The sequence below is a fragment of the Thalassobaculum sp. genome (assembly GCF_040219215.1).
Taxonomy (GTDB): Bacteria; Pseudomonadota; Alphaproteobacteria; order Thalassobaculales; family Thalassobaculaceae; genus Thalassobaculum_A.
Genome location: NZ_JAVJSX010000019.1, coordinates 1 through 56,382, shown reverse-complemented (window position 1 = coordinate 56,382; position 56,382 = coordinate 1). Strand labels below are relative to the sequence as shown.

55 protein-coding genes (1 of these 55 only partly in view) are annotated in these 56,382 nt (G+C 65.6%); 32 read left to right on the top strand and 23 right to left on the bottom strand.

Annotation, left to right across the window (positions count from 1 at the left end):
• Positions 1-177 carry the 3' portion of a HesB/IscA family protein gene (locus RIC54_RS14405; protein ID WP_350084881.1) on the top strand. It extends 186 nt beyond the left edge of the window, so the window shows 177 of its 363 coding nt (coding positions 187-363); its start codon lies beyond the left edge, outside the window; it ends in the stop codon at positions 175-177.
• 10 nt (positions 178-187) lie between these two features.
• On the opposite strand, the gene RIC54_RS14400 is transcribed toward RIC54_RS14405, so the two are convergent.
• The 3 genes from RIC54_RS14400 to RIC54_RS14390 all read right to left on the bottom strand — a co-directional run bounded on the left by RIC54_RS14400 (position 188) and on the right by RIC54_RS14390 (position 3,258).
• Positions 188-2,089 (bottom strand): tetratricopeptide repeat protein, encoded by a 1,902-nt coding sequence (locus RIC54_RS14400; protein WP_350084880.1) that lies wholly within the window; start codon positions 2,087-2,089, stop codon positions 188-190.
• 144 nt (positions 2,090-2,233) lie between these two features.
• Complete coding sequence (locus RIC54_RS14395; RefSeq protein ID WP_350084879.1) at positions 2,234-2,455, bottom strand: hypothetical protein; 222 nt, start codon at positions 2,453-2,455, stop codon at positions 2,234-2,236.
• 173 nt (positions 2,456-2,628) lie between these two features.
• Entirely contained in the window at positions 2,629-3,258 is a 630-nt protein-coding gene (locus RIC54_RS14390; protein ID WP_350084878.1) for a glutathione S-transferase family protein, read from the bottom strand.
• A gap of 121 nt (positions 3,259-3,379) precedes the next feature.
• Between RIC54_RS14390 and ltaE the strand changes: the two genes are divergently transcribed.
• Positions 3,380-4,441: a low-specificity L-threonine aldolase gene (gene ltaE / locus RIC54_RS14385; protein ID WP_350084877.1), complete on the top strand. Its 1,062-nt coding sequence runs from the start codon at positions 3,380-3,382 to the stop codon at positions 4,439-4,441.
• A gap of 1 nt (position 4,442) precedes the next feature.
• Here the strand turns inward: ltaE and RIC54_RS14380 are convergent, their stop codons facing one another.
• Positions 4,443-6,488 carry a hypothetical protein gene (locus tag RIC54_RS14380; RefSeq protein WP_350084876.1) on the bottom strand — a complete coding sequence of 682 codons (2,046 nt, stop codon included), beginning with the start codon at positions 6,486-6,488 and terminating at the stop codon, positions 4,443-4,445.
• A 75-nt stretch (positions 6,489-6,563) separates the two neighbouring features.
• Between RIC54_RS14380 and RIC54_RS14375 the strand changes: the two genes are divergently transcribed.
• The 4 genes from RIC54_RS14375 to RIC54_RS14360 all read left to right on the top strand — a co-directional run bounded on the left by RIC54_RS14375 (position 6,564) and on the right by RIC54_RS14360 (position 10,880).
• Positions 6,564-7,652 (top strand): PLP-dependent cysteine synthase family protein, encoded by a 1,089-nt coding sequence (locus RIC54_RS14375; protein WP_350084875.1) that lies wholly within the window; start codon positions 6,564-6,566, stop codon positions 7,650-7,652.
• Positions 7,653-7,672: 20 nt separating this feature from the next.
• Positions 7,673-9,154 (top strand): pyridoxal phosphate-dependent decarboxylase family protein, encoded by a 1,482-nt coding sequence (locus tag RIC54_RS14370; protein WP_350084874.1) that lies wholly within the window; start codon positions 7,673-7,675, stop codon positions 9,152-9,154.
• A 103-nt stretch (positions 9,155-9,257) separates the two neighbouring features.
• Positions 9,258-10,040, top strand: coding sequence for a hypothetical protein (locus RIC54_RS14365; RefSeq protein WP_350084873.1), 783 nt, complete (start codon positions 9,258-9,260; stop codon positions 10,038-10,040).
• 45 nt (positions 10,041-10,085) lie between these two features.
• A complete protein-coding gene (locus tag RIC54_RS14360) occupies positions 10,086-10,880 on the top strand; it encodes a class I SAM-dependent methyltransferase (RefSeq protein ID WP_350084872.1) in 795 nt (264 codons plus the stop codon).
• Here the strand turns inward: RIC54_RS14360 and RIC54_RS14355 are convergent.
• Entirely contained in the window at positions 10,813-12,372 is a 1,560-nt protein-coding gene (locus tag RIC54_RS14355; protein ID WP_350084871.1) for a glycosyltransferase family 61 protein, read from the bottom strand. The genes RIC54_RS14360 and RIC54_RS14355 overlap by 68 nt on opposite strands.
• Before the next feature lie 199 nt (positions 12,373-12,571).
• Between RIC54_RS14355 and RIC54_RS14350 the strand changes: the two genes are divergently transcribed.
• The 4 genes from RIC54_RS14350 to RIC54_RS14335 all read left to right on the top strand — a co-directional run bounded on the left by RIC54_RS14350 (position 12,572) and on the right by RIC54_RS14335 (position 19,450).
• A complete protein-coding gene (locus RIC54_RS14350) occupies positions 12,572-14,425 on the top strand; it encodes an ABCB family ABC transporter ATP-binding protein/permease (RefSeq protein WP_350084870.1) in 1,854 nt (617 codons plus the stop codon).
• Positions 14,426-14,573: 148 nt separating this feature from the next.
• Entirely contained in the window at positions 14,574-15,467 is an 894-nt protein-coding gene (gene glxR / locus RIC54_RS14345) for a 2-hydroxy-3-oxopropionate reductase (protein WP_350084869.1), read from the top strand.
• A 103-nt stretch (positions 15,468-15,570) separates the two neighbouring features.
• Positions 15,571-16,902, top strand: coding sequence for an OmpP1/FadL family transporter (locus RIC54_RS14340; protein WP_350084868.1), 1,332 nt, complete (start codon positions 15,571-15,573; stop codon positions 16,900-16,902).
• A gap of 166 nt (positions 16,903-17,068) precedes the next feature.
• Complete coding sequence (locus RIC54_RS14335; protein WP_350084867.1) at positions 17,069-19,450, top strand: thiamine pyrophosphate-binding protein; 2,382 nt, start codon at positions 17,069-17,071, stop codon at positions 19,448-19,450.
• An 18-nt stretch (positions 19,451-19,468) separates the two neighbouring features.
• Here RIC54_RS14335 and RIC54_RS14330 read toward each other — a convergent pair whose 3' ends face one another.
• Positions 19,469-19,645, bottom strand: coding sequence for a hypothetical protein (locus RIC54_RS14330; RefSeq protein WP_350084866.1), 177 nt, complete (start codon positions 19,643-19,645; stop codon positions 19,469-19,471).
• A 65-nt stretch (positions 19,646-19,710) separates the two neighbouring features.
• Complete coding sequence (locus RIC54_RS14325; RefSeq protein WP_350084865.1) at positions 19,711-20,628, bottom strand: DMT family transporter; 918 nt, start codon at positions 20,626-20,628, stop codon at positions 19,711-19,713.
• Between the two features lie 139 nt (positions 20,629-20,767).
• On the opposite strand from RIC54_RS14325, the gene ald reads away from it, so the two are divergent.
• Complete coding sequence (gene ald, locus RIC54_RS14320; RefSeq protein ID WP_350084864.1) at positions 20,768-21,886, top strand: alanine dehydrogenase; 1,119 nt, start codon at positions 20,768-20,770, stop codon at positions 21,884-21,886.
• Complete coding sequence (locus RIC54_RS14315; RefSeq protein ID WP_350084863.1) at positions 21,883-22,206, top strand: DUF983 domain-containing protein; 324 nt, start codon at positions 21,883-21,885, stop codon at positions 22,204-22,206. Before ald ends, RIC54_RS14315 begins: the two co-directional genes overlap by 4 nt.
• A gap of 110 nt (positions 22,207-22,316) precedes the next feature.
• On the opposite strand, the gene RIC54_RS14310 is transcribed toward RIC54_RS14315, so the two are convergent.
• Genes RIC54_RS14310 through RIC54_RS14300 form a run of 3 tightly spaced genes read right to left on the bottom strand, consistent with a single transcriptional unit; the run spans position 22,317 to position 25,360 of the window.
• A complete protein-coding gene (locus RIC54_RS14310) occupies positions 22,317-22,676 on the bottom strand; it encodes an MmcQ/YjbR family DNA-binding protein (RefSeq protein WP_350084862.1) in 360 nt (119 codons plus the stop codon).
• A 15-nt stretch (positions 22,677-22,691) separates the two neighbouring features.
• A complete protein-coding gene (locus RIC54_RS14305; protein WP_350084861.1) occupies positions 22,692-23,963 on the bottom strand; it encodes an NAD(P)/FAD-dependent oxidoreductase in 1,272 nt (423 codons plus the stop codon).
• On the bottom strand, positions 23,960-25,360 hold the full coding sequence (locus tag RIC54_RS14300; protein ID WP_350084860.1) for a glutamine synthetase family protein: 1,401 nt from the start codon (positions 25,358-25,360) through the stop codon (positions 23,960-23,962). Before RIC54_RS14300 ends, RIC54_RS14305 begins: the two co-directional genes overlap by 4 nt.
• A 122-nt stretch (positions 25,361-25,482) precedes the next feature.
• On the opposite strand from RIC54_RS14300, the gene RIC54_RS14295 reads away from it, so the two are divergent.
• Entirely contained in the window at positions 25,483-26,826 is a 1,344-nt protein-coding gene (locus tag RIC54_RS14295; protein ID WP_350084859.1) for a glutamine synthetase family protein, read from the top strand.
• A gap of 10 nt (positions 26,827-26,836) precedes the next feature.
• Here the strand turns inward: RIC54_RS14295 and RIC54_RS14290 are convergent, their stop codons facing one another.
• Positions 26,837-28,249 (bottom strand): methyl-accepting chemotaxis protein, encoded by a 1,413-nt coding sequence (locus tag RIC54_RS14290; RefSeq protein ID WP_350084858.1) that lies wholly within the window; start codon positions 28,247-28,249, stop codon positions 26,837-26,839.
• Between the two features lie 145 nt (positions 28,250-28,394).
• Here RIC54_RS14290 and RIC54_RS14285 point away from each other — a divergent pair, with 145 nt between their 5' ends.
• The 8 genes from RIC54_RS14285 to RIC54_RS14250 all read left to right on the top strand — a co-directional run bounded on the left by RIC54_RS14285 (position 28,395) and on the right by RIC54_RS14250 (position 35,587).
• Complete coding sequence (locus tag RIC54_RS14285) at positions 28,395-29,771, top strand: aspartate aminotransferase family protein (protein WP_502989645.1); 1,377 nt, start codon at positions 28,395-28,397, stop codon at positions 29,769-29,771.
• A gap of 60 nt (positions 29,772-29,831) precedes the next feature.
• Positions 29,832-30,251, top strand: coding sequence for a hypothetical protein (locus RIC54_RS14280; protein WP_350084857.1), 420 nt, complete (start codon positions 29,832-29,834; stop codon positions 30,249-30,251).
• A gap of 137 nt (positions 30,252-30,388) precedes the next feature.
• Positions 30,389-31,465, top strand: coding sequence for an ABC transporter substrate-binding protein (locus RIC54_RS14275; RefSeq protein WP_350084856.1), 1,077 nt, complete (start codon positions 30,389-30,391; stop codon positions 31,463-31,465).
• A gap of 30 nt (positions 31,466-31,495) precedes the next feature.
• On the top strand, positions 31,496-32,416 hold the full coding sequence (locus tag RIC54_RS14270) for an ABC transporter permease (protein WP_350084855.1): 921 nt from the start codon (positions 31,496-31,498) through the stop codon (positions 32,414-32,416).
• Positions 32,416-33,261, top strand: coding sequence for an ABC transporter permease (locus RIC54_RS14265; RefSeq protein WP_350084854.1), 846 nt, complete (start codon positions 32,416-32,418; stop codon positions 33,259-33,261). Before RIC54_RS14270 ends, RIC54_RS14265 begins: the two co-directional genes overlap by 1 nt.
• Positions 33,258-34,373, top strand: coding sequence for an ABC transporter ATP-binding protein (locus RIC54_RS14260; protein WP_350084853.1), 1,116 nt, complete (start codon positions 33,258-33,260; stop codon positions 34,371-34,373). The genes RIC54_RS14265 and RIC54_RS14260 overlap by 4 nt, the downstream gene beginning before the upstream one ends.
• 50 nt (positions 34,374-34,423) lie before the next feature.
• Positions 34,424-35,326: an alpha/beta fold hydrolase gene (locus RIC54_RS14255; protein ID WP_350084852.1), complete on the top strand. Its 903-nt coding sequence runs from the start codon at positions 34,424-34,426 to the stop codon at positions 35,324-35,326.
• A gap of 90 nt (positions 35,327-35,416) precedes the next feature.
• Positions 35,417-35,587: a hypothetical protein gene (locus RIC54_RS14250; protein ID WP_350084851.1), complete on the top strand. Its 171-nt coding sequence runs from the start codon at positions 35,417-35,419 to the stop codon at positions 35,585-35,587.
• Between the two features lie 11 nt (positions 35,588-35,598).
• Here RIC54_RS14250 and chrA read toward each other — a convergent pair whose 3' ends face one another.
• Entirely contained in the window at positions 35,599-36,819 is a 1,221-nt protein-coding gene (gene chrA / locus RIC54_RS14245; RefSeq protein ID WP_350084850.1) for a chromate efflux transporter, read from the bottom strand.
• A 195-nt stretch (positions 36,820-37,014) separates the two neighbouring features.
• On the opposite strand from chrA, the gene RIC54_RS14240 reads away from it, so the two are divergent.
• Together RIC54_RS14240 and RIC54_RS14235 are read left to right on the top strand one after the other, a co-directional pair.
• On the top strand, positions 37,015-37,815 hold the full coding sequence (locus tag RIC54_RS14240; RefSeq protein WP_350084849.1) for an SDR family NAD(P)-dependent oxidoreductase: 801 nt from the start codon (positions 37,015-37,017) through the stop codon (positions 37,813-37,815).
• A 3-nt stretch (positions 37,816-37,818) separates the two neighbouring features.
• The gene (locus RIC54_RS14235; RefSeq protein WP_350151128.1) at positions 37,819-38,925 is read left to right on the top strand and encodes a hypothetical protein; all 1,107 of its coding nucleotides are present in this window, start codon (positions 37,819-37,821) and stop codon (positions 38,923-38,925) included.
• A gap of 16 nt (positions 38,926-38,941) precedes the next feature.
• Here RIC54_RS14235 and RIC54_RS14230 read toward each other — a convergent pair whose 3' ends face one another.
• The 3 genes from RIC54_RS14230 to RIC54_RS14220 form a co-directional block, all read right to left on the bottom strand.
• Positions 38,942-40,045 (bottom strand): AbrB family transcriptional regulator, encoded by a 1,104-nt coding sequence (locus tag RIC54_RS14230; RefSeq protein ID WP_350084847.1) that lies wholly within the window; start codon positions 40,043-40,045, stop codon positions 38,942-38,944.
• Complete coding sequence (locus tag RIC54_RS14225; RefSeq protein WP_350084846.1) at positions 40,038-41,006, bottom strand: M14 family metallopeptidase; 969 nt, start codon at positions 41,004-41,006, stop codon at positions 40,038-40,040. Before RIC54_RS14225 ends, RIC54_RS14230 begins: the two co-directional genes overlap by 8 nt.
• 177 nt (positions 41,007-41,183) lie before the next feature.
• Complete coding sequence (locus RIC54_RS14220; protein ID WP_350085038.1) at positions 41,184-41,450, bottom strand: LysR substrate-binding domain-containing protein; 267 nt, start codon at positions 41,448-41,450, stop codon at positions 41,184-41,186.
• 102 nt (positions 41,451-41,552) lie between these two features.
• Between RIC54_RS14220 and RIC54_RS14215 the strand changes: the two genes are divergently transcribed.
• The 8 genes from RIC54_RS14215 to RIC54_RS14180 all read left to right on the top strand — a co-directional run bounded on the left by RIC54_RS14215 (position 41,553) and on the right by RIC54_RS14180 (position 50,371).
• Positions 41,553-43,166, top strand: a complete 1,614-nt coding sequence (locus RIC54_RS14215) for an ABC transporter substrate-binding protein (RefSeq protein WP_350084845.1) — start codon at positions 41,553-41,555, stop codon at positions 43,164-43,166.
• 102 nt (positions 43,167-43,268) lie between these two features.
• Positions 43,269-44,249: an ABC transporter permease gene (locus RIC54_RS14210; RefSeq protein WP_350084844.1), complete on the top strand. Its 981-nt coding sequence runs from the start codon at positions 43,269-43,271 to the stop codon at positions 44,247-44,249.
• A complete protein-coding gene (locus RIC54_RS14205; protein WP_350084843.1) occupies positions 44,246-45,190 on the top strand; it encodes an ABC transporter permease in 945 nt (314 codons plus the stop codon). Before RIC54_RS14210 ends, RIC54_RS14205 begins: the two co-directional genes overlap by 4 nt.
• Positions 45,191-45,197: 7 nt before the next feature.
• On the top strand, positions 45,198-46,199 hold the full coding sequence (locus tag RIC54_RS14200; protein WP_350084842.1) for an ABC transporter ATP-binding protein: 1,002 nt from the start codon (positions 45,198-45,200) through the stop codon (positions 46,197-46,199).
• Positions 46,196-47,236, top strand: a complete 1,041-nt coding sequence (locus RIC54_RS14195) for an ABC transporter ATP-binding protein (protein WP_350084841.1) — start codon at positions 46,196-46,198, stop codon at positions 47,234-47,236. The genes RIC54_RS14200 and RIC54_RS14195 overlap by 4 nt, the downstream gene beginning before the upstream one ends.
• 3 nt (positions 47,237-47,239) lie before the next feature.
• Positions 47,240-48,106, top strand: a complete 867-nt coding sequence (locus tag RIC54_RS14190) for an N-formylglutamate amidohydrolase (RefSeq protein ID WP_350084840.1) — start codon at positions 47,240-47,242, stop codon at positions 48,104-48,106.
• Positions 48,107-48,198: 92 nt separating this feature from the next.
• Positions 48,199-49,647, top strand: coding sequence for an N-acyl-D-amino-acid deacylase family protein (locus tag RIC54_RS14185; protein WP_350084839.1), 1,449 nt, complete (start codon positions 48,199-48,201; stop codon positions 49,645-49,647).
• 85 nt (positions 49,648-49,732) lie between these two features.
• The gene (locus RIC54_RS14180) at positions 49,733-50,371 is read left to right on the top strand and encodes a DUF2459 domain-containing protein (protein ID WP_350084838.1); all 639 of its coding nucleotides are present in this window, start codon (positions 49,733-49,735) and stop codon (positions 50,369-50,371) included.
• Here RIC54_RS14180 and RIC54_RS14175 read toward each other — a convergent pair.
• Positions 50,357-51,754: an amidase gene (locus tag RIC54_RS14175; RefSeq protein WP_350084837.1), complete on the bottom strand. Its 1,398-nt coding sequence runs from the start codon at positions 51,752-51,754 to the stop codon at positions 50,357-50,359. The two genes, RIC54_RS14180 and RIC54_RS14175, sit on opposite strands and share 15 nt — an antisense overlap.
• Positions 51,755-51,787: 33 nt before the next feature.
• The gene (locus RIC54_RS14170) at positions 51,788-52,186 is read right to left on the bottom strand and encodes a VOC family protein (protein ID WP_350084836.1); all 399 of its coding nucleotides are present in this window, start codon (positions 52,184-52,186) and stop codon (positions 51,788-51,790) included.
• Between the two features lie 95 nt (positions 52,187-52,281).
• On the opposite strand from RIC54_RS14170, the gene RIC54_RS14165 reads away from it, so the two are divergent.
• Positions 52,282-52,752 (top strand): hypothetical protein, encoded by a 471-nt coding sequence (locus RIC54_RS14165; RefSeq protein WP_350084835.1) that lies wholly within the window; start codon positions 52,282-52,284, stop codon positions 52,750-52,752.
• Here the strand turns inward: RIC54_RS14165 and RIC54_RS14160 are convergent, their stop codons facing one another.
• From RIC54_RS14160 to RIC54_RS14135, 6 genes are all read right to left on the bottom strand, one after another.
• Positions 52,753-52,998 carry a hypothetical protein gene (locus RIC54_RS14160; RefSeq protein ID WP_350084834.1) on the bottom strand — a complete coding sequence of 82 codons (246 nt, stop codon included), beginning with the start codon at positions 52,996-52,998 and terminating at the stop codon, positions 52,753-52,755.
• A gap of 72 nt (positions 52,999-53,070) precedes the next feature.
• Entirely contained in the window at positions 53,071-53,514 is a 444-nt protein-coding gene (locus RIC54_RS14155) for a YcgN family cysteine cluster protein (protein WP_350084833.1), read from the bottom strand.
• Positions 53,511-54,299 (bottom strand): class II aldolase/adducin family protein, encoded by a 789-nt coding sequence (locus RIC54_RS14150; protein WP_350084832.1) that lies wholly within the window; start codon positions 54,297-54,299, stop codon positions 53,511-53,513. The genes RIC54_RS14155 and RIC54_RS14150 overlap by 4 nt, the downstream gene beginning before the upstream one ends.
• Positions 54,300-54,318: 19 nt before the next feature.
• Positions 54,319-55,170 (bottom strand): alpha/beta fold hydrolase, encoded by an 852-nt coding sequence (locus tag RIC54_RS14145; RefSeq protein WP_350084831.1) that lies wholly within the window; start codon positions 55,168-55,170, stop codon positions 54,319-54,321.
• 2 nt (positions 55,171-55,172) lie between these two features.
• A complete protein-coding gene (locus tag RIC54_RS14140; RefSeq protein ID WP_350084830.1) occupies positions 55,173-55,565 on the bottom strand; it encodes a hypothetical protein in 393 nt (130 codons plus the stop codon).
• A 204-nt stretch (positions 55,566-55,769) separates the two neighbouring features.
• On the bottom strand, positions 55,770-56,382 hold a 613-nt coding region (locus RIC54_RS14135), incomplete at its 5' end, for a PhzF family phenazine biosynthesis protein (RefSeq protein WP_350151126.1).

The window sequence follows — 56,382 nt, the reverse complement described above, 5'->3', positions numbered from 1 at the left end:
GTCGAGGACAAGGGCGTCAGCATCCTGATCGATCCGACGGCGGTGATGTTCATCCTGGGCTCGGAGATGGATTACAAGGAGGACAAGCTGTTCTCCGGTTTCGTCTTCAACAACCCGAACGAGACCGGCCGTTGCGGTTGCGGCGAAAGCTTCAGCGTGGCTGCGGCCAAGTCCTGAAGCTGGAGAGCTAGGACGGTTGCGTGCGCCGCCGGCAGACCAGCATGTGGCGCTCTGGGGTGACATTCGTTCGCTTGATGTAATCATTCCATTCATCGACGTAGTGGACGTCGAAGCCCTGGCGTTCCAGGAATGAGATCAGCCAGGTCAGGGAAAGTTCCCGATGATCCCGAAACTGCGTGGCGGCATAGTCGTTGAACCCGGGAACATCGCTGCCCGTGGTTTCGATGATCAGCCGGTCGCTGGACTGGGTGAGGTCGCGCAGCCCGCGGATCAGACCGTTGAAATGGTAGATGACCCCCAGCGCCAGGATCAGGTCGTAGCGCTTTCGGCGTTGGGTATGCGGAGCAAAGCTGGCGTTTGAGGCGGTGACCCGGTCGGCGACGCCATAGTACGCCGCGAACAGCTGGGTTCGGGCGTGGAACATCTCCGACGGTTCGTAGGCGTCGACCTGACAGCCCAGCTGTGCGCATTGCACTGAAAAGTACCCGTCGGCGGCGCCGACATCGGCAATGTGCCGGGCGCCGGATTCGACCACATGGCGCTTGATGATGTCCCATTCCACAAAGTTGAAGGGGCGGTCGGCGCGCGGCGAGTTTGTCATCTTGCCGTAGCGGTCGAACAGCAGGGTGCCGTCGTGCAGTTGGAAGTTGTGGTAGAAGCCCTTGCTGCTGCACATGGCGGAGAATACGGCGTGCTCAGTATGCGTGACGAACGCCGTGCTGGCACTTCCGAGGGCGCGGCATCGCTTCAGGACATCGAGATTGCGACGGCCCACCTGGAAGACCGTTGCCAGCGCCTGGCGGCGGCGAAACCGGTTGCTGGCGGATTGCAGTTCGGCGTCGGCATCGTCCAGCCGATCGAGCGCAATCAGCGTAATGGCGCGCAACCGCGGGATGTCGGGATCCGCGGGGTAAAGGTCGCGGGCGACGTCCAGGACACCCAACGCCCCGGCTGGATCGCCGCGGTCAGACAGGATCTTGGCCAGCGTCAGATGGGTGAGGGCATTGGCACCCGGTAGCGCGAGGGTCGACCGAAGTTCCCGCTCGGCGTCGTCGAGCCGGGCCGACCCGACCAGCGCCTCGGCAAGGCGATGGCGTATGCCAATGTGTCCGGGGTGGTTGGCACCCGCCTCGATCAGGGTGTCGAGGGCGTCGTCGGAACGGCCAGCGGTTTCCAGGACGTCCGCAAGCTGCAGCGTCAGGTCCGGCCCCGCGTCGGGCAGGCCGACCGCTGCTCGCAACGCCTGCTCCGCTTCACTGAAGCGATCCCGGACCTGGAGGGCGGTCCCCAGGCGCTGCAGGACCGTGATGCTTGCGGGATATCGATTGGCTGCGTCGCGGAGAAGATTGATCGCCTCTTCGGGACGGGACTCGGCGACCAGCTCTGCCAGCTTGAGGAATGGTGCTTCGTTGCTTCCGGGCAAACGTATGGCGGTCCTCAGCGCGGCTTCTGCTTCTGCCGGGCGATGCATGGAGATCAGCCGGTCGGCCAAGGCATCGTGCAGGATCGGGTCGTCGGGATGCCGGTCGGTTGCCGCCGTCAGGGTCGCCAGCGCATCCTCGAGCCGGCCCAATTCGACCTCGCTGTTCGACAAGGCACGCAAGAGGTTGGTCGGCAAGGAGCGGTCACGATCTTCGCGGCGAAGCAGTTCGACGATCGCCTTGTGATCCGGCACCCGCGCGAGCATCGCGATCGCCTTGCGGAGCGCTAGTGGGTCCGACGGATCGATCAATTGGGCGCGTCGGAACGCCGCCGCGGCACCATTGAATCGCTTCTGGTTGGCGGCCCAGTTTCCGACCCATGTCCAGGACTGTGCGGCCGCCGGTGCGGATATGGCGGCCAACTGCACGCTTTGTTCCGGTGACAGTGGCGCGCCGTTCGGGACCGGTTGTTGAAATTCGGCGGACACGAACACATCCGATTGCTGCTTCCCGGCAGGTACACGAGGACCCGGCCGACTCGGAGCGCGGATCCTATCAGCGACTCCGCTGGAGGCAACGTTCGCGAGGCGAGCATCGGACCCGACGGGGTGGCCGGGTCCGATCAATCGCGATCACACGTTCGACGGGTTGAACCGGCCGGACGGTAGACGCAGGGCTGCGAGCAGCCGCCAGAGGGCCGATCCCGCCTGCTTCATCAGGCGAGCCGACTCCTGCGCACGCAACCGGCGGCCGCGACGCATGTGATGCTCGAGCAGCGTCGACGACAGCTCGACCCGCTGGCCGTAGGACTGGGCGTAGAGCTGTTCGATGTCGCTTTGGGTGACGAGTGGCATTTGAAGACCTCCGTGGTTGTGGATGTCTTCCTCCCCGACCCAGACTCTGAGATGGCCCAGGTTCAGATTAATCACTGCGGCGCCATTCATGTTGCGCTGCACAATTCTCATTTAATCCCGAATGATGGGATAATCAAGAGAAATCGTGCTGAAAATATGACAGATTTGGGTAACTACTTTGCATGGGCGGCGAGCGCCTTGGCCGCCGCCGGGCGCCCCCAGACTGCCTTGCGCAAAGCCGCGACATTCGGACAGGCTTCCTTGAACGCCGCGGGATCCGGGTGCCACAGCGCCAGCATGCCGGTGTACAGGTCGGCAGCACTGGCGGTGTCGCCGAGCAGGAACGGTCGACCGTCGGCAAGTCCCCGCTCGACGGCGGCCCAGGCGGTGTCGATGGCAGTACGTGCCAATGCCTTGACCGCCTCGTCGTCGCCCTCACGGACCCGGTGGTAGTCGGGGTGGTAGAGGCGGATGTAGGCGGGGTACAGCGTTGCCGCCCCATAGACCAGCCACTGCAGGTAGGTTGCCCGTTTCGCGTCGGTCGGCGCCGGCGCCAAACCCTTCTGCGGCGCCAGATCGGCGAGATAGATGACCATGGCGGCCGACTCGATCATTACCGTGCCGTCGGGCAGGCGCAGCGCCGGGATCAGCCCGAGCGGATGGACGTCGCGCTTGTACGCTTCGGACTTGTGCTCACCGGCATCGGCGTTCACTTTTACCGCTTCGTAGGGCAGGCCGGTTTCCTCAAGCAACGTCATGGGCGCCAGGGATCCGGACTGTGGCTTCCAGTACAGCGTATGCATGCGGGCCTCCCACGATCAGGGGGTGCGTTCCGCACCCGTTCGACGCAATATCCACCGAACCGATCGACGACACCAGCCGCACCGACACCAGTAGAGGACGACCAGAGCGATGTACGCCGGGATGACCGCCGATAGAGCCGCCAGCACTGCCAGCGGCGGCAATCGCCGTATCGATCTGCGCAGCGACACCGTTACCCAGCCGACCGAGGCGATGCGCGAGGCGATGGCCCGCGCCGAGGTCGGCGACGACGTCTACGGCGAGGACTATACGGTTCGGGCGCTGGAGGAGAAGGTGGCCGGGCTGATGGGCAAGGAGGCGGCGGTTTATGTCTCCTCTGGAACCCAGAGCAATCTGCTCGGCGTTCTGTCGCACTGCCAGCGCGGCGAGGAGTATCTGATCGGCGACGTCTACCATGTATTCAAGTCCGAGGCGCTCGGCACCTCGGTGCTCGGTGGGGTGGCCTGCTATCCGATGAAGACCGATGCGGGCGGCGGGCTCGATCCGGCCCAAGTGAAGGCCGGGATCAAGCCGGACGACCCGCACAGCCCGATCACCCGGCTGCTGTGCCTGGAGAACACGGTGTCCGGCCGGGTCCAGGATCAGGACCGTATCGAGGCGCTGGCCGAGACCGCCCACGCGGCCGGACTGGCGGTGCACCTGGACGGCGCCCGGCTGATGAACGCCGTGGTCAAGACCGGCAGGTCGGCAGCCGATCTGGTGCGTTCGATCGATACGGTGTCGCTGTGCCTGTCCAAGGGGCTTGGCGCCCCGGTCGGCTCGGTGCTGAGCGGACCGAAGGATTTCATCAAGCGGGCTCGGCGCATGCGCAAGATGCTCGGCGGCGGCATGCGTCAGGCCGGGGTAATTGCGGCCGCCGGCCTGCACGCGCTCGACCACCATGTCGAGCGGCTGGCCGAGGATCACGCCAACGCCCGGCGCCTCGCTGAGGGGCTGGCGGCGATCCCTGGGCTAACCGTCGATCTCGACGCGGTCGACACCAACATGCTGTTCATCCAGCCGAAGCCCGACGACATCGACCCGCTACGTGCGCATCTCGCCGAGCGCGGTATCGTCCTGTCCGGCCAGCGTCCTAAGATCCGGGTAGTCACGCACCTCGACGTGACCGAGCAGGACGTCGACCGGGTGCTTGAGGCGGTCGGGGAGTTCTATCGGGGACGGTAGGTCACCCCAGCCCGATCAGTTTCGCTCCTTGGCGAAACCGGGCGACGGCATCCGGTGTGAACTGGAACGTCTTCAAGAAGTTCTCGATGCCGTAGCCTGGAACCGCTCGACGGACCGAAGCTGCGAAGACTCGGCCATCCTCGACACGGCCGGCGAGCGCGAGGCAATGCGCCGCGATCGCCTGGATGCTGGGATGGGCGTTGGGGCGGGCAGCGGCCTTCAGTGCCCATTCCGCCGCCTCTTCGTACTGGCCGAGGCGGACGTGGGCCATCGCCCGGGTGCCGAGCATTCCGAACAGCATCGGGTCGAACGGGCTCAGTTGGCGCGAGTGGTCCGACGCCCGGATCGCGGCGAGCGGATCACCCGATTGCGACTGCACGAACGACAACGCGTAGTGGCCGAGCGCGAAGTTCGGACTCAACTCGACCGCCCGTTCAAGCTCGACCAGCGATCCGTCCTGGCGACCCCGCAGCCACAGCGCCCGGCCCATGGCCCAGTGGGCGGCTGGGTCGTGTTCGTCGGCCAGCAGCCCCTGTCCGGCGGCGGCAAACGCCCGGTCGCTCTCCTTGTCGCGGTCGTCCCACTGCTGGAAGGCGCTTTGCCAGTGGGTGAACGACAGGCCGGCGTGGGCCCGCGCGAAGGTAGGGTCCAGGCGTGTCGCCATATGGAAGAAATGCCGGGCTTGGGCGTTCTCGTCCTTGGTGAACCGGTACATGTGCCACAGGCCGCGGTGGTACGCTTCCCAGGCGTCGAGCGAGTTCGGTGCCTTGAGCAACGCGCGGTTCCGCTCCGCGGTCTCGACCTCGTTGGCGATCGACGCAACGATGCGATTGCCGATCTCGTCCAGCAGGACCAGCGTGTCCGTGAGTGATTGTGCGAGGGATTCGGCCCAGACGATGCGGGCGCTCTGCGCTTCGATCAGTTCGACATCGACGACGACCTGCTTCTGATCGAGCCGGATGCGGCCGCTGGCGACGTAGTCGACGTTCAGTCGGCGCGCCGCTTCCTCGGGCACGATTCCCTGTTCCGCCAGGGTAAAAACCGAGCCCCGGGCGATGACGAACAGGCTCCTCAGTTTGGCCAGCCGGGCGATGATGTCGTGGGTCAGGCCATCGGCCAGACCACCTCGGGCGACCGGCTGCTCCAGAAACGGCATGATGGCGATCGAGGCGCGCCGTCCGTGCGCTCCGCCCGCCCCGGCAGCGGTGTCGGGCGTCGGCGGGGCGGGATCGCCGGTCGTGGGCGACGATCTTGCCGTCGATGTGCCGGCCCTGCGGGCTCTGATTTGCGCCCAAGCGGTCCGAACCGGTTCGAAATCCAGATCCTCCGCCTCGAACAGACCAACCGCCGCCGCCAAATGCTCCTCGCCGGCCATCGTCTGTCCGCGTTCAACCAGGGCGCTGAGCAGATTCCGATGAGCGCGGAGATCGAATGGTGCAACCTCCAGCCAGGTATCGAGCAGCGGCAGCGCCTCGTCCGATCCGGCCGGCAGGCTGGCCAGGAGGCGGTCGAGCATGTCGGTCTGGCAATCGCGGAAGCGGCGGCGCTGGACGGCCAGCCAGGCATCGAACTGGGGGCTGCGGTCAATTTCCAGCCCTTCCAGGAATGTCCCTCGGAACAGCTTCAGGAACTCGCGCAGATCCTGCGCAACCAGGTCACCAGATCCGGCCGGCTGACGACCGGCGGCATTGTTGATCGCGGCGGCGTCGACCGTACAGTCGCCCAGGTCGAGCGACACGGTATCGCCGCCGGTCGTGACGCGGGCATGTGTCGGATCGTCGAGGATGCCGCGGAGCTTGCTGAGACACCACCGAAGTTCGCCCCGGGGATCGTTGGGTACGTCCCAGAGCAGTTCGCACAGCCGGCTTCGTCCGACCGCTCGCGGCGCCATCGTGAGATAGCCGAGCAGCGCACGGACCTTGCGCGACGTCGGAAGCGCCAGCTCGACGCCGTCTCGGATGACCGTCAACGGGCCGAGCAGGCGCAGTTGGAGTCGCGACGCTTCAACTTTCTGACCCGGAAGGGTGGTTTCCACGGGCGATTCCACGCCCTCTCCCACGATCTGTTCCCTGCTCGCCTCTTATTAACCGCAACTGCCAAACGGCATCCAGGGAGAACAATTGTGACGACAGCAGCAGAAATCCGTACCACCGGCGGGCGCGGCCGGCTTTTCGACAGCATCCTCGACACCGTGGGCGACACCCCGGTGATCCGGGTCAACAGCCTCGGCGTCGATCATGCGACAATCTACGTGAAGGCCGAGTTCTTCAACCCGGCTGGTTCGGTCAAGGACCGGCTGGCGCTCAACATTATCGAGGACGCCGAGCGTAGCGGCGCCCTGAAGCCCGGGCAGACGGTCGTTGAGGCGACCAGCGGGAACACCGGCATCGGCCTTGCCATGGTCTGCGCCCAGAAAGGCTACCCGCTGGTCGTCACGATGGCCGACAGCTTCTCGATCGAACGTCGCAAGCTGATGCGGATGCTGGGCGCCAAGGTGGTGCTTACGCCGCGTGCGCAGAAGGGGTTCGGCATGTACCGGAAGGCCGTCGAACTGGCCGAGGCCAATGGTTGGTTCCTCGCCGCGCAGTTCGAGACCGCGGCCAATGCCGCGATCCACGAAAGCACGACCGGGCGTGAGATCATCGCCGACTTCGCCGGTTCGCGGCTTGATTACTTCGTGACCGGCTACGGCACCGGCGGCACCGTCACCGGCGTGGCGAGAGTGCTGCGCCGCGAACGCCCGGAGACCCGCATCGTGCTCACGGAGCCCGCGAATGCCCAGCTGATCGCCAGCGGCCGGACCCAGGAACGGACGACGAGCAACGCCCCCGCGGTCAGCCACCCGGCCTTCGAGCCCCATCCGATCCAGGGCTGGACGCCGGACTTCATTCCGCACGTGCTGCAGGAGGCGCTCGATCGCCGCCTGTACGATGAACTCCTGCCGATTGCCGGGCCGGAGGGAATCAAGTGGACCAAGGAGTTGGCCCGACGCGAGGGCATCTTCACCGGCATCTCCGGCGGCGCCACGTTTGCGGTAGCTCGCCAGATCGCCGAACGCGCGGAACCCGGTGCCGTCATCCTCTGCATGTTGCCGGACACCGGTGAACGCTACATGACCACTCCGCTGTTCGACGGCATCGAGGCCGACATGGATGCCGAGGAGGCCGAGCTTTCGCGCTCCACTCCTGGCTTCCAGATGGCGGCGGCGTAGCGATCGGGGAGGGGCCGGCCATGGACGGATGGCGGAACGCTGGCGCCGAGGAAACCCTCGACCCCAGCGATTGGGAGCCTGTGCGGGCCCTGTCCCACCGCATCATGGACGATGCGATCGATCACTTGCGTGATGTCCGCGATCGTCCGGTGTGGCGTGAGATGCCGGCTGAGGTGCGTGCGGCGCTCGATGCGCCGCTGCCGCGCGCACCGCTTCCGCTGGCGGATGTTTACCGCGAGGTTGCGCAGACGGTGATGACCTATCCGATGGGCAACGTCCATCCGCGCTTCTGGTCCTGGTACATGGGCGCCGGCAATTTCACCGGGGCGCTTGGCGATTTCCTGGCGGCCGTGCAGGGATCCAACCTGGGCGGTGGCAATCACGCCGCCGCCTGCATGGACCGGCAGGTGGTGGACTGGTGCCGGCAGATGGTTGGTTTCCCGGCCGCCGCCGGCGGCAGTCTGGTCAGCGGCGGGTCGATGGCCAACCTGATCGCGCTGGCAGTGGCGCGCAACGTCAAGGCTGGGATTGATGTGCGCGAGCACGGTGTCGCTGCGATATCCGAGCCGTTGGTGTTCTACGCTTCGGATCAGGCACACAGCTGTCACCGCAAGGCGGTAGAGGCGCTTGGCCATGGCAACCGGGCGCTCCGCCGCGTGGCTACCGGCGCTGATCTTCGGATGGATCTGGAGGCATTGCGTCGGGCGGTGGCGGAGGACCGCGCCGGCGGCCGGCGACCGGCTGTGGTGATCGCGACCGCCGGAACCGTCAACACCGGCGCTGTCGACGATCTCGCGGCGATTGCGGATTTCGCCGCAGTCGAGGGCCTGTGGTTGCACGTCGACGGTTGCATCGGCGCGCTGATCGCGATCGCTCCGGACAACGCTTACCGGGTCGCCGGTCTGGATCGGGCGGACTCGATCGCCCTCGATCCGCACAAATGGCTCCACGCCCCGTTCGAGGCCGGTTGCGTACTGGTGCGCAACGGGACCGCCCATCGCGCAACCTTTGCGGTGACCCCGGAATATCTCGAGACCACGCCCCGCGGTCTGGCGGCGGCAGAGTGGCTCTACGACTACGGTCTGCAGACCACCCGCGGATTCAGGGCGCTGAAGATCTGGATGGCGCTCAAGCAACACGGGCTGGAAGCGTTCGGCCGGCTGATCGATCAGAACATCGCGCAAGCGCGATATCTGACCGACCTGATCGAGGCCGAACCGGAACTTGAGCTTGCCGCGCCAACGGAGATCAACATTGTCTGCTTCCGTTACCGTGCCGGCGGTATGACGGGACCGGCACTCAAGGCGGCCAACGTCGAGATCATGCTGCGCCTGCAGGAGAGGGGAATTGCGGCGCTGTCCGACACGACGGTGCACGGGCAGCACTGCCTGCGCGTGGCGATCGCCAACCATCGCACGCGGCGGGACGACCTGTCGCTGCTGGTCCAGGAGTGCGTCCGTATCGGTAGGGACGTGTCGGGCAACCCCGATTCTGCCTCTTAGGGAAGCATGTACCGAGCACTCGGCTCGGGACTCCGTGTGGAGTGTAGGTTCTTGCCACAGGTGCCGTCTGGACTTGAATCGGCAGGCCGCCTAGCGTGCCGCCATGCAGGAGAACGCACCGTCCGAATCGACCAGCACCGACAGCGATGCGGTGGAACGCACCGAAGAGGACGTCGGTCGCCTGCTCTACGCGATCGCCAATGCCGACCAGAAGAACTGGCCCTACCGGCATTTCGCGGCGCGCGATGTCATTGATGCGGCCTGGGCCAAGGAACTTGCATCGATCGATCTTGGCGACCGGATGGTCCGGATCGCCGAGCAGCGGCAGATCCGTGTCGATCCGAACCGCTTTACGTTAACCCTTATGCCGGGTGATCCGGGTGACTTGCCGGCCCCGATCGCCCGGTTGCGCGCGATGTTCTCCGCGCCGGTTGTCGCCCAGACCCTGATCGACGTCTTTAGGGATGTAGTGCGTCATCGCCTGAACAAGTTCGATGGCGGGTATCGGTTGCGGCGGTCCCTCGACCTGATGGAGGACTGCACCGGGTACAGGCTCACGCCGCATACCGACCACCGGGCGAAGCTGGTGACGATGATTTTGTATCTGGATGACGAGCCCGAGGGCGTGTCGCTGGGAACATCAGTCTATGTTCCGAAGCGCCCAATGGAGAGTGCGCAAGATCGTTTCATGGGACCGCCTCGGCACTACGACCGCGGAGACTTCACCCGAGTCGCGACAATCCCACACCGTGCCGGCTCGGCCTTCTGCTTTGCGCCGGTCCCGAACAGCTTTCACGGTGTCGAGCCGGTCGAGCACCCGGACACCCGGCGTTTTCTGGTGCAGTTTCAGGTGCTGGCGCTGGACGAAGCCGATCTGATCCGGTAACGGCGGCCGTTGGGTGCCGGAAACCGATCTGAACGGATGTGCTGAATGGCTGATATCGCCGCTGACCGCCGCGCCTTGCAGGTACTCCATCAGCAGGATCTGGCTGACGTCGAGCGGTTGTTTCCCGGTCCGGCCTATCGCGATGTCTTGGGTTGGATTCACGATTACCGGCGACCCCGGAACTATCTGGAGATCGGGGTTAATCTGGGCCTGTCCTTCGCGCTGACACGACCGGAGACGCGGGCGGTTGGCGTCGATCCGGCGCCGAACCTGTCGCTGCCAGTCACCGGCCGGATCTTCGAGGAGACCAGCGATGCGTTCTTCGCCCGACCGGACCTCCGGGACATCGTCGACGCGCCGGTCGAACTCGCGTTCGTCGATGGTTTGCACAGCTTCGATCAGACGCTGCGCGACTTCATCAATGTGGAGCGGATCGCAGCGCCGGACTCGCTGATCGTGCTGCATGACGTGCATCCGTTCCGTCCTGAGGTCGCCACCCGCGACCGGCGCCGGATCTTCTGGACCGGGGATGTCTGGAAGACCGCCGCGATCCTGAGGCAGGAGCGCCCGGACCTGTCGCTGACCTACGTGCCGGCGTCGCCGTCCGGCATGCTGCTGGTCACCGGTCTGGATCCAGCAAGCAAGCACCTTGATGGCAGATTCGACACGCTTGTCGACTCATGGATGCCGCGCTCGTTACCGGATAACACTGCCGAGGTCGTGGCGGGTTTCGCGAGTATCACCAACACAGAGGCAGCGGTGTGCGACTACCTCAGCCGTGTTGTGGATCGCCCAGCCAGCGCCGAAGCGCTGCGACCGGAACCTCGAGGTCCTCATTGAACTGGTGGAAGGCGCCACGTTCGTCGCGCGCCGGTGCGCATTCGATGGCCGTCGCATCCAGATCGACAGACTGGAACTGTCCGAACAGCATCTCCACATGTCCCGGCCGCCAATCGCGCCAGGTACTGGGAACCAGCACCCCGATCCGGGTTCCGGGGGTTGCCCAGATCAGATTGATCAATGCGCTACCGTGAACGCCGACGATCTCACTAGCCTCGGCAATCATCGCGATCTGATCGATGAGGTCCAGGGTCTCAAGTTGCACGGTGCGGTAGCCGCGTGCTTCCAGTGCGTCGCGCACTGCATCTTCATTGACGATCCTGCGACGCATCGACGATCCGCGCGCGAGATACAGTTTGGTGCCGGGCCTTCCGGTGCCATCGGTCACGCCGGCCGCGTGCCGGCCGCGGTCGTGAAGGAATTGGACTGTGTCAGGGTTAACCGCCGGCAGGCTGGTCCCGATACCTCCGATTACCAGATGCTCGATTGCCACCCGGGTGCTGCGGATGACGGCATAGCCGTCGTCGTCGGCTGGTAGGCCCAGCGCTGCCAACAGCCGCCGATAGCTGGGTCGCGGCGGATCCTGCACCAGGAACGGCGGATCCAGCGACCGCCCGGCCAACGCGTAGGCGTGCAGTCGCTCCAGACCCTCGATGATGAAATGCCCGTGTACGGAGGTCTTGCCGAAGAACGTTGCAGAGGGAATTCGGGTGATCTGATCGTCGCCCGCCAGCGGGGTGTGCAGCGCCTCGTTGCGGCTGGGACGCAGCAGGAACGAGCGCTGCGACAGACCATAGCGCCAGCGGTAGGAGACGCCCTCGGACAGGACGCCGGCCCCCGGGACGTGTAGCAGGAACTGCTCCTCCAGCACGACTTGATCGAGCGCGGCGACATAGGGTCGACCCGGCGAATGGCCCAGGGGACGGTCGACACCGTGATGGCCGTCGACGTCGATTGTCGGCACCGTAATCACGGAACGACGGTCGGGCGCGGGCGCAACGTACCGGCCGCCGGCCAAGCTATCAGGCCTCACGAAGACAGATGCCTGGATCAATTCTCGACTGAGACCGTGCTGCAACAGCCGGTCAACCTCGGTCGGCCGCTGCTGAGCCGTTCGGATATGCGCCAGATGAATGACGTAGGCGCCTGCCCCGGTCGCGGTTGCCAGGGTTTCGACCACGGTATCGACGCCCGGCATCCGGTTCAGGGCGATGTCGGCGATCACGCCCAGAATTGTCTGGCGCACCAACCGGTCGAGCACCGCCAGAGCGGTGCCAGCTTCCGGGTCTGCTTCGACTCTTTCGGCGATCCTCGACAATGGCGGCCAGATCCAGAAACGGGCCATCTTGGTTCCGACTTGGGCGGCACCAAGCGACGCGAACGGTTCGGGGAACCTTACCCACAGCGGTGCCAGCGCCTCGACCTGACCATAACGCTCGGCTACCCGGTGCAGCAGGCGGACGTCGTCGATGTTCGCAACTCGGGTGGCCATGCTCGATGCCTTCGGTGGAGAGGCTGGCTGCAGGGCAGGCGTCCTTCATGTTGGCATATCAAGAGCGCCACCTCACAGAAATCGACGCGGATGGATTGTCGCCATCGGGTGACCACGTTCGGTCAGCGAAGTGCCGGGCGGTAGCCGCATCCGCGACGACCTCCTATATCAGTGCCTTGCCTGATGTTCCGGAGCCGTCATGCCGCCGCGCACTGCCGATGCCACGCCGAGACCCCCGGTTCGCGGCGACCTGAAGACGCTCAAGACGCTCGCGCCATACCTCTGGCCCAAGGGCGAGACCGCGATGCGGGTGCGGGTGGTGATCGCCATGATCTGCCTGGCCCTGGCCAAGGTGGCCACTGTGTACGTGCCGATCCTGTTCAAGGAAGCGGTCGATCTGGTGTCGGGCGGGCCCGGCTTTGCGGCCAACGCATTGATCGCGCTGGTAGTGGCCTACGGGATTGTGCGGATTGCCCAGCAGGGCTTCGCCGAGCTGCGCGAGTTCTTCTTCGCCCGGGTCGCCCAGCGCGCGATCCGCAAGGTAGCGCTGCGCACGTTCCGGCACCTGCACGCGCTGTCGCTGCGCTTCCACCTGGACCGCCAGACCGGCGGACTGTCCCGGTCGATCGAGCGCGGCACCAAGGGCATCGAGTTCCTGCTCAACTTCATGCTGTTCAACATCCTGCCGACCCTGCTCGAGATCGTCATGGTCTGCGGCATCCTCTGGTACCTGTTCGACATCTGGTACGCGCTGGTCACGTTCGTGACGATCTTCGGCTACATCGCGTTCACCATGTCGGTCACCGAGTGGCGCCTGAAGTACCGCCGGGCAATGAACGAGCAGGATCAGCAGGCGAACACCAAGGCGATCGACAGCCTGCTGAACTACGAGACCGTCAAGTACTTCGGCAACGAGGAGCACGAGGCCGGCCGCTACGACCGCAGCCTGGAGCGCTACGAGGAAGCGGCCGTGCAGTCGCGCACCTCGCTGTCGCTGCTGAACATTGGCCAGGGCGCGATCATTGCAGTTGGCCTGACCGGCATCATGACGATGGCCGGGTTCGGGGTGCAGGCGGGCACCATGACCACCGGCGACTTCGTGCTGGTCAACACCTACCTGATGCAGCTCTACCTGCCGCTCAACTTCCTGGGATTCGTGTACCGGGAGATCAAGCAGTCGCTCGCCGACATGGAGGCGATGTTCCGCCTGCTCGGCGAGAGCCGCGAGATCGCCGACGCCGAGGATGCGGGGGAGTTGCCGGCCGGGACCGGGCGGGTCGAATTCGACGACGTGCGGTTCAACTACCGTCCGGACCGGACGATCCTGAAAGGCGTGTCGTTCACGGTCGAGCCGGGCAAGACCGTGGCCATCGTCGGGCCGAGCGGCGCCGGCAAGTCAACGATCTCGCGCCTGCTGTTCCGGTTCTACGACGCGACGGGCGGTGCGGTGCGGATCGACGGCGCCGACCTGCGCACAGTCAGTCAGTCCAGCGTGCGCGCCGCGCTGGGCATCGTTCCGCAGGACACCGTGCTGTTCAACGACACGATCTTCTACAACATCGCCTACGGCCAGCCCGGCGCCACCCCGTCGGAGGTCGAGCGGGCGGCGCGCCTGGCCCGTATCCATGACTTCGTGATGTCGCTGCCCGACGGCTACCAGACTTCGGTCGGCGAGCGCGGGCTGAAGCTTTCGGGCGGCGAGAAGCAGCGGGTCGCGATCGCCCGGACCATCCTGAAGAATCCGCGAATCTTCCTGTTCGACGAGGCCACGTCGGCACTGGACAGCCATACCGAGAAGGCAATCCAGGGCAGCCTGCGCGAGGTTTCGCGCGACCGCACCACCCTGGTCATCGCCCACCGCTTGTCGACCGTGGTCGATGCCGACCAGATACTGGTGCTTGAAGCCGGTGAGATCGTCGAGCGTGGCAGCCACGCAGAACTTCTGGCCCGCGACGGCGTGTACGCCGCCATGTGGCGACGTCAGCAAGAGACCGGCATCGAGGCTGAGGAACGTGGCCCGACAGCCGAGGCGCTGGCCCTGTCGGCGCCGTGACGTCACGGTCGCGAGCGGCCTGTGCGCGCGCAGGAGACCGGTTTGGCGATGCACTGTTTCCCCGCGAAGGGCTTGCCTGCGGGCTTCTCATCGTATCGAGTCCTTCGCCGAAGCGGGTGGCAGGCCCGGCAACTGGGAGGAGACGGCCATGAAGATCGGTTTTGTTGGACTTGGCATCATGGGACGGCCGATGGCCGCCAACCTGCTGGCCGCCGGGCATGAGTTGCACGGCTACGCCACCAGCGGCGTTCCCGACGACCTGATCAAGCTCGGTGCCAAAGCCGAGGCAAACGCCCAGGCCGTTGCTGCGGCCAGCGAGATCGTCATCCTGATGGTGCCGGACACGCCCCACGTAGAGGCGGCGCTGTTCGGCGAAGGTGGCGTGGCCGGGGGCCTTGCCAAGGGCACGCTGGTGATCGACATGAGCTCGATTTCGCCGACGGCGACCAAGGATTTCGCCGCGCGCATCAACGCGCTCGGCTGCGACTACCTGGACGCCCCGGTGTCCGGTGGCGAGGTGGGCGCCCAGCAGGCGACGCTGACCATCATGGTCGGCGGGCCGCAGGCGGCGTTCGACCGGGCCAAGCCGATCTTCGAGCTGATGGGCAAGAACATCACCCTAGTCGGCGGCAACGGCGATGGTCAAACCTGCAAGGTTGCCAACCAGATCATCGTCGGGCTTACGATCGAGGCCGTGGGTGAGGCGCTGCTGTTTGCGTCCAAGGCCGGCGCTGATCCCGAGAAGGTTCGCGGCGCGTTGATGGGCGGCTTCGCCTCGTCGCGGATTCTGGAATTGCACGGCAAGCGCATGATCGAGCGCAACTTCGAGCCGGGCTTCCGGATCAATCTGCACCAGAAGGACCTCAATCTGGCGCTGTCGGGTGCCCGGGAACTCGGCATCAGCCTGCCGAACACCGCCACGACCCAGGAACTGTTCAATGCCTGTGCCGCCCGTGGCGGATCGGCCAAGGACCATTCTGCCCTGGTGCAGGCCCTCGAGCTGTTGGCGGATCACCAGATCGGCCAACCAAAAGCGAAGTAGGCCGGGTCCGGCCGGCGAGTTGTCAGTTTGTTAACCAGCATTGCCGACAATCCGATCAATACGGAATGACGCTGAAGCGTCACGACGAGTCGGGGAGGGAGCTATGCACAGGCCAACCACGGCCGGATTTGTTGCGACGGTGTTGTTGGCTGCGACGGGCGGCGACGCCCTGGCCTCCGGGTTTCAGATCAAGGAACAGAGCGCGGCCAAGCTCGGCAACGCGTTCGCGGGTGCCGGCGCATCGGGCGACGATCTGTCGATCCTGTTCTATAACCCGGCCGGGTTGGCCTTGTTCGATCGCAATCAGGTTCAGGCCGATTCGGCCCTGATCGTGCCGCACGCCGAACTGACGGTGACGTCGGCGACGTCAGGCGTCGGCACCGCAATGACCGGCGGCGATGGCGGAGACGCTGGACAGGGAGCGTTCGTGCCCAGCCTCTATGCGGCCTGGGTGCTGAACGACCGGGTCAATCTGGGCCTGTCCGTGAACGCGCCGTTCGGGCTGGTGACGTCGTATGACGACGACTGGGTCGGGCGCTATCACGCCATCACCTCCGAGTTGAAGACGATGATGATCACCCCGGTGGCGTCCTATCGGGTGAACGACCGGCTGTCGGTCGCCGGCGGTCCCTACCTGATGTACGCCGATGCCCGGCTGACCAACGGCATCGACTTCGGCACGATCTGCGCCGGCTCGCTCGGCCCGTCGACCTGCGCCGGCGCCGGCGTCACGCCGCAGGGTGCCGATGGTAACGTCGACCTGACAGGCGATGCCTGGGGATTCGGCTTCGCCGGCGGCTTGCTGTACGAGCCGTTCGATGGAACCCGGATCGGGGTGTCGTATCGCAGTCAGGTCGAACTGCGGGTCGAAGGAACGGCTGACTTCACCGTTCCGTCCAGTGCGCGCTTCCTGACCGCGTCGGGCGCGTTCACCGATTCGTCCGTCAGGGGCACCATCACGTTGCCGGAGACCGTGAGCCTGAGCGTGCATCACGACATCAACCCGCAATGGGCGGTCATGGCCGATGTGGTCTGGACGGCCTGGAGCCGGTTCGAGGAGTTGCGGTTCGAGTTCGACAATCCGGCGCAACCGGACAGCGTTACCCCGGAGCAATGGAACGATACGTTCTTTACCTCCGTTGGCGCCACCTATAAGCCGGTTGAAGGCTGGACCTTGCGCGGCGGACTTGCGTACGACCAGAGCCCGGTGGACGACAATTTCCGCACTGCCCGCATCCCCGACCAGGACCGCTACTGGGCGACTTTCGGGGCTGACTACAAGTTCAACGAGGTGGTCACGGTGCGGGCGGGCTACGCCCATATCTGGGTGGACGACGCGTCGCTGAACACGTCCGGGTCGGCTTCCGGAACGGTGGTCGGCACCTACGAGTCGTCGATCGACATCGTCTCGCTGGGCGCGTCGATCCGCTTCTGAGCGTCACTCGACTGAATTCGGAATGCCAGCCCTGCCGGCGCGGCGGTTGCCGTCGCCGTTGCCTTGGCGTATCCGGCGCAGGACGCGAAAGCTGCGTTCGGATAGGCTCGGATCGGACATCAATGTGTTCCCCGGGCGGAAGTGACAGCGGATGGAGAGTATACGCATGACCGGCAAGCCGGCGGAGCCGATCGCCCCAGCGAAGATCGATCTGATGCGGGCACTGGAGCGCAAGGTGCTCTGGCACGCCATGTGGACGATCCACAACGCCAACCATGTCCGGGAGAGCCGCGACCACATCAAGGTCGGCGGCCATCAGGCATCGTGCGCCTCGGTGGCGACGTTGATGACGGCGCTGTACTTCGACGTTCTGCGCCCGCAGGACCGGGTGGCGGTCAAGCCGCACGCCAGCCCGATCTTCCATGCCATCCAGTACATGATGGGCCGGCAGAGCCGCGAGGCGCTGGAGCGGTTCCGCGCCTATGGCGGCGCCCAATCCTATCCGTCGCGCACCAAGGACGCCGACGAGGTCGACTTCTCCACCGGCTCGGTCGGACTGGGCGTGGCCATGACCCTGTTCGCCTCGATGGTCCAGGACTACGTCCAGCTGCACAATCTGGTGCAGGACCCGGAGATCACCGCCCAGGGTCCGGGCCGCATGATCTCGGTGCTCGGCGACGCTGAGCTGGACGAGGGCAACATCTACGAGGCGATGCTCGAAGGCTGGAAGTACGATGTCCGGAACCTGTGGTGGATCATCGACTACAACCGCCAGAGCTTGGACGGTGTCGTCTCCGACGGCCTGTTCCGCAAGATCCAGGAGTTCTTCAAGACCGTCGACTGGCAGGTTGTCACCCTGAAGTATGGCAAGAAGCTGGAGCGGGTGTTCAAGCAGCCCGGTGGCGACGTGCTGGAGAAATGGATCGACGACTGCCCGAACGAGATCTACTCGGCGCTGACCTTCAAGGGACAGTCGGGCGAGCCGGGAGCGTGGCGGGAACGGCTGAAACTCGACCTGAAGGGCGTGTCCGGAATCAAGGCGATCCTGGACGACCACGACGACGAAGCCCTGCATACCTTGATGACCAATCTCGCCGGCCAGGACATGGAAGCCGTCCTGGAGGCGTTCCACGCGGTCGACGACGACGCGCCGCGCTGCTTCATCGCCTATACCATCAAGGGCTACGGCACACCGCTGGCTGGGCACAAGGACAACCACGCCGGGCTGATGACCGACGACCAGATGGCCCGGTTCAAGGCCCAGAATGGCATTGCCGACGGCCGGGAGTGGGATCTGTTCGCCGAGGCCGGCCTGCCGGCACAGACCCTGAAGGACTACGTAAAGGGCGTGTCGTTCAACGCGCCGGGCTCGCGTATACATTCGGCGCCCAAGGTCGAACTGCCGGACCGGCTGAACCTGCGCATCAACAAGACTATGGCGACCCAGCAGGCGTTCGGATCGATTTTGAACGAACTGGCACGCGGCAATTCAGCGCTGGCATCGCGGATCGTGACGACCTCGCCGGACGTGACGGTGTCGACCAACCTCGGTCCCTGGGTGAACCAACGCGGCATCTTTTCCCTCGACGTGCGCAACGACGTGTTCCGGGACGAGCAGGTGGCCTCGGCCCAGAAGTGGATGCGCCATGGTGGCGGCCAGCACCTGGAACTCGGCATTGCGGAAAGCAACCTGTTCATTCTGCTGGGCGCGCTCGGCCTGTCCGGCCCGCTGTTCGGCACCCGGCTGCTGCCGGTCGGCACCCTGTACGACCCGTTCATCCAGCGCGGCCTCGATAGCCTGAACTACGCCTGCTACCAGGGCGCCCGGTTCATGGTGGTCGCCACGCCGTCGGGCATCACGCTGGCGCCGGAAGGCGGGGCGCACCAGTCGATCTCGACTCCGCTGATCGGCCTTGGCCAGCCAGGGTTGAGCAGCTTCGAGCCGGCCTATGTGGACGAACTGGCGGCCATCATGCGCTGGGGTTTCGAGCACATGCAGGCCGATGACGGCGGCTCGGTCTACCTGCGGCTGTCGACCCGTGCGGTCGACCAGCCGGACCGTACGCTCAGCGACGAGCAGACCGCCGACCTGCTGGCCGGCGCCTACTGGCACATCGAACCGAAGAACGGGGCCGAACTGGCGTTGCTCTACAGCGGGCCGGTGGTACCGGAAGTGCTGCAGGCCTATCAGGAACTGGCGGAAGACGTCCCAGGCTTGGGCGTCCTGGCCGTCACCTCGAACGACCGGCTCTATCACAACTGGCAAGGGAGCCTGCGCCGCCGCAACGGCAGCGGCTCCGGGAACAGTCATGTGGAGCGGCAGCTGTCCCGCCTTGCACCGACCGCGGGGCTGGTCACCATCCATGATGGCCACCCGGCGGCCTTGAGCTGGATCGGCTCGGCTACAGGCCGCCGGCTTTACCCGTTGGGTGTGTCGAGCTTCGGCCAGTCCGGCGACATCCCGGACCTGTATGCCCACTACGGCCTGGACGCTGCTGCCATCGTCGACATGGCGGCAACGGCATGCCTGGAGGCGGCACGCAGGTAACGGCCCTCTTGCGAAACCTCACGCTGACCGGCGGGCCAAGCTCTGTTCGGCGTTCAACTGATCAAGCCGCTTGCGCACGGCCTCCTGGCCCTTGACCACCGACACGACCTCGCCGGTCCATGTGTCGCTGATCCGATAGGTCTCGGCCGTCTCCAACGGAGCGGCGGCATAGCGCTTGGCGGATTCCTCGGCCATCGCATCCTCCCTTCGGTGGTTGGTGTCGAGGTACATTATTGAACGTGGGTACGATCGTGGTGGCGTCAACCGGCTGCCGGTCTCATCCGGGCCATCAGGCGGCCGTCGATGAAAACCATTCCCAGGGCAATCAGGGCGAGACCGAGCAGCTGGCGGCTGGTGACGGCCTCGCCCAGGACCAGCACACCCAGAACCATGGCGCTGACCGGAACCAGCAGGGTGACCAGCGACACGTTGGTGGCCCCGGCGTTCGCCAGAACCCGGAAGAACAGGATGTAGGCGAGCGAGGTGCTGAACAGCGCCAGGGCGACGATCGCGCCGAGCACGACCGGCTCCGGCATGGCGAGTGTCCAGGGCCGGTCGATCAGCAACGCCAGAGGCAGCACCAGCAGGCTGCTGGCCGACAGTTGGCCAGTGGCGGTGACCAGCGGTGGCAGGGCTTTGAAACGGCGGCCGAACACGCTGGCGCAGCCGTAGGAGATCGTCGCGCCGACCACTGCCAGCTGGGCAATTAGGGAGGTGTCGAGCCCGCCCAGAGCGGCTGGCCCGATCATCACGGCGAGGCCGGCGAATCCAATGGCGATTCCGGCCAGCTTGCCGAACGCCAGCGGCTCGGCCCCGACGGCGCGGGCCAGCAGGGCGGCCCAGAATGGCGTCATGCCGTTGATCACGGCGGCCAGGCCGGCGCCGATCGTGGTCTGGCCGTAGAAGATCAGGCCGAACGGGACCAAATTGTTCAGGATTCCCATGCCGGCGAAGGCGAGCCACAGACGGTAGTCGACTGGCAGGCGCAGGCCCGCCACGCGGACGACGACCAGCAGCGCGAGCGCGGCCAACCCCACCCGCGCCAGCACCAGCGTCAGCGGCGGGACAACCGCCACGGCCACCTTGCCGAAGAAGAACGACCCGCCCCACAGCGCCGACAGGGTCAACAGGCAGATCCAGTCGAGGCCGGTCATGCGCGGTGCGGCGGCGATGGTCATGATGATCTCCAGGTGGGATCGCGGCGGCACACTGCGTCGACCGGCTGGGTAAAGCCATCCGGTTCTTGCGCGCGAGCGGCGCATTGAACCGGAAACCGCGGCGGCATAGTGTCAGCCAATACCGCTAACGGAGGACTTCATGCGCATCGGCGTGCCGAAGGAAATCAAGAATCACGAATATCGCGTTGGCCTGATTCCAGGCAGCGTGCGGGAACTGGTCGCCCATGGGCACGAAGTGCTTGTCGAGACCCATGCCGGCTATGGCATTGGCCTCGACGATGAACACTACGTGGCCGCCGGCGCGCGGATCGTCCCGACCCCCGACGAGGTGTTCGCAACCGCCGACATGGTGGTCAAGGTCAAGGAGCCGCAGCCGGTCGAGATTGCACGCCTGCGACCGGGTCAGATCCTGTTCACCTACCTGCACCTGGCGCCGGACGAGACCCAGACCAAGGGATTGGTGGACTCCGGCTGCATCGCCATCGCCTACGAGACGGTGACCGATGCGCATGGCCGCCTGCCGCTGCTGGCGCCGATGAGCGAGGTTGCGGGCCGGATGTCGATCCAGGCCGGCGCGCATTGCCTGGAGAAAGCGCAGGGCGGCAACGGCACGCTGCTGGGGGGCGTCCCGGGTGTGTCAGTGGGCTCGGTGGTGATCCTCGGCGGTGGCGTCGTGGGTACCAACGCGGCGCGCATGGCGATGGGTCTGGAGGCCCGGGTCACCATTCTCGATAAGTCGCTGCACCGGCTCTACGAACTCGACATGCAGTTCGGGCCGACCCTGAACACCATCTTCTCGACCAGCGACGCGATCGAAGAGTACGTGCTGAGCGCTGATCTGGTGATTGGTGCGGTACTGGTTCCCGGGGCGGCTGCCCCGAAGCTGGTCAGCCGCGAGATGGTGTCGCGCATGAAGCGCGGCTCGGTACTGGTGGACGTGGCGATCGACCAGGGCGGCTGCTTCGAGACGTCGCGGCCGACCACCCACGCCGATCCGACCTACATCGTCGACGAGGTGGTGCACTACTGCGTCGCCAACATGCCGGGTGGCGTAGCCCGTACATCGACCTTCGCGTTGAACAACGCGACCCTGCCATTCACCCTCGCTCTTGCCGACAAGGGGTGGCGCCTGGCGTTATCGGACAACCCGCACCTGCGGGCCGGATTGAACGTTTGCGAGGGCCGGGTCGTCTACGAGGCGGTCGCCGAGGCGCACGGGCTGCCCTACACCCCGGTCGAAGAAGCGCTCAGAACGTGACGGAACCGATCGGCACGGCCGACCCGGTCGTGTCGCCAAGTGGCGACCGCAGTGTCTGGCAAGCCGTAACCCGGGGTATTCTCGGCCGCTGTCCGGCCTGCGGTGTGGGACGTGTGCTCGACGGCCATCTGACCGCGACGCCGGCATGCTCGTCCTGCGGCGAAGGGTGCGCACACCTGCGGGCCGACGACATGCCGCCTTGGCTGACCATCATGGTGGTCGGGCATGTCGTCGTCTCGCTGCTTCTGCTGGTCGAGAAGCTCTGGCATCCGTCGATGATGCTGCAGATGGCGGTGTGGCCGGGGCGACCTTGGCGTTGATGCTGGTGCTGCTGCCGCGCAGCAAAGGCGTGGTGCTCGGCGTGCTGTGGGCGACCGGGGCGGGCGAGTGCGAGAAACCGTTCGAGCCGTAGCCTTATGGCGCCGGGCTCTCAGTCGTCTGTTGGTCCGACCAGACGCTTGGGAGCGGTCAGCCGATAGCTGCGCCGAACCAGGGACGCGACTTCATCCCAGTCGGGATCATTGTCCAACCGGACGCCGATCCAGCCCTTGTGTCCGACATAGGGCGGTACGAAGAACCTTTCGGGGTCGGCACCGACCAGGGCGGCTTGGCTGCCAGGCGGTGCCTTGCACCATAGAGAGACTCGGCCGTCGCCGCGTTTCTCCATCGCGAAGATCTTGTCGCGGATCCGGAAGGTCGGATCGCCCCAGGCCTGCTTCTCGGTGGCTTCGGGCAACGCCAGGCAGATCGCGCGCAGGCGGTCGATCGGGGGAGGGCGGTCTGTCGTCATCGGGAACTCCCGCGTTCACCAGCCCAATCGGTCCTTCAGCTTCAGCAGGCCCATGGCGGCCACGAGGGTGGGCGTCCTCAGCAGGCCGCCGGGGAACGGCAGGTGGCGAACCTGCTCGATCAGACGGAACCGGCCGTCGTCGCCGGCGATCGTCTCCGCGATCAGCGTGCCGGCAAGCCCGGTCAGGGCCACTCCCTGCCCGGAGAACCCCTGGGCGTACAGGACGTTCGGCGCCAGCCGGCCGAAATCCGGCACCCGGTTGTGGGTGATGCCGATCAACCCGCCCCAGGCGTACTCGACCGCGACATCGATGAGCTCCGGGAACACCCGGCGGATGCGTCGGGCTAGCCAGTCCTTGAGACCGACCGGGGTCGTCGCGGAGTAGCTGGCGCCGGCGCCGAACAGCAGGCGGCGGTCAGCGGTGAGCCGGAAGTAGTCGAGCGCCACGTTGCAGTCGGCCACTGCCACGTCCTGGGGAAACAACCGTTGTGCGCGTTCCTCGCCCAGCGGTTCGGTCACGCCGATGAACGACGCGACAGGCATGACCTTGCGGTTCATCTGCGGCACGAGGCGGCCGAGATACGCGTTGCCGGCCAGCACCAGTGTGTCGGCCTCGACCGTGCCGCCTGACGTGGTGACCCGCACCGTCTCGCCATAGTGGATGTCGACCGCGGCCGAGTGCTCGAACAACCGCGCCCCGGCCGCTTCGGCAGCACCCGCAAGGCCAAGCAGGTAGGCCAGCGGATGCAACTGTCCGCTGCCGGGCTCGATCATCCCGCCGACATACAGATCGGTCGACAGAACCGTGCGGACTGCCGACCCCTCGACCATGGCCGGACCATGGTAGCCATACTCCGCCCATTGCTCGACGGTGTCGCGTAGGTCGGCGAGCTGGCTGCGGTTCAGCGCGGCGATCAGGTAGCCCCAACGCAGGTCGCAATCGATGTTGTGGCGTTTGACCCGCTCCGGGATGGCGGCGATGGCCTCGCGACCCATGTCCCAGATCGCCTGGGCGTCGGCGCGGCCGACCGCGGCCTCGATGCGCTCCATCGGTGCGCTGTAGCCCTGGACGATCTGGCCGCCGTTGCGGCCGGAGGCACCGTGGCCGATCGCCTCGGCCTCCAGCAGGATGACGTCGATGCCGCGCTCGGCGAGGTTGAGGGCGGTCGAAACCCCGGTCAGCCCTCCGCCGATCACGCAGACCCGCGCACGAACGGCTCCCGCAAGTGTCGGTCGAGGCGCCGCTGCCCGCGCGGTCGCGTGATACCAGGTAAGCGGAGGCGTCATATGGTCGTCAGATACCACCGCCACTCCAGGGGGGTAACTTCGGCCTCGAAGTCCCGTCGTTCGGCTTCCTTGACGGCGTGGAACACCCGCTGGAAGTCAGCCCCGAGCCAGTTGGCGACGAACGCGCTGCTTTCGAAGCAGTCGAGCGCCGCCGACCAGGTCTTGGGCACCGAAGGCTCCTCGGTTTCATAAGCGTTGCCGTCGATCGGCCGCGGGGCCTCGGCTTCGGTCTCGATGCCGTGCAGCATGCCGGCCAGCACCGCCGCAGTGGCGAGGTACGGGTTGGCGTCGGCGCCGGCGACCCGATGCTCGATGCGGGTCACCGCAGCAGACCCGGCCGGGACCCGGAACGCGCAGCTGCGGTTGTTGTAGCCCCAGCACGCCGACATCGGCACGTAGTTCGCTGGTCGCAGCCGCTTGTAGGCATTGGCGGTCGGCGCGAACAGCGCCATGCAGTCGTTCATGGTCGCGGCCAGCCCGCCGACCGCGTGGCTCAACGCCGGTGAGCCGAGCTTGCCGCCCTTCGGGTCGGCGAAGATGTTCTTGCCGTCCGGCCCCAACACGCTGACGTGCAGATGCAAGCCGTTGCCGGTTTCCTCGCTGAACGGCTTGGCCATGAAGGTCGCGTTCATGCCGTGGGCTCGAGCAACGCCCTTGACCGCCCGCTTCAGCAGCACGGCGTGATCGGCCGCCTGAACCGGATCGGCCTCGTGGGTTAGGTTGATCTCGAACTGACCGGGCGCGTACTCGGCCGAGGCGGCCATGGCCGGAATGCCCTGGACGCGGCAGGCGTTGGCGACGTCGTCCAGCACCGCTTCGAAGTCGTCGAGTTCGTCGAGGCCGTAGACCTGGGTGGTGGCCTGGCGCGCCCCGGTAACCGGCGACATCGCCGGGATCGGCGGCAGGTGATCCTCGCGCTTCCGGTCGATCAGGTAGAACTCAAGCTCCAGTGCTACCACAGGGGTCAGGCCGCGCGCCTTGTAGCGATCGAACACCCGCTGCAGCACGACCCGCGGCTCGGCAAAGAACGGTGCGCCGTTCGGATCGGTCATGGTCAGCAGGACCTGCGCCGACGGGCGGGCAGTCCAGGGAACCGGCATCAGGGTTCCCGGCACCGGCCAGCAAGGATAGTCGGCGTCGCCGAGTTCCCAGACCAGGCCGGTTTCATCGACGGAGTCACCGGTCACGTCGGTCCCGAACACCGATGCCGGAAAGGCTGCACCTTCCTCGAACAGCCCGGCGAGTTGATCCCGCCCGACTCGCTTGCCGCGAACGACGCCGGAGACGTCAGGCAGCAGGATATCGATGGTGGCGGCTTCGGGATTCTTGGCGAGAAAGGTCTCGGCGAAGAGGCGGCCGGCGGAGCTATTGGGCCCGGTGGGACCTTCGGGGGACATGGGATTCCAACGACGGTTGTGAAGAACACAGTGATAGCATGCCCACCGCCGTAGCGGGAGAGGCGCGTTGCCCGAGCGCGGGCGCGCGGTGTATGTCTGGCCATCCGTTCACGCGAGGTCTCATGATCCCCGATCTGGAAGCTTGGATTCAGGAACGCCGAATCACTGAAGTCGAATGCATGGTCTCCGACGTCTCCGGCATTCCAAGGGGCAAGATCCTGCCCGCCCGCAAATTCCTCAAGGCGATCGGCGAGCAGGGACTGCGCATACCCGAGTCGGTTTTCGGCCTCACGGTGACCGGCGACTACATCGAGGAGTACGACCTCAATCCGCGCGCCAGCGACGTCTATCTGCGCCCGGCACCGGAGACCATCCGGATGGTGCCCTGGTACAAGGAGCCGACGGCCCAGGTCATCTGCGACGCGTATTACTTCGACGGCTCTCCCGTTGACGTCTCTCCGCGCCATGTGCTGCGGCGGGTGCTCGATCTGTACGCCGAGCGGGGGTGGAAGCCGACGGTCGCACCGGAGCTCGAGTTCTTCCTGGTGAAGGTCAACGCCGATCCCGACTATCCGCTCGAGCCGCCGGTCGGGCGGTCCGGCCGACCGGAGACCGCGCGTCAGGCCTACGGCATCGATGCGGTCAACGAGTTCGATCCGCTGTTCGAGGACATCTACGACTACTGCGAGGCTCAGGACATCGACGTCGATACCCTGACCCATGAATCCGGTGCCGCCCAACTGGAGATCAATTTCAATCACGGCGACCCGATGGAACTCGCCGACCAGACCTTCCTGTTCAAGCGCACCGTTCGGCAGACCGCGCTCGATCATGGAGTCTACGCGACCTTCATGGCCAAGCCGATGCAGCGCGAGCCGGGATCATCGATGCACATCCACCAGTCGGTGTGCGATGCCAAGACCGGCCGGAACCTGTTCGCCGACAAGGATGGCGAGAACTCGGAGTTCTTCCTGAACTACATCGGCGGACTGCAGAAGTACCTGTCGGCATCGATGCCGCTGCTGGCGCCTTATGTGAATTCGTACCGGCGGCTGATGCCGGACAACGACGCACCGATCAACGTGCATTGGGGCATCGACAACCGCACCGTCGGTTTTCGGGTGCCGATCTCCTCTCCGGAAGCGCGTCGTGTCGAGAACCGGGTCGCCGGTGCCGACGCCAACCCGTATCTCGCGATGGCCGGATCCTTGGCCTGCGGCTATCTCGGCGTGGTCGAGGAGCTGGAGCCTTCCAAACCGATCGACGGCAGCGCCTACCAGCTCGCGGTCAACCTGCCACGGCACCTGGAGGACGCGCTGCTGCGCCTGAACCGTGCCAAGCCGCTGCGCGAACTGCTGGGGCAGCGATTCGTGAACGTGCTGACGACGGTGAAGGAGACCGAGTCGCGCGCCTACATGCAGGTCATCAGTGCCTGGGAGCGGGAGTTCCTGCTGCTGAACGTGTAACCGCCGACGGCTACGGCTTGTAGGCCAGCCGCACGCCGCCCCAATGCCGGCCGCGCACGGTGATCGGTGCCGAGACGTCCTTCATCAACGCGAACACCCCGCCGCCCATGTCGCGCCGATAGGTTTGCAGCAGGAAGGTTTCCTGATTCTTCCCGGCTTTCAGGCCGACGCGGTCGTTGAAGATCCGTCGGTTTCGGCAATTGGCCGCGTTCCAGACCGGGTCGTTGCCCTGGGGCTTGCTGAACTTGTTGTTGTGCGTCGGCAGGTAGCCGTTCTCATCGACGGCTGCACAGAACACGATGCGTTCGTCGAACGCGAGAACCGGCTCTTGGATCGGCGGCAGCGCCTGATCTGTGATCTTGAGGCAGCCCGCACGGAGCTGCTCGGGATTGGTGCCGGCGATCGGGGTATACTGGCGATCAAACAGCTGCTCCATCGTGATCTCACCCCGTTGAACAGCCTCCTCAAACGCTGCGGAAACCGCCTTGGCGACTTCCTGAACCTTCGCGATGAACGGGCGGTCGACGGTGTTGGCGCCTGATCCGGCGCAATACCCGGCCAAGCGCTCGCCGGTGTCGATCAGGCGATTCACACGGTCCCTGGCTTCCTTGAGTGTGCTGCTCGACCGATCGACGTCCGCGGTGATGGTTTCGATGCTCACCCGAAAGCTGGCCGACGTTTCCGCAATCAGGGTTGCGTCGCTGGCGATCGAGGTCGCCTGGGTTGCGATGTCCTCGACCGCATCTCCGATGGTGCCCATGGCGGTGCCGATCGCCTGGGTCCCATCACGCACGCCGTCGGCGAGCCGCGTAGTCTGCGTGCCCTGCTCGATCAGTTCACGGGCTTGCGCTTCCAGATCCTTCAGGGTGCGTCCAATATCAAGGGTGGCTTCGGCGGTCTGGTTGGCGAGGGATTTGACCTCGCCTGCGACCACTGCGAACCCGCGGCCGGCGTCTCCGGCACGCGCCGCCTCGATTGTCGCGTTCAGCGCCAGCAGATTGGTTTGCTTGGCAATCGCGTTGATGACCTCGGCAATCTTGCCGACCTGACCGAGAGCTTCCTGCAACCCGCTCAGTCGGCCCTCGATCGCCGATACCCCCTCAACCAGGGTGTGAATATCGGAAACCGCGGACGTGACGGTGCTGCGCGACGACTGCACGTCGTCCGCCGCTCGGGTAGCGATGTCACGGGTGCGCTCGGCCGCCTCGACAATTGCCGCGTTGCTGCCGGCGACCTGCACGGCGGCTTCGTTCAGACGGTGGAACTCGTCGGCCTGACGGGCGATCCGTCCGGCAACCTCGTCTACGTTTCCTGCCACGTCGACGATCTCGATCGACAGGCTGCCCGCCTCCTTGGCGATAACGTCCATGACTTGGCTGCCAGCGGGCGACGCCGGATCGACGCCCTCCGAATCTGCTGCCATGATTTCCTCCCAGTCGTTTCTGCTTTTTGCGGCACTTTAGGGCAAATCATGCTCCGGGCTCCGTAAAAAACCGGTTAAGACCGCGGGAAGCGACGAGCCTGGCTCGCCTCTACACATGCATCGGAACGTTCAGAACGAGATCATCATGAATAAGATGCCAAACGCCGACGATGAAGCTGCGTTCCAGGCTGCCGACGCAGCCCATCACTTGCATCCGTTCACCGACTACAAGGCCCTGGCGGCCGAGGGCAGCCGGGTCATCGTGCGGGCCGAAGGCAGCACGATATGGGATTCCAAGGGAACGGCGATCCTCGACGGGATGGCCGGTCTCTGGTGCGTGAACGTCGGCTACGGACGCCCGGAACTCGCCGACGTGGCGGCCCGCCAGATGCGCGAGTTGCCGTACTACAACACCTTCTTCAAGACGACGACCGAACCCGCGACAGTATTGGCTGCCCGTCTGGCCGAGCTCACCCCTGAAGGACTGGAGCATGTGTTTTTTGCCAACTCCGGGTCGGAGGCGAACGACACGATCGTGCGCATGGTACGGCGCTACTGGCAGCTTCACGGCCAGCCGGACCGCAATGTCATCATCAGCCGCGAGTACGCCTATCACGGTTCAACGATGGTGGCGGCCAGCCTCGGCGGCATGACCGCGATGCACAAGCAGACCGGAATGCCGTTGCCCGGCTTCGAGCACATTCGTCCGCCCTACTACCTGCGAGACGGCGGAAACATGACACCCGATGAGTTCGGGATCGCTGCCGCCCAGGCCCTGGAGGAGCGCATACAAGCCGTCGGACCGGACCGAATCGCGGCTTTCATCGCCGAACCGATCCAGGGCGCCGGCGGGGTCATCGTTCCGCCGGACAGCTATTTCCCGGAGATTCAACGAATCTGCCGCCAGTACGGGATCCTGCTGGTCGTCGACGAGGTGATCTGCGGCTTCGGGCGGACCGGCAACTGGTTCGGCGCGGAGACCTTTGGTATTCAGGCCGACTTCATGACTCTCGCGAAAGGGTTGTCGTCCGGGTACATGCCGATTTCGGCCGTCATGGTCGGTGACCGGGTCGCCCGCACGCTGATCGACGAGGGTGGGGAGTTCTTCCACGGCTTCACCTATTCCGGCCACCCGGTGGCCTGTGCGGTAGCCCTGGAGAATCTTCGGATCATTGAAGATGAGCGGCTGGTCGAGCGGGTGCGCGACGATATCGGGCCGTACTTCCAGACTCGGCTTCGCGAGCTCGCGGATCATCCGCTGGTTGGCGAGGTGCGCGGCGTCGGCCTGATCGCCGGCATCGAGCTGGTTCGCGACAAGGACGGCCCGGTGTTCTTCCAGCCGGAAGGTCACGCGGGCACGATCTGCCGGGATCACTGCATTCGAAACAACGTGATTCTCCGAGCGGTTCGCGACGGAATGGTCGCGGCACCACCATTGGTAATCACGCACGCCGAAGTCGACCATTTGGTGGAGACGGTACGCCGCTGTATCGACCAGACACAGGTCGACCTGGGACTCTGAGGAACTTGCCGTTCCGCCTCGCGTTGCGCATAATGTGTTAACGGAGGATTAACGGACGACATGGCGATCGGCATCAGCACGTCGTCGCTGTCCCTGTCGAGTGGGGCGCTTGGCCAGGGAAGCGTGAATCGGAACCCGACTGAGTCGTCGGGTGGGTTGCGCGGACTTGCGTCTTTGGGCACCGGCCTCCGCACCGGCTTGAACGTCGTCCAGCGTGCTACCGTAACGGCGGGTGAACTCAGCGAGGCGCGTGCGCGCGCCAGCGAGGCACTCGCCGAACAGGCCCGGTTGGAGCGCGAGAACGCCGAAGCCCAGGACGCGGTGGTGCAGGCGGAATTCCAATCCGCCGATCTGGCGACGGACACGGCCGCTCGGGAGGACGACAATCCGGTGGCACCACAGACCGTGGATGCCGCGGTCGTTGCCGGCTCTGCCGGTGAGGCGCCGCCGCGTGGGGCGTTCGTCGACCTGTCCGTCTGATCGCTTGGGGCGTCCGCGCAACAACCTGCCCGATTGACAGCGGAGCCGTGAGCGTTTTTGCTTTCGGCACTGCACAATGGTGGCGGACCCGGGAATGGGCCGTCGGCAAGGGGTCATCGGTAGGGGAGGCACGACGGATGGTAGACCACTCAACTCGGCGCTCGACGCGTCGTTCCTTCCTCGCGGGCACCGGCGCCGTCGCCGCCGGCCTCACCTTCCTTCCCAAGAACGGCTGGAGCGCCGAAGAGAAGAAGCTCAACTTCTACAACTGGGACACCTATATCGGCGAAACGACCCTGGCTGACTTCAAGGGCGTGACCGGCGTCGATGTCTCCATGGACCTGTTCGCCGACAACGACGAACTGTTCGCGAAGCTGAAGGAAGGCAATCCGGGCTACGACGTGATCGTGCCGACCAACGACTACGCCGAGCGCATGATCACGGCAAAGATGCTGATGGCGCTGGATCACTCGAAGATCCCCAATATTGCCAATATTTCCAAGCCGTTCCTGAACCCGAAATTCGATCCCGGCCGCAAGTATTCTCTGCCGTACATGTGGGGAACAGTGGGCATCGGCTACCGCAAGAGCCGGGTGGACGGCGTGCCGAACAGTTGGAAGGCGCTCTACGACTCCAACAAGTACTCCGGCAGAATTGCGTTGCTTGGCGCCCCGTCGACGGTTCTGCAGGTCGGCTGCAAGTACCTGGGCTGGCCGCTCAACGAGACCGATCCGGCGAAGCTCGAGAAGGTCGCCGAGATGCTGATCAAGCAGAAGCCGCACATCAAGGTGTTCGCCGAGGATAACGGCCAGGACCTGCTGTTGTCGGGCGAGGTCGACCTGACCATGGAGTGGAACGGCGACATCCTGCAAGTGATGGCCGAGGACAAGGACATCTCCTACGTGGTCCCGGACGAGGGCGGCTTGCTGTGGGAAGATACGCTGGCCATTCCGAACGGCGCGCCGCATCCGGAAAACGCGCACGCCTTCATCAACTACCTGCTGGACGCCAAGGCTGGGGCGGCAATCGCCGACTTCATCCAGTACGCCACACCGAACGCGGCGGCCAAGGCACTGATGAAACCTGAGTATACCGGCAACCCGGCCATCTTCCCATCGGATGACGTGATCGCCCGTTGCGAGACCGCGATCTATCAGGGAACCGAATACACCCAGTTGATCGACCGGCTCTGGACGAAGATCGGCGCCGCTTGAGTTTCGCGCTGCGGCCGGGGGGCAGGCGCGATGGAAAGTTGGCGGCGTAACCCGCTGGTATTCTGGATCATCGGTCTGCCGCCGACCGCGTGGCTGTTGGGGTTCTTCCTGATTCCCCTGGCCCTGGTGTGGGTGCTCAGCTTCGCCGAGCTACGCGGCGTCGTCGACATGGAGGTGACCGGGACGCTCTCCAACTACGCGAGGGCGATCGATCCGCTGTATCTGCAGATCTTCCTGAAGTCCTTCGTGTTCGCCGGGCTGACCACGGTGGTTTCGCTGGTCTTCGGCTTTCCGGTGGCGCTGGCGATTGTTTTTGCGCCACGGCGGTGGCGGGCATTGCTGTTGCTGCTGGTCATCCTGCCGTTCTGGACCAACCTGCTGATCCGGACCTACGCCTTGATCGCGGTGCTGCGGACCCGGGGGTTCGTGAACTTCACGCTTGAATGGTTCTGGGACCAGGCGAATGGCGTGCTGTCGCTGATCGGGCTCGGATCCCTGCAACTTCTCGGCGGCCGGTTCGAACCGCTGGAACTGCTGTACAACAACACCGCCGTGGTGGTCGGTCTGGTGTACGTGCACCTGCCGTTCATGGTGCTGCCGCTGTATGCGTCGCTGGAGAAGCTGGACCGTTCGCTGATCGAGGCGGCGCTGGACCTGGGGGCATCGCAGCTTCATGCGTTTCGCACTGTCGTCGTGCCGCTGGCCCTGCCGGGGATCATCTCGGGATCGATCCTGGTGTTCATTCCCGCACTCGGCTCGTTCCTGACGCCCGACCTGCTGGGCGGCACCGACAGTCAGATGATCGCAAACGTCATCGAGCGGCAGTTCAAGAGCGCCAACGACTGGCCGTTCGGCTCGGCGCTGTCGTTCCTGTTGATGTATCTGACCTTCGGTGCCCTGGCGCTGCGGGCGCTCTACAGCCGGCGCACCGCCGGACAGGGCAGGGTATGATGGCGACGGCGACGCCGGTCGGTCCGCTCGACTATGCCCGCCGCACCTGGGTGCGGTTGATGCTGATGGTGGTCTTCGTGTTCCTGTACGCGCCGATCATCACGCTGATCGCATTCAGCTTCAACGACAGCCGGCGCAACATCGTCTGGCAGGGCTTTACCCTCGACTACTATGGCAAGGCGCTGCGCAACGACAGCCTGATCGAGGCATTCGGCAACTCGCTGACGATCGCCCTGGCTTCGACGATCATCTCGATCATCCTCGGAGCGTTGGTTGCAGTGCTGCTCTGGCGGTTCCGGTTTCCGTGCCGCGCCGGCTACGAAGGGGCGATGGCCCTGCCGATCGTCATTCCGGAGATCTGCATGGGCGTGGCGATGCTGGCGTTCTTCTCACGCGTCGGATGGCCGAGCGACCTGCCCTGGCCATTCTCACTCTCTGCCATCACCATCGCGCATGTCTCGTTCAGCTTCCCGTTCGTTGCGGTCGTGGTCCGCGCCCGGCTCGAGGGTTTCAACCGCGAACTGGCCGAAGCGGCGCAAGACCTGGGCGCCACCGAGTGGCAGGTGTTCCGGGACGTCATGATCCCGTTCATGCGGCCGGGGCTGGTGGCCGGCGGGATGCTGGCCTTCACCCTGTCGCTGGACGATTTCGTCATCACCTTCTTCACGTCGGGCCCGAACACCGTGACCTTCCCGGTCAAGGTCTACTCGATGGTCCGGTTCTCGGTGACGCCGGAGGTCAACGCGGCATCGACGATTCTCATCGTGATCACCGTGGCACTGACGGCGACGGCTCTGTGGCTGCAGAACCGGGCGAACGACAAGGCGGAGAGGGCGGTGGGATGAGCGCGATCGGAACGGACGACACCCCGATCATCGAGATCAGCGGGCTGAGCAAGCGATACGGTCCGATCTTGGCGGTCGACTCGGTCGACCTGACGATCCGCCGCGGGGAGTTCTTTGCGCTGCTGGGCCCCTCGGGCTGTGGCAAGACCACCCTGCTGCGGATGTTGGCAGGACTTGAACTCCCGACGGGAGGTACCATCCGGATCGACGGGCAGGACATGTCGATGGTGCCCGCGAACCGTCGGCCGGTGAACATGGTGTTCCAGTCCTACGCCGTGTTCCCGCACATGAGCGTGCGCGACAACGTGGCCTACGGCCTCAAGGTTGACGGTGTTCCCAAGGCCGACGCCTGGGAGCAGGCGGAGGAGGCCTTGAACCTGGTCAAGCTCGGTGGTTACGGACCGCGGCGTCCCGACCAACTCTCAGGCGGGCAGCGGCAGCGGGTGGCATTGGCCCGGGCGCTGGTGAAACGGCCGAAGGTGCTGCTGCTGGACGAGCCGCTATCCGCACTGGACGCCAAGCTGCGGGAACAGATGCGGTTGGAACTGGTCAATCTGCAGGAGAGCGTTGGGATCACGTTCATCGTTGTAACTCATGACCAGGGCGAAGCGCTTTCAATGGCTGACCGGATTGCCGTCATGGATCACGGCCGGGTCCAGCAGACCGCGCCGCCCGCCGAGTTGTACGAGTTCCCTCAGACCAAATTCGTCGCCGACTTCATCGGCTCTGTGAACCTGATCGAAGGGCGGGTGGAGGCGGGCGAGGGCGGCCACGTCCGCTTGCGGGCACCGGGCGTCCCGGTCCCGGTGGAGATCGAGCAGGAAGCCGGCCTGCCGGTCGGATCGACCGGATGGCTGGCGCTGCGGCCGGAAAAGGTCGACATCTCGAACGATCCGCCGGTGGACGCGGCGCGTAACACGGTGATGGGAACCGTCGAAGAGATCACCTATCTCGGCGAAGTGTCGATTTTCCACGTCCGGCTCGACGACGAGCATCCGCTGATCAAGGTTGCGATCGCCAACGTCGACCGGGTGACCCGTCGACCGTTTACCTGGGGCGACCGGGTGCACCTGTCCTGGACACCGACCTGCGGGGTCGTGCTGTCACAATGATCCATACCTCCGTCCCAGAGACGGTCGAGGCGGCTGGTGGAAGTGCAACGTTGATCGAGCGCCCCGGCGGTATCCGACTGCGTGCCGCGCGTTTCGATCCCGTCAGTGCTTCTGGTGGCGAGCCTCGTCTGTGCGTGTTTCTCTCGGGCTACACCGAATTCATCGAAAAGAATCTGGAATCGATCGGTGAGTTGACCGACCGCGGATTCAGCGTGCTGACCCTGGATTGGCGGGGACAAGGTCTGTCCGACCGGCTGCTGGCCGATCGCCACAAAGGGCACATCGACCGGATGGAAACCCATCTGGAGGACCTGCAGGCCGTCCTGGATGGCTTTGCTGGCTTCCGGGACGGTCGATTCTTCATGGTCGCACACTCGATGGGCGCGCACTTGGCATTGCGCTACGCCATCGATCGGCCGGAGCGGGTGGATCGGGCTGTTCTGATCGCGCCGATGCTCGGGATCGGACGGACGGGTCTCCCCAACTGGCTGGCGCGGTGTCTGGTGGAGGGATTCTGCCTCACCCCGCTGGCGGGCAGCTACATCTTCGGCGGTGCGGGTTATGGACCACGCCGGCAGAGGTTTGAGGGCAACGTTCTGACCCAGGACCAGGCGCGCTTCGAGCGGCTGCACCGCCTGATGGCCGAGAACCCGGACCTGGTGCTTGCGGATCCGACGTTCTCCTGGGTACGGGCGGCGCTCCGGTCAATCGAGGCGGTGACGGTTCCGGGAGTCCTGGAGCGCGTACGCATACCGCTCCTGCTTGCTGTGGCCGGCCAAGACACCATCGTGTCGAACGCGGCGATCGAGGCAGCCGCCCACCGGTTACCCGATGCGCAGGTTCTGCGCCTCTCCGATGCCAAGCATGAGATCCTGGGTGAACTTGAGCCGATCCGCCGAGCGTTCTGGGATGCGGTCGACGCGTTTCTGGACAGCGGAGAGGCCAGCCGGTGAACGATCGATCGCCTGGATGACGTGCCGTGGGCAATTGCAATCCTGGAGTGGCGCCCTAACATTCATTGGGTGATTGCCGGGGAGGGCGGGATGCTGTGGATTGAGCGCGTGATGGCAGCGATAGCCGAGTTCATCGCGTGCGATCTGTTCCGGCTGGACAGCCGGGATATCGAGCGCGTTCGCGAGCAGGAATATGGCGGCACGGAGGTGTGTCCGGCCGGTCGGCGGAACACCCAGGTGGTGGTGCGCTTCGGGCGCTGAACCGGCCGACATCAGAGACTGAGCAGCGCTCCGGCGAAGCCGAAGCCGAGCACCACCGCCCACGGCGGCGCCTTCCAGACTTCCAACAGCAGGTAAGCGACCAGCACCGCCGCTACGTCGCGTGGACCGGTGATCGCGGCGGTTGCGACCGGGTCGTACAGCACCGCGACCAACAGCCCGACCACGGCCGCGTTGACGCCGTCCAAGGCGGCGCGAGCCGGCATCCAGGACCGCAGCCGGTCCCAGAACGGCAGCGCGCCGAACAGCACCAGCGACGACGGCAGGAACACGGCGACGACGGCGAGGATTCCGCCAAGCACCCCGCCAGGCGTCGGTGCCGCCGCCCCGAGAAACGCCGCGAAAGTGAACAAGGGACCGGGTACGGCCTGGGCGAGACCGTAGCCGGCCAGGAAGGTATCGCGGTCGACCAGACCGGTTCGGACCGTGTCCGCCTCGAGCAGCGGCAGCACCACATGGCCGCCGCCGAACACCAGGGAGCCGGCGCGGAACGAGGCGTCGGCGATCCGCAGGGCTTCAGGGACCGGCACGAAGACCGGGGCTAGTAGCAGGCCGGCCAGGATCGCCAGCAGCGCGGCGCCCACGGGCATTGGCACGCGCATCGACAACGGTGCCGGATTGCGACGGTCGGGGACCGCGCCGTTGCGTCGCCCGATAACCAACCCGGCGACCGCGCCGAGACCTATGGCCCCAAGTTGCCCCGCCAGCCCATCGACGGATAGCGCCAGCGTGGCCGAGGCGACCAGGATGGTGGCGCGATGGGCATCGGCGGCGAGGCGTCCGGCCATCTGTTGAACAGCCTGCGCCACCACGGCGACGGCGACCAGCTTCAGGCCGTGTACTGCCGCGGCGACGGCCGGATCGTTGACACCGAAGGCAACCGCACCGAGCCCCGCCAGAATCATCAGCACCGCGGACGGCAGAGTGAACCCCAGCCACGCGGCGGCTCCTCCGAGAACTCCCGCACGGCGGGCACCAAGGCACAGGCCGACCTGCGATGACGCCGGCCCGGGCAGGAACTGACAGAGCGCCACCATGTCGGCGTAGACCGCGTCGTCGAGCCAGCGCCGACGCACGACGAACTCCGACCGGAAGTAGCCGATGTGTGCGACCGGCCCTCCGAAGGCCGTCAGGCCGAGCCGCAGGAAGGCCAGAAAGACCTCACCGACGGTTCCCCGCACCGGCTGCTCGCCGGTCTTGCCGCGTTTCGGCATCCTGCCCCTCCTTCGCCTGCCGGCTGTCGCCGTGCGGGCCGGTCGTCGGCACAGGGTGCCGGCGCGTGACGGTATCCTTTGGCGTCCCCGGAGTGAACGGACAAAGGAACTTGTATAGGGCGCTACAGGCAGTCATCGCGTTTCGGAGCGTGACAAGGCAATATGCCGCCGCGAATCAGCGCAGTGGAGAAGCGGATGGCCGGGCGACTGCAGGGCAAGGTGGCGGTTGTGACCGGGGCAGGGTCGATCGGTCCCGGATGGGGGAACGGCAAGGCGACGTCGGTGCTGTTCGCGCGCGAGGGTGCCAGGGTGGTGTGTGTCGACGTCAATCCGACGGCGGCCGAGGAAACCCGCTCGATCATCGCCGGCGAAGGGCACGAAGCGATTGCCGTGATCTGCGATGTCTCCCGAAAGGACCAGGTCGATGCCATGGTCCGCACAGCGGTCGAGGCGTTCGGCGGCATCGACATTCTCGACAACAACGTCGGGATCGTCCGGGTCGGCGGTCCGGTCGAGGTCGACGAGGCGGAGTGGGACCTGGTTGCGGACGTGAACCTGAAAAGCGCGTTCCTGGTCTGCAAAGCGGTGATCCCCGAGATGCTGAAGCGCGGTGGCGGCGCCATCGTCAACATCTCATCGATCGCCGGCATCCGGCACACCGGCGTCGACTACATCACCTATTCCACCACCAAGGGCGCGCTGATCCCGTTCAGCAGGGCGATCGCCCTGCAGTACGCCGGGCAGGGGATCCGATCGAACTGCATTCTGCCCGGCCTGATGAACACGCCGCTGATCTTTGCCGGCCTGCCCGATGCCTATGCCAAGGGTGATGCCGCAGAGATGATCCGACTGCGCGACGCACAGTGTCCGACCGGCAAGATGGGTGATGCGTGGGACGTCGCGCACGCGGCCTTGTTCCTGGCCTCGGATGAGGCCAAGTACGTGACCGCGACCGAACTGGTGGTCGACGGTGGGATCACTGCCAAATTTGCGTAACAATTGGGTGCGCCAATCGCGCCCGTGAACTTGCGGTATGCAACGGAGAGACGGTTTATGGCGTCGGTAATTCGGTGGATGGTGGGGACGTGGATGACGGCCGCCATCCTGGTGACGGGCTTTTCCGTACCCGCTTTTGCCAAGTTCGAAAGCGGACCATGGACGGGCAGCGCGTACGCCAGCAGCAGCGGCAAGTTCGAACGCTGCGTCATGACCTCCGAGCATCCCAACGGCATGCGGCTCGGGTTCGGGCGCTCCGTCGAAGGTGCGTTCGAGATCTGGCTGCTGAACAAAGCGTGGGAACTGCAGCCGAATACCGCGCAGCACGTGACGCTCTGGGTCGACGGTGGCGCCAAGCGAACCGGGGATTTTCAGGTCGTGTCGAAGGATGCGATGGCTGCCCAGTTCGGCGCCGACGGGGCGGCATTGGCCGAATCTCTTAAGCGCGGCAATGTGCTTCACATCACCACGGCGACCCAGGCGATCAACTTCAAGCTGACCGGAACCTTCAAGGCAATCGGCGAACTCGATCAATGCTGGACGCAGAGCGCATCGGGCGCGCCGGCGACCGCCAAGCCTGCCGCGCCCGCTGCCGGTGCGGCAAAGCCGGCCGGACCCGCCAAGCGGGTCAAGGGCATGGATCTGCTCGCCCTGTCGCCCCGGGACTTTGCCGGGCAGGTTGTGACCAGTGGGAAGCCCGGATTCTTCACCGTTCCGGAGGATCTGCCCGATGCGATGCGCAAGTGGAACGCGGCGCTGCTCTGGAATGTCGCCGATGGGCTGGGCCTTGCCACCGGTGTGGGGTCGAACCCCGACGCCGAGGCGTTGCGCGACAATCTGGTCCAGCAGAAGCAGCCGAAATGCAAAGGCGAAATGACGTCTTCGGCAGACACTCGGCCGCTTTCCGGCACCACCATCCAGGTCAAGCGGGTCGAGATTCGATGCTCCGATATCGGCGACGGCAAGGCGGTGACCGAAATCTTTGCCTTCTACCCGCACCTGTCCGGGCAACTTCTGGTGATCTCGCACGTCGCCAATGACCGCAAGGTCGCGGCGGGGGCAGACGCGGAGTTCGCCAAGCGCGTCGTCGCGATCCTGACGGCGAAGTAGGGGTGCTCGGCGCCCGCTAGACCCGCCGGGTGCGTCGCATGATCCGAAACGCCAACGGCGCCAGAATCACGATGAATCCGATGCGGAAGATGTGGTGGGTTGCGACAAACGCGACATCCCGGCCCAGGGCCAGGGCGACCAGGCTCATCTCCGCGAGCCCGCCCGGCGCGTAGGCCAGGACCAGCACGAACCACGGCACGTCGGTGATCTGTTCCAGGGCAAACCCGAATAGCACGCCGAGCACCAGAAGGATCACCGTCGATCCCACCGAGACGCCGACGACCTTTGCGATGTCGCGCACCGCAGTTCCGGCGAACCGGCAGCCGATGCCGGTGCCCATCACCACCTGGGCGATCGCGACCAGGAGGCTCGGCGGGGTCGCCTGGGTGACGCCGGCCACATGGATCCCCGCAGACAGAAGCATCGGGCCGATCAGGACGGCAGCCGGGATTCGCAGGCGCTTGGCAACGATTGCGCCGACCACGCCGCACCCGGCCAGGATGGCCCAGTCGAGCAGGGGCATGTCGATCGAACCACCGACCGGCAGCAGGCCGGCAGCCGGGGTGTAGTCGGTGAACAACTGGAACAGGAACGGCAACGTCATCACGACCAGCAGGATGCGCGCCGAGTGGGTCAGCGCGATGATCCGGTCGTCGCCGCCCATCTCGCGGCCGACGATCACCATCTCGTTCAATCCGCCGGGAGATGACGCGAAGTAGGACGTCACCGCGTCGTAGCCGGCAGCCTTCCGGAAGTACCAGGTGCACAGACCACCGGCCACGATGGCGTAGACCAGCAGCCCGGCGATGGTGATTGTCCACTCGCCGATCCTATCGATCAGCGATGGCTGGAATGCGCTGCCAAGCATGATCCCGAGAATCGCGATCATCACGGTCCGAAGCCGAAAATCGACGCGGATGTTGGCCCCGGCGACGGACGCGATGGTGGTTGCCACCATGGCTCCCATCATCCAGGGCAGCGGGAGCTTGGCCCACGCGAACAGCAGACCGCCGGCGGTTCCGAGCGCAAGGGCAAGTGCCATGGACCCCTTGGGGCGTCCGGCGGTCATGCGGTCGCCGCCGGCCTTCTCCGGCGGCTGCTGGTTGCCGGCGTCAGTCATCAACGAACCGGCCGAGGCGAACCGCGGTCTGTCCCACCGAAAGCCGGCGCGACGGCATGATCAGGATGCAGTCGTCGTACGGAGTGACGATCGTCTGGTCGCCATCGTGGGCGATGACGGTGCCGGCCCGCGGGACGCATTCCATGCCGACAAAGGGCTCGACGAACGCGAAGCCGTCGGTGCGAACCGTCACCGGTTGGGTAATCTGGATCACCTTCTGAGGTTCCGGCTCCGACCCGAGCCACGGCTCGACCGCCGCCCGGCCCACGGTTTCGGTTGCGAGCAGGAAGCGCAAGGTCGTCTCCATGGCGACAATCTCTGAGGATCGCGCCCAGTGCTGGCCACATTCCACCAGCAGGGCGGCCCGCGGGTCCGACGGATCCTGGAAGAACGAGTAGTCGCGCATGCGCGCGCCGGCAGCGTGCCCGGCATCGATCACGGTCGTGGCCGGGTAGCCGACCCGCCGGGCCAGATCGAGGCCCTTCTGGCAGGCTCCCGCCAGGATCAGCGGTTCGGTTGCGTTCTGCATCGAGTGAAGGTCGAGCAAGATATCGACGGTGTCGACCAACGGGCGGATGGCCCTGGCCCTGGCCAGTTCGACCGATGATCGCGAGCCGTTCAGCGTTGGCTGGTCCCAGATGCGGTTGAAGTCTTCGTCCACGAAGCGCGACAGGGTCGGATAGGCCGGGTCGAACGCGACATACGCCGCGACGTTGCAGAAGCCGAACGTGAGCCGGCCACGATCCGGCCGGATCTGTTCGCGTAGCAGTCGGTCGACAACCCGGGCGCCGCAGAGTTCGTTGCCATGGACGACCGCCGTCACCATGACGTGCGGGCCCGGCAGGTTGCTGTCAAAGCTCCAGAAGAACGGAACGTCGGTGTTGCCGTTCCGATAGGGCTCGATGTCCGGAGCCCGAAGCTCGACCGGCCAAGGGGTGAGGCGAGCGGAATCAGCGGTCATCGGCGGTATCCGTGTGCTCCTGGGGGACAGGTGTCGGGCGTTCGGGCTCGACGGGAGATGTGTCGGCTGAGATGTCGGTCAATCTGTGTGACAGGGCCGTTGAATGGTTGCCTAGGCTATGTGATGGCCGAGGCATTGGCCAGCGGCGAGGGCGATGTCCAGTGTGTTGCAGGGTGGTCAGATCCGGTCGAACCAGGCGTTGGACGGTGGTGTCTGGCGAAGGAACTCGACGAACCTGCGTGTCGACGGAGTGGGCGCCGTGCGGCTCGGAAGGACGATCGAGGTGAGATAGTCGATCGCCGGCTCGAGTGGCACGAACGCCAGATGCCGGGCCACCCGTTCGTATCGGATCACCGGAAACGGGTTCATGATGGCGATCCCCATCCCTGCCCGAACGAATGCGCAAGCCGGAGAGCGATCGGAAAGCGTGCCGGGATTGTCGATCTATCCTAAATCCGCCATGCTCGACATTCGATCCCGCGCCCGAATCTGGTCGTGACGGGTCGCAAAAAGACGACCAAACGGTTGGAACAGATGGAGGCAGGCATGACCATGATACGTCGGCTAGGGGCCGTCGCGATCGCGTTCAGCGCGTTCACCACTCCAGTATATGCGGAGGACATCACGATCGGTCTGGCGGCAGAACCGTCGTCCATGGATCCGTACTTTCACAACCTCGGGCCGAACAACGCCCTGATCGGGCACATGTTCGAACGACTGGTCGAGTTCGATGCCAATCAGCAGCTCATCCCGGGACTGGCAACCGAATGGAAGGCGGTCTCCGATACGGTGTGGGAGCTGAAGCTGCGCAAGGGCACGACCTTCCATGACGGCAGCGCGTTCACGGCAGACGATGTGATCTTCTCGTTCGAGCGCGCCGACCAGTATGAGGGCGGCAACTCGTCCTTCCGCACCTACACCAAGGGCAAGACCGTCACCAAGGTCGACGACCATACGGTCCGCATCGCGACCGAGGCGCCCTATCCGCTGATGCCGAACGATCTGACGACGGTGATGATCATGTCGTCGGAGGCCAAGGGTACCGGCGACCCGGCGAAGAACAAGGGCATCGAGGCGAAGGACTTCAACGACGGCACCGCTACAATCGGCACCGGGCCGTTCCGCTTCGTCGAGTGGAAGAAGGGCGAGCGCGTCACCCTGAAGAAGTTCGACGAGTACAACGGCGGGCTGAAGCAGCCGTTCGACGAAGTCACCTTCAAGTTCATCCCGGCACAGCCGGCGCGTGTCGCCGCGCTGATGGCCGGTGACGTCGACATGATCGACAACGTGCCGACGGTGGACATCGCGCGCCTCAAGAAGGATTCGTCGGTTGCGTTGTCCCAGGGTGTTTCGAACCGGGTGATCTATCTGCATCTGGACCAGTTCCGCGAGAAATCGCCGTTCGTCACCACGGTCGACGGCAAGCCGCTGGACAAGAATCCGTTGCTGGACCCCAAGGTCCGCAAGGCGTTGTCCCTGATGATCAACCGCCAGGCGATTGTCGATCGGGTGATGGAGGGTGTGGCAATCCCGGCCGGTCAGCTGTTGCCGGACGGGTTCTTCGGGCGGTCGCCGAACCTGACGGCCGATCCCTACGATCCCAAGGCGGCGAAGAAGCTGCTGGCGGAGGCTGGATGGGGCGACGGCTTCGGCTTGACGATCCATGGGCCGAACGACCGCTACATCAACGACGCCAAGATCTGCGAGGCGATCGGCCAGATGCTGACCGCCAACGGCATCCCGACCAAGGTCGAGACGATGACGAAGAACGTCTTCTTCTCACGGGCCTCTAAGGGTGGGCCGGACAAGTCGCCGGAGTTCAGCTTCATCCTGGTCGGTTGGGGCTCGGGTACCGGCGAGGCGTCGTCGCCGCTGAAGTCGCTGCTGGCGACCTTCGACCCGAAGAAGGGCTTCGGCGCATCCAACCGGGGGCGCCATTCCAACCCGAAGATGGACGAGGCGCTGGTCGCGGCTTTGGCAACGGTCGATGACAAGCGGCGCGGCGCGTTGCTGGCCGAAGCCACCGACATCGGCATCGGCGAGGACATGGGCATCATCCCGCTGCACTATCAGGTCAACACCTGGGCGACCCGTAAGGGCCTTGCCTACAATGCGCGTACCGACGAGCGGACAGTCGTGTACGACGTCTATAAGAAGTAAGCGGTCGGCGCGGAGCCGACAGTCGTTCGGTTCCGCGCCGCCACTTCCGTTTGCGTCCGTACTGACCGGGCGTGACCGCGATTCCGGCCGGAGGCTACGGAATTGAGCGTATTCATCATCCGGCGGCTGATGCAGGCGATGCTGGTCGTGCTGGTCATGTCGTTTCTGGTGTTTGCCGGCGTCTACGTGGTCGGCGATCCCACGCAGATCCTGGTGGCCGACGACGCTGATCAGGCAGAGCGGGCCCGCGTAATCGCGGAGCTTGGCCTCGACCAACCGTTCCACGTGCAATACCTGCAGTTCCTGGGCGGCGCGCTGTCCGGCAATCTGGGTGAATCGTTCCGGTTCAACGAGCCGGCGCTTCAACTGATCCTCGAACGGCTTCCGGCCACGTTGGAACTGGCGTTCGTGGCGTTGGCGATCGCCGTGTTCTTCGGCATCCCGCTCGGAACCTGGGCAGGGTTGCGGCCGGAGTCACCGGTTGCCAAGACCATCATGACCGGCTCGATCCTCGGGTTCAGCCTGCCGACGTTCTGGGTTGGGATCATGATGATCCTGCTGTTCGCCGTCATTCTCGGCTGGCTGCCGTCGACCGGACGGTCTGATGAAATCACCTACGTGCTGGGCTTCCCGACGACCCTGTTCAGCCTGGATGGCTGGGCGCACATCCTGATGCCGGCGGTCAATCTGGCGCTGTTCAAGCTGTCGCTGGTGATCCGGTTGTCGCGGGCCGGCGCGCGCGAGGTTGTGCACCAGGACTACATCAAGTTCGCCCGCGCCAAGGGGCTGTCCGAGAGCCGGGTGATCCTGGTCCACGTCATGAAGAACATCCTGATCCCGGTGGTGACCGTCCTGGGGCTGGAGTTCGGCGGTCTGGTGGCGTTCTCGGTGGTGACCGAGACGGTGTTCGCCTGGCCGGGGATCGGCAAGTTGCTGATCGAGTCGATCAGTTTCCTCGACCGGCCGGTGATCGTCGCCTACCTGATGATCATCGTCCTGATCTTCGTCTTCCTGAATTTGATCGTGGACATCGCCTACTCGATTCTCGATCCCCGGGTCCGTCTGCAGGATATGAAGTCATGACCGCGCTTCAGGACGACCCGACCCTTCCGAACCGCGCGCCGGCAGCAGCCGCGTCCGCGGATTCTGGTGTCGAGACGCCGTTTCGCCGGTTCGTCTCGGACTACCGGGAGAGTTCTGTTGCGGTCGTCGGCACGCTGGTGGTGGCGCTGATCGCGTTGATCGCCCTGCTGGGACCGCTGATCGCCCCGACCGACCCCTATGACCTTGCGACGGTCAGCATCATGGACAGCCGGCTGGCACCCGGCGAGGCGATGATGGACGGCCGGCCGGCCTGGCTCGGCACTGACGGTCTCGGCCGCGACATGCTGAGCGCGATGATATACGGCCTGCGGATCAGCCTGGGTGTCGGGATCGGCAGTGGCGCGATCGCCATGCTGATCGGCTGTAGCCTGGGGCTGGCCGCCGCCTACTACGGCGGGCGGGTCGACACCCTGATCATGCGGGTGGTGGATATCCAGCTGTCGTTCCCGGCGATCCTGGTGGCGCTGATCCTGCTGGCGGTGCTGGGCAAGGGGATCGACAAGATCATCGTCGCGCTGGTCGCGGTCCAATGGGCGTACTACGCTCGCACGATCCGCGGTTCGGCCTTGGTGGAGCGACGCAAGGAGTACGTGGAAGCGGCGGCGAGCCTGAGCCTTGGTGACCGGCGCGTGCTGTTCAGGCACCTGCTGCCGAACTGTCTGGCGCCCATCATCGTGGTCGGCACGGTCCAGACCGCGCATGCGATCTCGCTGGAGGCGACGCTGTCGTTCCTCGGCCTGGGCCTGCCACAGACCGAGCCGTCCCTGGGCCTGCTGATCTCCAACGGTTTCGAATACATCATGAGCGGGTCGTACTGGATCAGTACGTTTCCGGGCATCGCCCTGTTGGTCACCATCGTCAGCATCAATCTGGTCGGCGACCGGTTGCGCGACGTGCTGAACCCGCGTCTGCAGAGGTAGAAGGCCGATGGCGAGCGACACGACACCGACGCTCGAGGTTCGCAATCTGCGAACCCACTTCTTCACCAAGGCCGGGGTCGTCAAGGCGGTGGACGACGTGTCGTTCGCCGTGCAGCCGGGGAAGGTCATGGGGCTGGTCGGGGAGTCCGGGTCCGGCAAGACCGTGACCGGGTTCTCGATCCTGGGACTGGTCGACGCGCCGGGCCGCGTGGTTGCCGGCGAGATCCTGTACAAGGGCGAGAACATCGCCTCGGCGACCGAGGACCGGATGCGCCGGCTGCGCGGCCGGGAGATCGCGATGATCTTCCAGGACCCAATGATGACCCTCAATCCGGTGCTGCGGGTCGACACCCAGATGGTGGAAGCGATCCAGGCCCATCACAGCGTCAGCCACCAGGAGGCGTGGCAGCGGTCCCGTGACGCGCTTGGCCGGGTTGGCATACCGTCGCCGGAGGAGCGGCTGCGGGCCTATCCGCACCAGTTCTCCGGCGGAATGCGCCAGCGGGTGGCGATTGCGATCGCGATGCTGAACCGGCCGGACCTGATCGTGGCGGACGAACCGACCACCGCACTCGACGTCACCATCCAGGGCCAGATCCTCTACGAGGTCCAGAAGCTGTGCGAGGAGACCGGCACCGCGCTGATCTGGATCACCCACGACCTGTCGGTGGTGGCGGGGTTGGCCGACGAGATCTGCGTCATGTACGCCGGCCGGGTGGTCGAGCATGGCACCGTCGACGAGGTCCTGGATCGCCCCGCGCATCCCTACACGCGCGGTCTGATCGGATCGGTTCCGAGCCGCAACCGGCGTGGCCAACCGCTCACCCAGATTCCGGGGATGACGCCGTCGCTGCTGAATCTGGAACCTGGATGCCCGTTCAAGACCCGCTGCCCTGATGCCGATGCCGCGTGTGACGTCGAACCGGCGATCACCCATCCGGCCGTGGGCCGGGACGTACGCTGCCACCACCCCGCGACGGCCGATGCGAAGCTGCAGGTGACCGCATGAGCGCGGCAGTGAAGCAGACGGTGGGTCCGGGAACCGACCCGGCTGTGCCGATCCTGGAGTTGCGGCACGTCTCCAAGCGGTTCGTGAAGCGGCTCGACCTGGCAGCGAAGATCGCCAATCTGGTCGGTGCCTCGCTGCGCGACGAAATCGTGCAGGCGGTCGACGACGTGTCGTTGACGGTCGCCGATGGCGAGGTTGTCGGGTTGGTCGGCGAGTCGGGTTGCGGGAAGTCGACGCTGGGCCGGGTGGTGGCTGGCGTCCATCCGGCGACCACCGGCACGGTGCATTTCCGCGACCGCGAAGTGACGTCGCTGCGTGGCCCCGAGGCTCGCGACGCGGCCTTGAAGATCCAGATGATCTTCCAGGACCCGATGAGTTCGCTGAACCCGCGCATGCGGGTCAAGGACATCGTCGGCGAGGCTGCCGTCGTCCATGGGCTGGTCGATGCCAAGGGGGTCGACGACTACGTGGCCCAGACCCTGATGCGGGTCGGGCTCGACCCGGTCTACATGCGCCGCTATCCGCACCAATTCTCCGGCGGCCAGCGCCAGCGCATCGGCATCGCACGTGCTCTGGCGGTACAGCCGGACTTCCTGGTGTGCGACGAGTCGGTGGCAGCCCTGGACGTGTCGATCCAGGCCCAGGTGCTGAACCTGTTCATGAAGCTCCGCGAGGAGCTGAACCTGACCTACCTGTTCATCAGCCACGATCTCGGTGTGGTCGAGCACCTGTCCGACCGGGTCGTCATCATGTATCTCGGCCGGGTGGTCGAGACCGCGCCGACGGAGGCGCTGTTCGACGCACCCAACCACCCCTACACCCAGGCGCTGCTTGCCGAGATCCCGCGGCTGGACAGCCGTAAGCGGCGGTTCGTGCCGGTCAAGGGCGAGATCCCGTCGCCGCTCGACCCGCCGACCGGTTGCCACTTCCACCCGCGCTGCCCGCACGCCACCGCGCGCTGCGTGGCCGAGCAGCCGGCTCTGCGGGAGATTGCGCCCGGCCGCTGGTCGGCCTGCCATCTGAACGACGCGGGCTAGGCCGTGCATCAGGCGGATGTAGTCATTCCCGGCGTCCTGTATCGCCGCGACCCGGTCGCCGAGATGCTGCCGCTGGTGATCGACAGCCCGCACAACGGCACCGACTGGCCGGCCGACTTCGATCATCAGGTGACGCTGGCGGAGTTGATGACCTCGGTCGACGCCTATGTCGACGAACTGTTCGCGCACGCACCGGGGGTTGGCGGCACCTTGCTGGCTGCTCTGTTCCCGCGCGCCTACGTTGACGCCAACCGCGCCGAGGACGACCTGGACGCCAAACTGCTGGATGGTGACTGGCCGCACGCGCTTAATCCGACCCGCAAGACCGAGTTCGGCATGGGGGTTATCCGTCGGCTGATCCTGAAGGGACGGCCGCTGTACGGACAGGCCCTGCCGGTCGAGCAGGTGCTGCACCGGCTGCAGACCTATCACAGGCCATACCACTCGGCCTTGGCGTCGGCGATCGACCGGGCTCATGCCCGCCACGGGGTGGTTTTCCACATCAATGCCCATTCGATGAAGCCGGTCGGCAACTCGATGAACGACGACCACGGGCGGGCCCGGCCGGACATGGTGCTGAGCGACCGGGAGGGTGCCACCTGTTGCCCGGCATTCATCGGTCATACCGCCGAGATCCTGCGCGGTCTTGGGTACCGCGTGGCGATCAACGATCCCTACAAGGGGGCAGAGATCGTGCAGCGGCATTCCGATCCCGCCGCCGGACGCCACTCGCTGCAGATCGAGATCAACCGCGCGCTCTACCTGGATCCCGAAACGTTCGAGCGCTTGGACGATTTCGGGTTGCTCAAGGACAATGTGGATAGGCTCGTGGTTGAACTGGCCGACTGGATACGGCATCGGATCGACTGATCCAGGCCGTTTGCTGCTCCAGGGAGTGTACCGAAGACTTGACACCCGGCGGTCCACGCGGTGCGATCGTGGTCCCACCTTGGAGGCTTCCCATGACCGCGCTTGAGCGCTGCGACCTGCTGCTGACCGGCGGTACCGTGATCGATGGAACCGGCGCCCCGCGGCGGCGTGCCGATGTTGCGATTGTCGACGACCGGATTGCCGCCGTCGGCGATCTGGCCGGAACTTCGGCCGGCCGTACCGTCGACGCGACCGGCAAGATCATCGCGCCGGGCTTCGTCGATGTGCATACCCATGACGACCGGGCGCTGCTGTCGAAACCGACCATGGACATGAAGGTCAGCCAGGGGGTTACCAGCGTGGTGGTCGGCAACTGCGGCATCTCGCTGGCGCCGCTGGTGCTGGACCGCCGTCCGCCGCCGCCGCTCGACCTGCTGGGCGACGAGGAGTGGTGGAAGTTCGCCACCTTCGATGCGTTCCTGAACGCGGTCGATGACGAGCCGGCCTCGCTGAACGCCGCGTTCCTGGTTGGCCATTCGACCCTGCGGGTCGGCGCCATGGAGAAGCTGGACCGCGCCGCCGATGCCAGCGAGGTGAAGGCCATGCGAGGCGCGCTCGAGGCGTCGATGGCGGCCGGTGCGGTCGGCCTGTCCACCGGCCTGTTCTACGCGCCATCTGCCAAGGCGCCGACCGAAGAAGTGATCGAACTGGCCAAGGGCGTGAAGGCCTATGGCGGGCGCTACGTCACGCACATGCGCGACGAAGGCAACGATGTTCTGAAGAGCTTGGAGGAAACCTTCCTGATCGGACGCGAGGCCGGGGTGCCGGTCGTGGTCTCCCACCACAAGGTGCACGGCAAGGGCAATTTCGGACGCTCCAAGGAGACGTTGGAACTGTTCGAGCGCTACCGCCACACCCAGAAGATCGGTCTCGACGTCTATCCGTATCACGCGTCATCGACAGTGCTGAAGCATGACTCGATTGTTCACGCCAACCGGGTGCTGGTGACCTGGTCGAAGGCGCATCCCGAGGCGTCGGGACGTGATCTGGCCGACATCGCCGCCGAGTGGGGCTGCAGCATTCACGAGGCGGCCGACCGTCTGCAGCCGGCCGGAGCCATCTATTTCGCAATGGACGAGGACGATGTCCGGCGCATTCTGTCGTACCCGCACGCCATGTTCGGATCGGACGGCCTGCCGCACGACGAGTTCCCGCACCCGCGGCTGTGGGGCACGTTCCCGCGCATCCTCGGCCATTACGCCCGCGATGTCGGACTGTTCACGCTGGAGGAGGGCGTGCGCCGCATGACCTCGCTGTCGGCGGCGGAGTTCGGCTTGAAGGATCGCGGCGAAATCGCCACCGGCAAGTTCGCCGACCTGTGCGTCTTCGATGCGGCGACCATCGTCGACTCCAACAGCTTCGAGGATCCGATGAAGCCCGCGGCCGGCATCGACACGGTGGTCGTCAACGGCCGGGTCGTTTGGACGGGGGGCCGCAGCACCGGCGACCGACCGGGACGGGCGCTGCGCCGCGGCGGCTGAAGGCGTCGCTTTTCGGCCGTCTTTCACCGCTCCCGCTGCCGCAATCCCCGGCTATCGACCCTCTGAACGACCAGGGGAGGGTTGGATGCGTGTCGTGTTGATCGCGCTCATTGCCGTGGTGCTGTCCGGACCGGCGATGGCACAGATGCGCGAGGTGCTGGCCGTCAACATCGGCTGGCATGTCGGCCTCGCGTTTTCTGCGGGTGATCTCGATACCGCGGTGTTTCCGGAGGTTGCCGATTTTCCCGACGCGCGCTGGATTGAAATCGGCTGGGGGGACGCGGCGTTCTACCAGGATCCGGACCCGGACCTGAATACCATCCTGGAAGCGGCGCTGGTGCCGACACCGGCCGTGCTGCACCTGGTGGCCATGCCGGCGCACCCGGCCCGCTATCTGCCGGGTGCTGAGGTGCTGGCGATCCCGCTTGGCGCCGAGCCGTTCACGCGGCTGGTCACCCGCATATCCAGCTCCATGCGGCGCGAGGAGCGGACGCGTGCAGAGGCGATTGCTCCCGGCCTGTATCCCGACAGTCGGTTCTATCCCGCGACCGGGCGATTCCACCTGGGCCGAACCTGCAATACCTGGGTCGCTGAGACGCTGGCCGAGGCCGGCGTCCCGATCGATCCGGATGGAGTGGTCACCGCCGACACGCTGATGAAACGGCTTCGGGCGGGACTCGCCGGCGGTATGGTCACACCGCCTGCCGGGTCAGACCTTCGGTAGTTCCACCGGCCGCACGGTCTCGTACGCTGCGGAGGCGGTCAGCACCTTGTCGTCCCGGCCCTTGGTGGCGACGATCTGCAGCCCGGCTGGCAGGCCCTCGCTGGTCCGACCGCACGGGATCGATGCTGCCGGCTGCTGGGTCAGGTTGAACGGGTAGGAGAATGGCGTCCACTCGGTCCAGCGGGTCAGCCCGGATCCCGGCGGCACCTCGTGTCCAGCCTCGAACGCCGGGATCGGCAGCGTCGGGGTCAGCAGCACGTCGTAGGTCTCATGAAACAGGCTCATGGCCGTGCCCATGGCCTCGCGCTCCTTCACCGCCGCCAGGTACTCCAGCAGGGTGAACGCCGCACCCTCGGCGGCGATCTGCTGCAGGCCGGGGTCGATCAGTGCCTTCTGCTCGGCGGTGAAGGCGGTGAACAGGTTGGCGGCCCCGGTGAACCAGTGCTTGCGGAATGTTTCGTGGCTGTCGGGGATCGGCGGATCGACCTCCTCGACAGTGGCGCCCAGTTCGACGAACGCCTGCGCCGCCGTCTTGACCATCGCCGCGATTTCAGGGTGGACATCGGCGTTGCCGAGCACGGGACAGTAGGCGATCCGCCAACCCTTGACCGACGCGGTGACGGCGCGGCGCGGATCGCTTCCGTCGTCCGGCAGGGCGTACCAGTCGCGGGCGTCCGGTTCACCCATCACCGCCAGCATCAGGGCGGAGTCGGCGACCGTGCGGGTCAACGGGCCGATATGGGCAACCGTGCCGAACGGCGACAGCGGGTAGGCCGGGACCTTGCCGAAGGTCGGCTTGATCCCATAGACCCCAGTGTAGCCGGCCGGCATACGGATCGACCCACCGCCGTCGGAGCCCTGGTGCAGCGCACCCATCCCGGTCGCCGCCGCCACCGCAGCGCCCCCGGAACTACCGCCGGGAGTCTTGGACGGATCCCACGGGTTGCGGGTGATCCCGGTCAGCGCGTTGTCAGTCACGCCCTTCCAGCCGAACTCCGGCGTGGTGGTCTTGCCGAGGAACACCGCGCCATGCTCGCGCAGTCGGGCGACGAACGGCGCGTCGATCTCCCAGGGACCCTTGGGGTCAACGGCCTTGGAGCCACGCATGGTCGGCCAACCCTTGGTGGGGGACAGGTCCTTGATCGAGGTCGGAACCCCATCGACCAAACCTTTAGGCGACCGCTTGGCCCAACGTGCCTCGGACTCGCGGGCGGCCGCGAGCGCGCCCTCGGCGTCGATCAGGCAGAACGCGTTCAGCTTACCGTTCAGCGCCTCGATCCGGGCCAGCGCCGCCCGGGTCGCCTCCACCGGCGAGACGGTTCCGGTGGCGTAGCCGCGCAGCAGTTCGGTGGCGGACCAGAAGGCGAGATCGGTCTTCGGCATGAAACGATCCTTTGGCGGCGGTTTGGTTGGAGTTCAGGAAGCGGTCAGGGGAGCTGGCCAGTCGGCGTTGCGGAACGCCTGGATCTCGAACCGGTAGCTTTCGATCCCTCGGAAGAAGCAGGAGTAGACGTTGAAACGCTCCGACAGCGCCGGCGGAGCCTCGAACTGGACGCCGCGCGCCTTCAGGGTCTCGTACATGCCGTCGACGTCCGGTGTGACGAAGCTGTAGGTGACGCCGGGTTCCGCCGGCGGCTCGCGATTGACGCACACGCCCAGGAAGGCGTTCGGAGCGACCGCGTAGATGTGGCACAGGTCGTTCTGATTGAGCGCGAGTTGCAGCCCGACCTTGTCGCGCAGGAATGCGGACGAGGCTGCCAGATCGCGGGTGTAGATGAAGGTGACCTGCTGGGTGATCGTCGGTTGCGATGTCACGAATGCTTCCTATCTGCTCATGCAAGGCAGCTTAGGAAGTCAGCGCCCGGCGTGTCGAGACTTACCGAGCCGAACGACGTCAGTTGATGTCGAGCATGGGGATCAGCATCGAGCATTCCGGGATCCAGCGTGGCGAACTGCGTGACATCCTGCTTTTGTGGGAGGAAGCTCGCGCCGACAAGCGCCGCCCTCCACCGGTCGAGCGGTTTGCGCCCACCGAACTCACGCCGTTTCTGTCCCACATGATCTTCGCGGAGGTCGAGCCCGGGATGTCGCGCATCCGCTACCGGGCGGTCGGCGTCGAGTTGTCGCGGATCTACGGCGAGGATCTCGCGGGCCGCTACCTGGACGAGATGCCGCGGCTGTTCCGGACCTTCGCCGAACCGGCCTACCGGGAGGTGCTCGACAGGCGCGATGCGACCTATGGGTCGTTCCGGTTCGTCGAGAACTGGTGGATCGCGACCTACGAGCGGCTGATGCTGCCGCTGGTCGACGCCGAAGGGCAGATCGTGGAAATCGCAGTCGCCATGTTCCCGCGCATCACCAAGCGCGGGGCCGAGCCTTGATCAGTTCAGCTTGATCTCGCCGACCGGCCGGTCCGGCTGGTCAGGGGCCGGCTCCTCGATTCGCGGCGCGCCGGGCGTGCGAAGACCGCCGGTCACAGGCGTGCACTGATCCGAGAACATCTGCTGGACCAGACTTTCCTTGCACTGTGCCCACGGTCGGTCGATGCCGCCCGATTGTTCCTGGTAGACCATGGCGATCGTCATGACGCCGATCAGGGCCGCCAGAATCCACATGCCTCGACTCATCGTCACGCGCTCCGTCGTTGTGCACGGTGCATATGGGGGTTCGATGCCGCGATCAACACCGCCGGGCTCCGTTCACGCAGACCAATCGACCACGTGTTCCGGCAACTCGGCGTCCTCGACCAGGGTCTCGGAGATCACCCGGCCGCGCACCGAGATGCCGGCCTGATGCACCGTGTTGGGGTCGCCCGACACCAGCGGGTGCCACCAGGCCAGGTCCTTGCCTTCGCGGACCAGTCGATAGGCGCAGGTTGAGGGCATCCAGGACAGGTCGGCGACCAGTGCCGGACTCAGCACCACGCAGTCCGGCACCCGCTTCTTGCGGCGCGCATAGTCGGTGCAGCGGCAGGTGGCACCGTCCAGCAGCTTGCAGGAGACATCGGTATAGGCGATCTCGTCGGTATCCGGGTCCTGGAGCTTGACCAGACAGCACTTGCCGCAGCCGTCGCACAGGCTTTCCCACTCGTCGCGGGTCATTTCCCCCAGCGTCTTGCGCTTCCAGAACGGCGCGTCACTCACTCACGGTAGCTCGGATCGATGCGGTCGAGCTTGCGTAGCAGTGCTGCGAACTCCAGTTCGCCGTAGCCGTCCTCGATCGCCGCGAACGCGTTCACGTCTTCGCCGGACTTCTTGGCGACGTTGCCGCCCATGACGTTCAGCGTACCGGCCGAGCCGGCGTCGATCTGCACCTGGGCGGCCCGCTCCATACGGTAGAGCCACAGGAACGCCTCGGCCACCGTGCGGCCGGTGGTCAGCAGGCCGTGGTTGCGCAGGATCATCGCATGGTTCTCACCCAGGCTCTCGACGATCCGGTCGCGCTCTTCCAGGTACAGACTGACGCCTTCGTAGTCGTGGTAGCTGATCCGGTCGACGAAGGCAGTCGATCCCATGGAAATCGGCAGGATGCCTTCCTTGACCGCGGCGATCGCCATGCCGGCACGCGAGTGGGTGTGCATCACCACCTTGTGGCGGTCGCTGTGCGCCATGTGGACGGCGGAGTGGATCACGAACCCGGCCTTGCTGATCGGGTAGGGGTTGTCGGCGTCGATCTTGTTGCCGTCGACGTCGATCTTCACCAGGTTCGAGGCGGTGACCTCGTCGTAGGACAGGCCGTAGGGGTTGATCAGGAAGTGGTTGTCCGGCCCCGGCACCTTGGCGGTCAGGTGGCCGTAGATCAACTCGCACCAACCGAAATGATCGACCAGCCGGTAGGCCGCGGCCAGCTTGACCCGCTGGTCCCATTCGGCGTCGGAGCAGGTGGCCGGGCGCGATAACTGGAAACTTTTCGGGCTCTGGACGTTCATGGCGGATCTCCCTTTTCTCTCAACCGGCGCTGCGGATGGCGTCGAGCACGGGCAGGATATACTCACGGAACTTGGCCGGGTTCTCGCTCATCGGGAAATGGCCCTGTTCCTTCATGATGACAGCTTCGGCGCCGGGGATCGCGGCTGCGGTGCGTTCGGTGTCCTCCGGCGTGCAGGAGTAGTCGTATTCACCGGTCAGAAGGTAGATCGGGCACTTCGTGGTGTCGATGAGCGCGGTGCGGTCGCGGAAATCGGAATCCTCTCGGTAGAAATACAGATCGCCCTTGAACACCCCGGGACCGCTCTGCATGTAGCCCCACAGCGTCTCCCAGCGGTACTCGTCGGGCGACTGCGGGGCCACCAGCCCCGACACCATCGCGGCGCAGATCTCGCCGCCATGCACGTCCGGCCGGTTCAGCCAGGTGGTGTCGTACCAGGAGATCTGGTGATCGGCGCACTCGACCCCGATCAGCGCGCGAAACCGCTCGGCATGATGGGCTGCGAGGTGCAGGACGATCCGTCCGCCCATCGAACAGCCGATCAGCGCCGGTTGCTCCAGTTCCAGCGCGTCGGCGACCGCCAGGATGGCGTCGGTGTAGCGCGCGGTGGTGAGCTGGTAGTCCTCGTCGTGGAATCCGACCGGCGGGGTCGATTTGCCGTGCCAGGGCAGGTCGAACGCGATCACCCGGAAATGCTCGGTGATCGCCGGGTCGGTCATCAGGTGGCGGTACTGCCGGCTGTCGGCGCCGGCGGTGTGCAGGCATATCAGTGGGATGCCCTGGCCGGCTTCCTCGATGTACACCCGGCATGGCCGGTCGAACATCGTAAGGGTGGCGTAGCGCCCGACGATTGGCTCGAACTGGATGCCCATGATCAGCGCGCTCCCACGGTGCCGCGCGGCGAGGCCAGCACTTCCTTGATGTAGCGCAAGTTGGCCATCAGCGGCTGCAGGTCGCCCTCCAGCCGGGCCACGCCAAGCCGCCCCATGGCGATGACGTCGTGATAGCCCGGCGCCGGCACGGGCTCCCAGAAACGCAGCCAGGCATCAGCTTCGGCACGGATCGCAAACCGCCACGCCCGCATCCGGAACGGGCCTTTCTCGACCGCCGCGATCCTGCCCTCATGAACTTTCACATGAACCGGCACGCCATCGGCCTCGACCAGGAACTCGCCGGAGAAGAACCGGCCGCGCCGCACCAGTGGCTCCTGTCGGTTCACCAGCTCCGGCAACCGCGCCAGTACGGCGGCGACTTGGTCTGCGCTCACGGTACTCTCCTGCAGCGTCTCTCGTCAGCCGGGACGATACGGCAGGGCAGTGGCTGGGTGAAGGGGTGTATACAATCCTCGGCGGCGCGGTGCGTCGCGACCGGCCGATGGCCGACACTCTGCATGGCGGGATGAGGTTCGGTTCAGGTTCTCCCCCTGCTTTGGCCTGACCGTATTTGCAGTCCGCTGTCGCGCGGGACTGTCTCAGAGGTCGATCGTCATTTCCCGCAGCCGCGTGCCGTACCCTCCGACCATCAGCCCGTCGATCCGGCCGTGGGAAAGTGAAAGGGCGACATCGAGCCGGCTCGGGGACGCCGGTGTCATGTACACCCCCTGCTCGATGGTGAACCGGCTACGCCGCAGGCCGAACCGGTCGTGCAGCAGGCACGCCAGCGGCCCGGCGGCCATTCCGGTCGCCGATTCCTCGTCGATCGCGTAGCGGGGGGCGAACATGCGCGCGGTTGCGTCCATGTCCGTCGCCTTGGCGTCGGTCGTGAAGACGTAGTAGCCGATCAGGTCAAGGCGATCGCTGACTGCGGCGACCCGCTCCAATGCTGGGCGTATCGCCGCCAAGACCGTTCCGGTTCGCACCGCCACCAGCAGAAAGCCGTTTCCGGTGTCGACCCGAACTGGCGGCGTGCGCGGGTCGAGTTCGTCGGTGTTCAGGCCGAGCGAGGCCAGGACATCGTCCGCCCCGACTCCCACGCCGGACCAGTCCTGCGGATCGCGGTAGGCGGGCGCCAGTTGCTCATGTAGGCGGCACCCTCCCGGATCAGGATCCGCCGGGTCCCATCGACCGTTTCCTTCGACGTCTCGC

Excerpts from the sequence above, each read along its gene's own strand:
- RIC54_RS14395 (WP_350084879.1), bottom strand. The coding sequence starts at position 2,455 with ATGCCACTCGTCACCCAAAGCGACATCGAACAGCTCTACGCCCAGTCC.
- RIC54_RS14390 (WP_350084878.1), bottom strand. The coding sequence starts at position 3,258 with ATGCATACGCTGTACTGGAAGCCACAGTCCGGATCCCTGGCGCCCATG.
- ltaE (WP_350084877.1), top strand. The coding sequence starts at position 3,380 with ATGACCGCCGATAGAGCCGCCAGCACTGCCAGCGGCGGCAATCGCCGT.
- RIC54_RS14370 (WP_350084874.1), top strand. The coding sequence starts at position 7,673 with ATGGACGGATGGCGGAACGCTGGCGCCGAGGAAACCCTCGACCCCAGC.
- RIC54_RS14365 (WP_350084873.1), top strand. The coding sequence starts at position 9,258 with ATGCAGGAGAACGCACCGTCCGAATCGACCAGCACCGACAGCGATGCG.
- RIC54_RS14360 (WP_350084872.1), top strand. The coding sequence starts at position 10,086 with ATGGCTGATATCGCCGCTGACCGCCGCGCCTTGCAGGTACTCCATCAG.
- RIC54_RS14355 (WP_350084871.1), bottom strand. The coding sequence starts at position 12,372 with ATGGCCACCCGAGTTGCGAACATCGACGACGTCCGCCTGCTGCACCGG.
- RIC54_RS14350 (WP_350084870.1), top strand. The coding sequence starts at position 12,572 with ATGCCGCCGCGCACTGCCGATGCCACGCCGAGACCCCCGGTTCGCGGC.
- glxR (WP_350084869.1), top strand. The coding sequence starts at position 14,574 with ATGAAGATCGGTTTTGTTGGACTTGGCATCATGGGACGGCCGATGGCC.
- RIC54_RS14340 (WP_350084868.1), top strand. The coding sequence starts at position 15,571 with ATGCACAGGCCAACCACGGCCGGATTTGTTGCGACGGTGTTGTTGGCT.
- RIC54_RS14335 (WP_350084867.1), top strand. The coding sequence starts at position 17,069 with ATGACCGGCAAGCCGGCGGAGCCGATCGCCCCAGCGAAGATCGATCTG.
- RIC54_RS14330 (WP_350084866.1), bottom strand. The coding sequence starts at position 19,645 with ATGGCCGAGGAATCCGCCAAGCGCTATGCCGCCGCTCCGTTGGAGACG.
- RIC54_RS14325 (WP_350084865.1), bottom strand. The coding sequence starts at position 20,628 with ATGACCATCGCCGCCGCACCGCGCATGACCGGCCTCGACTGGATCTGC.
- ald (WP_350084864.1), top strand. The coding sequence starts at position 20,768 with ATGCGCATCGGCGTGCCGAAGGAAATCAAGAATCACGAATATCGCGTT.
- RIC54_RS14310 (WP_350084862.1), bottom strand. The coding sequence starts at position 22,676 with ATGACGACAGACCGCCCTCCCCCGATCGACCGCCTGCGCGCGATCTGC.
- RIC54_RS14305 (WP_350084861.1), bottom strand. The coding sequence starts at position 23,963 with ATGACGCCTCCGCTTACCTGGTATCACGCGACCGCGCGGGCAGCGGCG.
- RIC54_RS14300 (WP_350084860.1), bottom strand. The coding sequence starts at position 25,360 with ATGTCCCCCGAAGGTCCCACCGGGCCCAATAGCTCCGCCGGCCGCCTC.
- RIC54_RS14295 (WP_350084859.1), top strand. The coding sequence starts at position 25,483 with ATGATCCCCGATCTGGAAGCTTGGATTCAGGAACGCCGAATCACTGAA.
- RIC54_RS14290 (WP_350084858.1), bottom strand. The coding sequence starts at position 28,249 with ATGGCAGCAGATTCGGAGGGCGTCGATCCGGCGTCGCCCGCTGGCAGC.
- RIC54_RS14285 (WP_502989645.1), top strand. The coding sequence starts at position 28,395 with ATGAATAAGATGCCAAACGCCGACGATGAAGCTGCGTTCCAGGCTGCC.
- RIC54_RS14280 (WP_350084857.1), top strand. The coding sequence starts at position 29,832 with ATGGCGATCGGCATCAGCACGTCGTCGCTGTCCCTGTCGAGTGGGGCG.
- RIC54_RS14275 (WP_350084856.1), top strand. The coding sequence starts at position 30,389 with ATGGTAGACCACTCAACTCGGCGCTCGACGCGTCGTTCCTTCCTCGCG.
- RIC54_RS14270 (WP_350084855.1), top strand. The coding sequence starts at position 31,496 with ATGGAAAGTTGGCGGCGTAACCCGCTGGTATTCTGGATCATCGGTCTG.
- RIC54_RS14265 (WP_350084854.1), top strand. The coding sequence starts at position 32,416 with ATGGCGACGGCGACGCCGGTCGGTCCGCTCGACTATGCCCGCCGCACC.
- RIC54_RS14260 (WP_350084853.1), top strand. The coding sequence starts at position 33,258 with ATGAGCGCGATCGGAACGGACGACACCCCGATCATCGAGATCAGCGGG.
- RIC54_RS14250 (WP_350084851.1), top strand. The coding sequence starts at position 35,417 with ATGCTGTGGATTGAGCGCGTGATGGCAGCGATAGCCGAGTTCATCGCG.
- chrA (WP_350084850.1), bottom strand. The coding sequence starts at position 36,819 with ATGCCGAAACGCGGCAAGACCGGCGAGCAGCCGGTGCGGGGAACCGTC.
- RIC54_RS14240 (WP_350084849.1), top strand. The coding sequence starts at position 37,015 with ATGGCCGGGCGACTGCAGGGCAAGGTGGCGGTTGTGACCGGGGCAGGG.
- RIC54_RS14230 (WP_350084847.1), bottom strand. The coding sequence starts at position 40,045 with ATGACTGACGCCGGCAACCAGCAGCCGCCGGAGAAGGCCGGCGGCGAC.
- RIC54_RS14225 (WP_350084846.1), bottom strand. The coding sequence starts at position 41,006 with ATGACCGCTGATTCCGCTCGCCTCACCCCTTGGCCGGTCGAGCTTCGG.
- RIC54_RS14215 (WP_350084845.1), top strand. The coding sequence starts at position 41,553 with ATGACCATGATACGTCGGCTAGGGGCCGTCGCGATCGCGTTCAGCGCG.
- RIC54_RS14205 (WP_350084843.1), top strand. The coding sequence starts at position 44,246 with ATGACCGCGCTTCAGGACGACCCGACCCTTCCGAACCGCGCGCCGGCA.
- RIC54_RS14200 (WP_350084842.1), top strand. The coding sequence starts at position 45,198 with ATGGCGAGCGACACGACACCGACGCTCGAGGTTCGCAATCTGCGAACC.
- RIC54_RS14195 (WP_350084841.1), top strand. The coding sequence starts at position 46,196 with ATGAGCGCGGCAGTGAAGCAGACGGTGGGTCCGGGAACCGACCCGGCT.
- RIC54_RS14185 (WP_350084839.1), top strand. The coding sequence starts at position 48,199 with ATGACCGCGCTTGAGCGCTGCGACCTGCTGCTGACCGGCGGTACCGTG.
- RIC54_RS14180 (WP_350084838.1), top strand. The coding sequence starts at position 49,733 with ATGCGTGTCGTGTTGATCGCGCTCATTGCCGTGGTGCTGTCCGGACCG.
- RIC54_RS14175 (WP_350084837.1), bottom strand. The coding sequence starts at position 51,754 with ATGCCGAAGACCGATCTCGCCTTCTGGTCCGCCACCGAACTGCTGCGC.
- RIC54_RS14165 (WP_350084835.1), top strand. The coding sequence starts at position 52,282 with ATGGGGATCAGCATCGAGCATTCCGGGATCCAGCGTGGCGAACTGCGT.
- RIC54_RS14160 (WP_350084834.1), bottom strand. The coding sequence starts at position 52,998 with ATGAGTCGAGGCATGTGGATTCTGGCGGCCCTGATCGGCGTCATGACG.
- RIC54_RS14150 (WP_350084832.1), bottom strand. The coding sequence starts at position 54,299 with ATGAACGTCCAGAGCCCGAAAAGTTTCCAGTTATCGCGCCCGGCCACC.
- RIC54_RS14145 (WP_350084831.1), bottom strand. The coding sequence starts at position 55,170 with ATGGGCATCCAGTTCGAGCCAATCGTCGGGCGCTACGCCACCCTTACG.